This window comes from Microvirga makkahensis, assembly GCF_009830105.1.
Taxonomy (GTDB): domain Bacteria; phylum Pseudomonadota; class Alphaproteobacteria; order Rhizobiales; family Beijerinckiaceae; genus Microvirga; species Microvirga makkahensis.
The window spans coordinates 1-57,671 of sequence record NZ_WURB01000018.1; the positions used below are offsets into that span (position 1 = coordinate 1).

Annotated in this window: 44 protein-coding genes and 6 pseudogenes (1 of these 50 running past the window's edge); 27 read left to right on the top strand and 23 right to left on the bottom strand. The window is 59.3% G+C overall.

Annotated elements, in window-relative coordinates; genetic code table 11:
* Positions 1-516: 516 nt before the first annotated feature.
* From GR328_RS19225 to GR328_RS19235, 3 genes are read right to left on the bottom strand one after another with little or no spacing between them, the layout of a single operon-like run.
* Positions 517-669, bottom strand: coding sequence for an ABC transporter substrate binding protein (locus tag GR328_RS19225; RefSeq protein ID WP_160886666.1), 153 nt, complete (start codon positions 667-669; stop codon positions 517-519).
* Entirely contained in the window at positions 654-998 is a 345-nt protein-coding gene (locus GR328_RS19230; RefSeq protein ID WP_160886668.1) for a type 1 periplasmic-binding domain-containing protein, read from the bottom strand. Before GR328_RS19230 ends, GR328_RS19225 begins: the two co-directional genes overlap by 16 nt.
* Before the next feature lie 23 nt (positions 999-1,021).
* Positions 1,022-1,498, bottom strand: coding sequence for an ABC transporter substrate binding protein (locus GR328_RS19235; protein WP_205790142.1), 477 nt, complete (start codon positions 1,496-1,498; stop codon positions 1,022-1,024).
* A gap of 257 nt (positions 1,499-1,755) precedes the next feature.
* Here GR328_RS19235 and GR328_RS19240 point away from each other — a divergent pair, with 257 nt between their 5' ends.
* The 3 genes and pseudogenes from GR328_RS19240 (at position 1,756) to GR328_RS19250 (ending at position 5,130) form a co-directional block, all read left to right on the top strand.
* Positions 1,756-2,529, top strand: coding sequence for an ABC transporter substrate-binding protein (locus GR328_RS19240; protein ID WP_160886672.1), 774 nt, complete (start codon positions 1,756-1,758; stop codon positions 2,527-2,529).
* Positions 2,510-2,739, top strand: a pseudogene (locus GR328_RS19245) (transposase); the annotation flags it as partial. The gene GR328_RS19240 and the pseudogene GR328_RS19245, both read left to right, overlap by 20 nt.
* A gap of 753 nt (positions 2,740-3,492) precedes the next feature.
* Entirely contained in the window at positions 3,493-5,130 is a 1,638-nt protein-coding gene (locus GR328_RS19250) for a M10 family metallopeptidase C-terminal domain-containing protein (protein WP_160886676.1), read from the top strand.
* A 22-nt stretch (positions 5,131-5,152) separates the two neighbouring features.
* On the opposite strand, the pseudogene GR328_RS19255 reads toward GR328_RS19250, so the two are convergent.
* Positions 5,153-5,789, bottom strand: a pseudogene (locus tag GR328_RS19255) (transposase).
* A gap of 498 nt (positions 5,790-6,287) precedes the next feature.
* Here GR328_RS19255 and GR328_RS19260 point away from each other — a divergent pair.
* The 3 genes from GR328_RS19260 to GR328_RS19270 all read left to right on the top strand — a co-directional run bounded on the left by GR328_RS19260 (position 6,288) and on the right by GR328_RS19270 (position 10,075).
* Positions 6,288-7,580 carry a polysaccharide biosynthesis/export family protein gene (locus GR328_RS19260; protein ID WP_160886678.1) on the top strand — a complete coding sequence of 431 codons (1,293 nt, stop codon included), beginning with the start codon at positions 6,288-6,290 and terminating at the stop codon, positions 7,578-7,580.
* Between the two features lie 148 nt (positions 7,581-7,728).
* Positions 7,729-8,619 (top strand): ParB N-terminal domain-containing protein, encoded by an 891-nt coding sequence (locus GR328_RS19265; protein WP_160886680.1) that lies wholly within the window; start codon positions 7,729-7,731, stop codon positions 8,617-8,619.
* Between the two features lie 85 nt (positions 8,620-8,704).
* Positions 8,705-10,075 (top strand): O-antigen ligase family protein, encoded by a 1,371-nt coding sequence (locus tag GR328_RS19270; RefSeq protein ID WP_160886682.1) that lies wholly within the window; start codon positions 8,705-8,707, stop codon positions 10,073-10,075.
* Between the two features lie 3 nt (positions 10,076-10,078).
* Here the strand turns inward: GR328_RS19270 and GR328_RS19275 are convergent, their stop codons facing one another.
* Positions 10,079-11,203 carry a glycosyltransferase gene (locus GR328_RS19275; protein WP_160886684.1) on the bottom strand — a complete coding sequence of 375 codons (1,125 nt, stop codon included), beginning with the start codon at positions 11,201-11,203 and terminating at the stop codon, positions 10,079-10,081.
* Positions 11,204-11,394: 191 nt separating this feature from the next.
* Complete coding sequence (locus GR328_RS19280) at positions 11,395-13,680, bottom strand: Wzz/FepE/Etk N-terminal domain-containing protein (protein WP_160886686.1); 2,286 nt, start codon at positions 13,678-13,680, stop codon at positions 11,395-11,397.
* A 1,119-nt stretch (positions 13,681-14,799) separates the two neighbouring features.
* Between GR328_RS19280 and GR328_RS19285 the strand changes: the two genes are divergently transcribed.
* From GR328_RS19285 to GR328_RS19295, 3 genes are all read left to right on the top strand, one after another.
* Positions 14,800-15,453 carry an exopolysaccharide biosynthesis polyprenyl glycosylphosphotransferase gene (locus GR328_RS19285; protein WP_160886688.1) on the top strand — a complete coding sequence of 218 codons (654 nt, stop codon included), beginning with the start codon at positions 14,800-14,802 and terminating at the stop codon, positions 15,451-15,453.
* A 381-nt stretch (positions 15,454-15,834) separates the two neighbouring features.
* Positions 15,835-16,821, top strand: coding sequence for a hypothetical protein (locus GR328_RS19290; RefSeq protein WP_160886690.1), 987 nt, complete (start codon positions 15,835-15,837; stop codon positions 16,819-16,821).
* Between the two features lie 20 nt (positions 16,822-16,841).
* Positions 16,842-17,996: a glycosyltransferase gene (locus GR328_RS19295; protein ID WP_160886692.1), complete on the top strand. Its 1,155-nt coding sequence runs from the start codon at positions 16,842-16,844 to the stop codon at positions 17,994-17,996.
* Here the strand turns inward: GR328_RS19295 and GR328_RS19300 are convergent.
* From GR328_RS19300 to GR328_RS19320, 5 genes are all read right to left on the bottom strand, one after another.
* Positions 17,977-19,116 carry a glycosyltransferase family 4 protein gene (locus GR328_RS19300; protein ID WP_160886694.1) on the bottom strand — a complete coding sequence of 380 codons (1,140 nt, stop codon included), beginning with the start codon at positions 19,114-19,116 and terminating at the stop codon, positions 17,977-17,979. The genes GR328_RS19295 and GR328_RS19300 overlap by 20 nt on opposite strands.
* A 102-nt stretch (positions 19,117-19,218) precedes the next feature.
* Positions 19,219-19,986 (bottom strand): hypothetical protein, encoded by a 768-nt coding sequence (locus tag GR328_RS19305; RefSeq protein WP_205790143.1) that lies wholly within the window; start codon positions 19,984-19,986, stop codon positions 19,219-19,221.
* Positions 19,987-20,381: 395 nt separating this feature from the next.
* The gene (locus GR328_RS19310) at positions 20,382-21,500 is read right to left on the bottom strand and encodes an acyl-CoA dehydrogenase family protein (protein ID WP_246215983.1); all 1,119 of its coding nucleotides are present in this window, start codon (positions 21,498-21,500) and stop codon (positions 20,382-20,384) included.
* Between the two features lie 30 nt (positions 21,501-21,530).
* Complete coding sequence (locus GR328_RS19315) at positions 21,531-23,081, bottom strand: amino acid adenylation domain-containing protein (protein ID WP_160886700.1); 1,551 nt, start codon at positions 23,079-23,081, stop codon at positions 21,531-21,533.
* Positions 23,082-23,150: 69 nt separating this feature from the next.
* Positions 23,151-23,417: an acyl carrier protein gene (locus GR328_RS19320; RefSeq protein WP_205790144.1), complete on the bottom strand. Its 267-nt coding sequence runs from the start codon at positions 23,415-23,417 to the stop codon at positions 23,151-23,153.
* Positions 23,418-23,766: 349 nt separating this feature from the next.
* Between GR328_RS19320 and GR328_RS19325 the strand changes: the two genes are divergently transcribed.
* Together GR328_RS19325 and GR328_RS19330 are read left to right on the top strand one after the other, a co-directional pair.
* Complete coding sequence (locus GR328_RS19325) at positions 23,767-26,418, top strand: SGNH/GDSL hydrolase family protein (protein ID WP_160886702.1); 2,652 nt, start codon at positions 23,767-23,769, stop codon at positions 26,416-26,418.
* Positions 26,419-27,375, top strand: a complete 957-nt coding sequence (locus GR328_RS19330) for a glycosyltransferase family 2 protein (RefSeq protein ID WP_205790145.1) — start codon at positions 26,419-26,421, stop codon at positions 27,373-27,375.
* 2 nt (positions 27,376-27,377) lie between these two features.
* Here the strand turns inward: GR328_RS19330 and GR328_RS19335 are convergent.
* Positions 27,378-28,104 (bottom strand): annotated as a pseudogene (locus GR328_RS19335) (IS5 family transposase).
* 893 nt (positions 28,105-28,997) lie between these two features.
* Positions 28,998-29,660: a class I SAM-dependent methyltransferase gene (locus GR328_RS19340; RefSeq protein WP_160886706.1), complete on the bottom strand. Its 663-nt coding sequence runs from the start codon at positions 29,658-29,660 to the stop codon at positions 28,998-29,000.
* A gap of 428 nt (positions 29,661-30,088) precedes the next feature.
* Here GR328_RS19340 and GR328_RS19345 point away from each other — a divergent pair, with 428 nt between their 5' ends.
* Positions 30,089-31,267, top strand: a complete 1,179-nt coding sequence (locus GR328_RS19345) for a glycosyltransferase (protein WP_160886708.1) — start codon at positions 30,089-30,091, stop codon at positions 31,265-31,267.
* 194 nt (positions 31,268-31,461) lie between these two features.
* On the top strand, positions 31,462-32,898 hold the full coding sequence (locus GR328_RS19350; RefSeq protein ID WP_281352014.1) for a lipopolysaccharide biosynthesis protein: 1,437 nt from the start codon (positions 31,462-31,464) through the stop codon (positions 32,896-32,898).
* Positions 32,899-33,472: 574 nt separating this feature from the next.
* Here the strand turns inward: GR328_RS19350 and GR328_RS19355 are convergent.
* The 5 genes and pseudogenes from GR328_RS19355 to GR328_RS19375 all read right to left on the bottom strand — a co-directional run bounded on the left by GR328_RS19355 (position 33,473) and on the right by GR328_RS19375 (position 38,770).
* Positions 33,473-34,408: pseudogene (locus tag GR328_RS19355) on the bottom strand (2-hydroxyacid dehydrogenase).
* Positions 34,405-34,758 (bottom strand): cupin domain-containing protein, encoded by a 354-nt coding sequence (locus GR328_RS19360; RefSeq protein ID WP_160886712.1) that lies wholly within the window; start codon positions 34,756-34,758, stop codon positions 34,405-34,407. Before GR328_RS19360 ends, GR328_RS19355 begins: the two are co-directional and overlap by 4 nt.
* 468 nt (positions 34,759-35,226) lie before the next feature.
* Complete coding sequence (locus GR328_RS19365; RefSeq protein ID WP_160886714.1) at positions 35,227-36,123, bottom strand: ABC transporter permease; 897 nt, start codon at positions 36,121-36,123, stop codon at positions 35,227-35,229.
* Entirely contained in the window at positions 36,120-37,076 is a 957-nt protein-coding gene (locus tag GR328_RS19370; protein WP_160886716.1) for an ABC transporter permease subunit, read from the bottom strand. Before GR328_RS19370 ends, GR328_RS19365 begins: the two co-directional genes overlap by 4 nt.
* 32 nt (positions 37,077-37,108) lie before the next feature.
* Positions 37,109-38,770: a peptide ABC transporter substrate-binding protein gene (locus GR328_RS19375; protein WP_246215978.1), complete on the bottom strand. Its 1,662-nt coding sequence runs from the start codon at positions 38,768-38,770 to the stop codon at positions 37,109-37,111.
* Positions 38,771-39,111: 341 nt separating this feature from the next.
* Between GR328_RS19375 and GR328_RS19380 the strand changes: the two genes are divergently transcribed.
* The 4 genes from GR328_RS19380 to GR328_RS19395 all read left to right on the top strand — a co-directional run bounded on the left by GR328_RS19380 (position 39,112) and on the right by GR328_RS19395 (position 43,667).
* Positions 39,112-39,825 carry a cupin domain-containing protein gene (locus GR328_RS19380; RefSeq protein ID WP_160886720.1) on the top strand — a complete coding sequence of 238 codons (714 nt, stop codon included), beginning with the start codon at positions 39,112-39,114 and terminating at the stop codon, positions 39,823-39,825.
* Positions 39,826-39,925: 100 nt separating this feature from the next.
* Positions 39,926-40,270, top strand: coding sequence for a RidA family protein (locus tag GR328_RS19385; RefSeq protein WP_160886722.1), 345 nt, complete (start codon positions 39,926-39,928; stop codon positions 40,268-40,270).
* Between the two features lie 85 nt (positions 40,271-40,355).
* Positions 40,356-41,792: an NAD(P)/FAD-dependent oxidoreductase gene (locus GR328_RS19390; RefSeq protein WP_160886724.1), complete on the top strand. Its 1,437-nt coding sequence runs from the start codon at positions 40,356-40,358 to the stop codon at positions 41,790-41,792.
* A 48-nt stretch (positions 41,793-41,840) separates the two neighbouring features.
* Entirely contained in the window at positions 41,841-43,667 is a 1,827-nt protein-coding gene (locus GR328_RS19395) for an ABC transporter ATP-binding protein (protein ID WP_160886726.1), read from the top strand.
* A 275-nt stretch (positions 43,668-43,942) separates the two neighbouring features.
* Here GR328_RS19395 and GR328_RS26705 read toward each other — a convergent pair.
* Positions 43,943-44,475 (bottom strand): annotated as a pseudogene (locus tag GR328_RS26705) (IS6 family transposase); the annotation flags it as partial.
* A 19-nt stretch (positions 44,476-44,494) separates the two neighbouring features.
* Here GR328_RS26705 and GR328_RS28615 point away from each other — a divergent pair.
* The gene (locus GR328_RS28615; protein ID WP_160886730.1) at positions 44,495-44,686 is read left to right on the top strand and encodes a hypothetical protein; all 192 of its coding nucleotides are present in this window, start codon (positions 44,495-44,497) and stop codon (positions 44,684-44,686) included.
* Positions 44,687-44,968: 282 nt separating this feature from the next.
* Here the strand turns inward: GR328_RS28615 and GR328_RS19410 are convergent, their stop codons facing one another.
* Positions 44,969-45,271 (bottom strand): DUF6894 family protein, encoded by a 303-nt coding sequence (locus GR328_RS19410; protein ID WP_160886732.1) that lies wholly within the window; start codon positions 45,269-45,271, stop codon positions 44,969-44,971.
* Positions 45,272-45,520: 249 nt separating this feature from the next.
* Here GR328_RS19410 and GR328_RS19415 point away from each other — a divergent pair, with 249 nt between their 5' ends.
* Positions 45,521-47,197: a methyl-accepting chemotaxis protein gene (locus GR328_RS19415; protein WP_160886734.1), complete on the top strand. Its 1,677-nt coding sequence runs from the start codon at positions 45,521-45,523 to the stop codon at positions 47,195-47,197.
* Between the two features lie 112 nt (positions 47,198-47,309).
* On the opposite strand, the gene GR328_RS27560 is transcribed toward GR328_RS19415, so the two are convergent.
* Entirely contained in the window at positions 47,310-47,996 is a 687-nt protein-coding gene (locus GR328_RS27560; protein WP_246215988.1) for a hypothetical protein, read from the bottom strand.
* 327 nt (positions 47,997-48,323) lie between these two features.
* Between GR328_RS27560 and GR328_RS19420 the strand changes: the two genes are divergently transcribed.
* From GR328_RS19420 to GR328_RS19445, 7 genes and pseudogenes are all read left to right on the top strand, one after another.
* Positions 48,324-49,943, top strand: a complete 1,620-nt coding sequence (locus tag GR328_RS19420; RefSeq protein ID WP_246215985.1) for a putative bifunctional diguanylate cyclase/phosphodiesterase — start codon at positions 48,324-48,326, stop codon at positions 49,941-49,943.
* A 303-nt stretch (positions 49,944-50,246) separates the two neighbouring features.
* Positions 50,247-50,494, top strand: a pseudogene (locus GR328_RS27565) (serine hydrolase); the annotation flags it as partial.
* Between the two features lie 19 nt (positions 50,495-50,513).
* Positions 50,514-51,209, top strand: a complete 696-nt coding sequence (locus GR328_RS19425; RefSeq protein ID WP_160886736.1) for a helix-turn-helix transcriptional regulator — start codon at positions 50,514-50,516, stop codon at positions 51,207-51,209.
* A gap of 74 nt (positions 51,210-51,283) precedes the next feature.
* Complete coding sequence (locus GR328_RS19430; RefSeq protein WP_160886738.1) at positions 51,284-51,895, top strand: glutathione S-transferase family protein; 612 nt, start codon at positions 51,284-51,286, stop codon at positions 51,893-51,895.
* A 59-nt stretch (positions 51,896-51,954) separates the two neighbouring features.
* Positions 51,955-52,134, top strand: a complete 180-nt coding sequence (locus tag GR328_RS19435; protein ID WP_160886740.1) for an SDR family NAD(P)-dependent oxidoreductase — start codon at positions 51,955-51,957, stop codon at positions 52,132-52,134.
* Positions 52,135-52,219: 85 nt separating this feature from the next.
* Positions 52,220-52,552: a GNAT family N-acetyltransferase gene (locus GR328_RS19440; RefSeq protein WP_205790146.1), complete on the top strand. Its 333-nt coding sequence runs from the start codon at positions 52,220-52,222 to the stop codon at positions 52,550-52,552.
* A gap of 299 nt (positions 52,553-52,851) precedes the next feature.
* The gene (locus GR328_RS19445; protein ID WP_160886742.1) at positions 52,852-53,178 is read left to right on the top strand and encodes a P-loop nucleotide/nucleoside kinase family protein; all 327 of its coding nucleotides are present in this window, start codon (positions 52,852-52,854) and stop codon (positions 53,176-53,178) included.
* A 528-nt stretch (positions 53,179-53,706) separates the two neighbouring features.
* Here the strand turns inward: GR328_RS19445 and cml are convergent.
* A complete protein-coding gene (cml, locus tag GR328_RS19450; protein ID WP_160886744.1) occupies positions 53,707-54,906 on the bottom strand; it encodes a CmlA/FloR family chloramphenicol efflux MFS transporter in 1,200 nt (399 codons plus the stop codon).
* 338 nt (positions 54,907-55,244) lie between these two features.
* Positions 55,245-55,694, bottom strand: a complete 450-nt coding sequence (locus tag GR328_RS19455) for a transposase (protein WP_246215980.1) — start codon at positions 55,692-55,694, stop codon at positions 55,245-55,247.
* Between the two features lie 448 nt (positions 55,695-56,142).
* On the opposite strand from GR328_RS19455, the gene GR328_RS19460 reads away from it, so the two are divergent.
* Positions 56,143-57,671, top strand: partial view of a bifunctional diguanylate cyclase/phosphodiesterase gene (locus tag GR328_RS19460; RefSeq protein ID WP_160886746.1) — the 5' portion only. Its footprint extends 1,336 nt past the window's final position; only the first 1,529 of its 2,865 coding nucleotides appear in the window; the start codon lies at positions 56,143-56,145; the stop codon falls past the right edge of the window.

Below are 57,671 nucleotides of genomic sequence, written 5' to 3' on the forward strand. Positions count from 1 at the left end.
ACGCGGCGGTATCCGTATCGTGGACCAAGCGGGCCTCGAAGGGGTGGCCTGCGAGTGCTACCGGAAGATCCGTCAGAGCTATGCCAAGGTGCTGCCCGTCACATCCGCCTGATCGGACTGGAGCGAAAGGCTGCAAAGGCAGACGTGCTGGGCTATCAGGGCTCGCACGGCTCCCCAGAACCATGCTCTGGCCCCGGTGCATGGCCCAGTTCAGCAGCAGCCGCTCGTGATCGGCCCCATGCGGCGGACGAAGGAGGCGCTCGAGAATGTGGGCCGGAACGTACGCGTTCGTCCGTCTGGCGAACGCCTGCTCAAGCCTCTCGGTCAAGGTCATCGCCGCAACACCGACGGCTCCGGCCACAAGGCCGCGGGTTGGATGGCCGTTCCCGTTGCGCCGAGATTCAGGGCGACTCGGTTTTGCTTTGTGACATGGCGGCCAGCAGCTTGCATATTATCCTATACCGTCCGATGGGCGGAGCGGCAGATCCTCTCGGCGACCAACCTTACAATGAGAACTCATTCGATCACGTCGTCCGCAAGCGCGAGCAACATCGGCGGAACCGTCAGGCCCAATGTTCCCGCCACCTTGAGGTTGATGAAGAGCTCCAGTTTCGCGGGCTGCTCAACCGGCAAGTCACCCGGCTTGGCGCCTCTCAGGATCTTGTCCACGAAAGCAGGCGCGCGGCGGCACATGCAACCTGATCGGGGCCATAGGACATCAACGCGCCCCCATCGAACGTCTCCCTTGACCACACCGCCAGCGGCAGGCGGCGGGCAAGGGCCAGCTTCCCGACAAGGAACCGATGCTGGTAGACCAAACCGTCCCCATTGATCGTCACCGCCTGCATGCCAGCCTCAGCCATGGCCTCGAAGGCGCGCTCCAGTTCATCGGGCGAGCGTGCTTCGAACGTGACGCTCTCAAGACCCAGTTCAATTGCCGCGGCGTCAGGGACCCGTCTGTACAAGGGCGCCGGTTGCGAAGTGGGATTGACGAGCAAAGCAATCCGGGACAGGTCCTCTCTCATGGACTTGAGGTTTGCAGGCGCTTGGAGTCGATATCGGCCCCGAAGGTGGACAGCCCCGTCATGTTCCTCCCCGGTCGCGCGAGGCTGTCGGCGAAACCACTGCCCACGGGATCGGGAACGCCCATGAAGACAACAGGGATCGTGCTGGTCGCGTTCTTGGCATAAGGTGCCGTCTGCGGGCCCACTATCACCAGCACGTCAACCTCGAGCCCAATCAGCTCGGCTGTCGGGCTCCGGAAGCGCTCAGGCGCTTCGCCGGCGAACCGATGCTCGAGGGCTATGTTGTGTCTGTCCACATAGCCGAGGTCCCGGAAGCCCTCGACAAGAGCCGTGTAGTACACTCCCTGCGCCTCGGCACTGGCGGCGTGCCAGAGAACACCGACGCGAGGAATCCTGCCAGACTGCCCGCGAGCGACGCCTGGCTGAGCGAGTGTTGCCGCGCAGATCAGCGAAAGAAACTCTCGCCGCCTCATTGGACCACCTCGCCAGATACTCATGGGAGTCTGCATGCACGTAAGGCGGCATGATGTTACCCCTGCGGCGAACCCGGCGCCAGTCACTCCGATCCGCCTCGAACATACGTCAGCGGGTGTATTCTTCGAAACTCCAACTCGGCTCTGCTAAGGTCCGCCTACCCATCAATGCACTCAAGGCGTCAATGAGGATCTGTCTGGCGAACGCCGAGTAGAGTAGGCTTGCTCCTTCAAATGCGAAAAGAGGAGACTTCCCGATGGGCCGCTCTCCATGCTTCGCTGCGCTTGCCTTGGTCCCGCTCGCCTCGGGTGTGGCAGCCCAGACGCCCGCCGAAACGGTCCATCTTGGGATGCTGTATCCCGTCCGGTGTGCCGGTTCCGGCCACACCGCCTTCGAGGACGAACTGCGCAAACTCGGCTGGATCGAGGGCCACAATCTCACCATCGAGCGGCGGGCCTTGGAGGGCCCCTATGAGCGCGCGTCTGAGCTGGCTGCCGAAATCGTTCGGTCACGATCCGACCTTATCGTCGGCCCGAGCGCACCAATAGCCCGAGCCCTCAAGGGCGCCACATCGGAGATCCCTATTGCGTTCTCCTTCGTGGCCAATCCCTTCCAAATTGGTCTGGTGCAAAGTCTGGCCCACCCAGAGCACAATGTCACCGGGGTGGCCCCGATCACACCCGGCGCATTCTTAGCCAGGCGGTTCGAGATCTTGCGGGAGCTTCTGCCCCAAGCCCAAAGGGCGGCGGTGCTGGTGAACCCTGCGAACGACGACCATCGCCTTGCCCTGGCACGCGAAGTATCCATGGTCATCCAACCGGGGCTGCGAGTTGATGTGATTGAGATACGCGCCCCCGGGGACATTCCTGAAGCCATCGAGAAAGCCAAGATGCTTCATGCGGAGGGGGTGTTGGTTCTGGGCGATGCGATCCTTGGTCCTGCCCCCACAAACTGGTCCATCGGAAGGTCAACTTTTCCGGGCATTCTGATCCCTGAGAAGGGTCGGCGCCATGAAGAAGACGCGCTATAGGGAAGAGCAGATCGCCTTTGCGCTGCGCCAAGCCGAAAGCGGCACGCCGGTGGCCGAGGTGATCCGCCGGACGGGCATCACCGAGCCCACCTTCTACCGCTGGAAAAGCAGTTCGCCGACATGGGCGTGACCGAGATCCGCCAGCTCAAGAAGCTCGTGGCGGATCCAGCCCTGGACAAGACGATGCTGCAGGACGTGCTCAGAAGAAAGAGGTGAAGCCCCTGGTTTTCGCCGCTCCCCAGGAGCGGATCAAAGACCGCAGGGGAGAATGCAATGAGACCGGGCCACTTACGGCGCTCGGCGGCTTGGCACCGAACACCTTCGCTCAACAAACTCACGACGCCCGGAACGTTGCGTAGCCCGTGGATGGCACATCGGGCAGGACCAATACTGGTCAACTGCTCGCCAAGGAAAGCGCAGTGTACCTCGGATCTGGCCCCCTTCATCCAGAAACCGCTGATCGCCAGGTCGCGACCACACGTCAGCGCGAGCCGCACGGCCTCGCCCTGAAGTTCGTGAGGCGTGTACGGGACGTGGAGATCCTCCTGCGTCATTCTTTCCATTATTCGAAGCAATCCAACCAGCGGACGCACGGAAGGATCACCAAGCGATCAAAATAACGGCCTTTGAACACCTTGCGCCCTCGGAGCTGGCCGGAGGCGCAAGCGTAATCGAGTTGCCAAACGGTTCGCAGCAGATCCATTCTCTCGCCCTCCATTCGGCCTGAAAGCCACACATCAGGATGGTCGCTTCTCAGGAGGGCAGGCCAAAGCAACTTGACATCAGCAGTCGTGTGATTCATCTCGCTCGTTGCTAGAACATCGTAAGCAGAGGCCGAACATATTCCGCATCGGCATCTGCGTTCTGCGCAATTTCATGACGATCATGCGGCTCTTCTATTGAGACCGCACGGGTTTTGCGATTGAGGCCGCTCCTTCCAGGGCCGCACAGAAAGGTTTTGCTTTGACGACATTGTATATTTCTCCAACTGGATCCGGCACGAAAGATGGATCCAATTGGGCCAATTCAGGCCCGATTTCCAGCCTTTCGAGCTTCATCGCCAAGGCCGGCCCGAATGGTGAGGTTCTTCTACGCGCCGATCAGGGTGCCTATCAGGTGACCGGTCAGACAACGATCAGGACTGGCGGCGAAGCAGGAGCGCCCGTCACCATCCGTGGGGTGGACGCGACCGGCAAGCCTATGAATGCGCAGTTCGTCGGTACGCGGGCGACCGACTGGACAACGGGCAAACCGGAAGGGACAGAAGTCTTCCGTCTCTTGGCCGGCGCCGACCACCTCAAGTTCCAGAATATGGCGTTCAAGAACATCGGCAATGGCGCCTTCCGGATTGGCGCCGACATCAAGGATCTCACTCTTGAGCACATGCAGGCGGACAATGTGAGGCGCTTCCTTGAGGATACGATCTCGAGCGGCTATGCGAGCGCCAGTGTCGATGGGCTCACAGTGAGAGCGGTGAGCATCAACAAGTTCTCGCAGAACGCAATCAAGCTCAGGTACGATAGCCGCAACATTCTCATTGAGGATGTCACGGGTCGCGGTGACGCGAACACACCAGAGAAGTATGTGCAAGGTATCGCGCTTGATGACACGGCGCACAATGTCGTCTTCAGAAACGTCGTGATGCAAGGCAGCAACGCACGTGGATCGAGTACCGAGTACTGGAATGGCGACGGCTTCACGACAGAGTCCGGAAACTACAATATTCGGTTCGAAAACACGGTAGCATCCGGCAGCACGGATGCCGGCTATGATCTCAAATCCAGTGATACGGTTCTTATCAACACAATTGCGGAAGGCAACAACCGCAATTACCGTTTCTGGAGCACGTCGATCACGATGGAAGACGGACAGAGCCGAGATCCTCACCACTTCGGTGGCAGTGCCTCGACTGATCATGTCTGGCTGGCCGCCAGCGCCCATGCGAAAATCAACGGCGGCTCAATTCTGGACCAGAATGCCAGCATAACCGTGTTCAATCTATGGAAGACCGGCGCGCTCCTAGAGGTCAACGGCACAAAGATTAGCACAAGCGGAAGGCTATCCGGATTAGGATCCGGCTCCCAGGTTCTCCTGACTACGGCCACCGCACCTGAGGAAGCTCCCTCCCCGCAGACGATCATGGGCACGGCGGGACATGACGAACTGAACGGCACCGCGGGCGGCGACTTGATCAGTGGCTTGGCGGGCAACGATACGCTGTCCGGCGGGGCAGGAAGCGACAGGCTGACTGGCGGCACCGGTCGGGACATCCTCTCTGGCGGAAGTGGACAGGACATATTCTGCTTCAATGCCACGCGTGAGTCGGGATCTTCTAAAACGGTCGACACGATCAAGGATTTCGTACTTGGGGAGGACAAGATCGACTATTCGGTGATCGACGCGGATGTGAAGAGCGTGGGCAATCAGTCCTTCGCGTTCATCGGCAGCGCTAAGTTCAGCAAGACCGCCGGTGAGTTGCGCGCTTTCAGCGTCAACGGCGTCACGGAAATCCACGGCGACGTGGATGGAGACGGCCATGTCGATATCTGCGTCAAGCTGAGCGGCACCTTCCAGCTGAGCACTCAGGACTTCATCCTCTAGACTGTGTGGACACGTATCTGATCTATAAGATACTTTCAGTGATCGTGACGACGGCGAGGCAGTTTCTCGCCGTTTTCTCATAGCGCATTGAGACCTGTCTGGGCTCAGAGAAGCAGCATTCAGCCAGGTGCCTCTACCTCTGGGCATAGAAGTGGTGATCGAGCGGGACTTTTGCGGGCTCTGGAGGGGCTGCTGGGACTGACAACCTTGGCGCCTTTTCTGGCGATCGCCGCGCGCAGACGATCGCTGTCTTAGGCTGCCACGGGAGCGCCCCAGGGCGTGACCTTCAGCCCTCTTTCTTGCGTCCGCAGCGTGTTGGTGGGCGCGCATGATGATGGGATCGACGATCGGATGCCAGCAGTCGGGATCATCCGACATGGCTGCGAAGATGCTCTACCTCACCCTTCTTGCTCCAGCGGCTGAAGCGGCGGAGCACGCTCCTCCACTCCCCGGAGATCTCGGGCAGGTCGCGCTAGGACAAGCTGGTATGCACAATCTCCGCAGCACCGCCTCCACGAACATGCAGTTATCGCAGCTCGACGAACCGCGTGTGCGCTCATCGCCAATGAAGTAGGGCGACTCCGCCTCCATTGTTCGTCGCTCAGGATCAGACGGTCCAGAGCACCCGGGACCGCCTCCTGGAAGCAGCCTTGAATCATGATCCGCCCATCAAGTATGTCCGAAGAGCCCGCACGATCTAGCGCATTGTGCGGCCCTTCGGTTGCGCGCCGAACGTTGCGCTGGTCTGCTCGGTAATACCGAGGTAATACCTTTGAAGTATCCGTTCTTTTGCCGAGCCTACCGTCAAATCATTCCGTTGACTTTCGCTAGCATCTGCCAAGCTTTCCTGTATTTGATCATCAGTCGCCCCAAGGTGTTATCCAGGTATTGACAATCAATGCAGTAGGGTGTCATCTCTTCGAGAGAAGCTCGGCCCGAATTTGCCTTTGACTGGATTGTTTATCTGTAAATCAGTACCTTGTTTCAGGACAGGCCGAACTTTATTGACTCGCAACTAGGTCTGGATGACCAAAACGTTCCTAGTCTCGGCGCAGCCCGCAAATGGCATGTACCCATAGCCCAGCGTAGCGTGAATCATATCGGGAAGCGGCAGGATGGAGATGCCCTCTCGTTTTTGATTGAGCAAAGGCGAAATTATGCGCTCCAAATTCTCGACATTTTGCGGCTTGGTCTGCGCGATTGGGATGCTCGTCCTCCCGATCCGCGCGACGGCCGACGATTATCGTCTCGGACCGCAAGACAAATTACGCATCAAAGTTGTTGAGTGGCGGACTGACAAGGCCGAATATTTCGATTGGGCGGTCTTCGCCAACGAGTATTCTGTCAGCGCCTCAGGAACCGTCTCCCTGCCGCTCATCGGAAGCCTGCCTGCGGCCGGAAGGACAACGGAAGAGTTCGCGACGTCCATTGCCGAGACATTGCAGCAGCGAGCCGGGCTTTCACGCCGGCCGGAAGCTACCATCGAGATCGTCCAGTATAGGCCGATCTATGTAGTTGGAGCCGTACAGAACTCGGGCGAGTATCCGTATCGGCCCGGGTTGACTGTCCTGCAGGCAATCGGCTTGGCGGGAGGCGTTCTCCAACAGGTGGGGATGGAGGCCGGCCGCATGGAGAAAGACAGAATTACGGCGCAGGGAGTTCACGAAAGTGCACGCCTTGAGGCCCGTCGATTGCTGGTCCGCCGTGCGCGGCTCGCCGCCGAGCTCGACGGGACCATGCAGATCGCGACACCCGAGGAACTGCGCAACGATGCCGAAGTCGCGCGCCTGATCGCCGATGAAACGGCTGTTATGAATGCCCGCAGTGAAGCGTTGAAGTCACAGCTCCTAGCCTATTCTGAAATCAGAAGCCTGTTCTCTAGGGAAGTCGAGGCGCTTGAGCAAAAGATCGAGGTCCAGAACAGGCAAATTACCATGGCCCGTCGAGAGCAGCAGACTGTCAGCGCCTTGGTGGCTAAAGGCTTGGCGGTCAGTTCCCGTGAATTCGGCCTCGAACGCACGTTAGCGGATCTTGAGAGCAAGCTGCTCGACTACACGACCGCCGTCCTCCGCGCACGACAGGAGATCAGCAAGGCGGAACGCGCCGCAGCCGACTTGAAGGCCGAGCGGAAGGCCCAAATCGTCGCTGACAAGCAGGATACCGAAGCGCAGATCGATCAATCTAAGGCACGTCTCGCGACTTCCCTGAGTCTCATCAATGAGGCGACGGTCACCATGTCACAGTTCCTCTTCGACAAGACGGCTGCCAGGCCGACGACGGTGTTCTCTATCATCCGCCGGGTTGGCGGCAGTACCGTCAAGTCCGTCGCCGACGAATCCGCAACGATCGAGCCCGGGGATGTCGTGCAGGTCGATCAGGCCGTCGGAGAGCCCGCTTCATCCGGGCAGTCCAGCATAAGCGCTGCCAGCAAGGACTCCGTCACACGATAACGACCACCGCTCAGCAGAGAAGCAACTCATCGGAGAAATCCCAATGAACAGTCCTGTGAGGTAACGTAGGTCGCACAGCGGGAAGGTTCGTAGGAAGGGTTCGAAGGAGAACAATTACGCCTACGCAGACATTTAGAGGAACAGCGGCATGAGACAGATCTCAACGGAAGGGCTCGAAAAGCCGGCCAATGTCAATGCCGGTGCAGTCCCAATGTTGCAGTGGCTGCGCATTGAGGACCTGCTGGTTGATCCAGCGTATCAAAGACCAATTGTCGGTCAGGGTCGACGCAATGTCATGCGAATTGCGAAAGCCTTCTCCTGGTCCTGCTTCTCCCCTGTTGTGGTCTCGCCCGTCGAAGGGGGAAAGTTCGTCATCATCGATGGGCAACATCGGACCACAGCCGCTGCGCTCATCGGATTCGACAGCGTTCCCTGCCAGGTGGTCATTGCGTCGCGCGAGCAGCAAGCGGCTGCCTTCAAGGCCATCAACGGAATTACCGTGCCGATCTCACCGATGGCCTTGCATGCCGCCGCCGTTGTGGCACGCGAGCCTTGGGCAATCGACACCGCCGATATTTGCCTCAGAGCCGAGGTCGAGCTCCTTCGGTATCCACTTCCTGTCGAGCGTCAACGCGCCGGGCAGACTATGGCCGTTGGCGCGATCACGCAATGTCTGAAGCGCTTCGGTCCGGACACGTTGATTACGGCTCTTCAATGCGTCACCCAGACGGTGAACAACATACCCGGGGCCCTCACATCCCGCATGATCCGCGCGCTGTGCGAAGTTCTCCACAGCAATCCTTATTGGAGAGAAAGCGGGCTTGCCCTGTTGGAGGCCTTCGACACGATCGAGCTTGCTGCGATCCAAACGAGAGCGGCAATGTATGCCGGAACGATGCGTATCAGCCAAGTCGATAGCATCAGGGACCAAATACGCGCGGAACTCAACCGATTGCTCCCAACGCCGGAGGTTGAAATCTCTATGCATTCTCCGCCCGGGAGCACCCGACAGATGAGCGCGCTGTCCGAAAGACACTGAAGGCGGGGCTCGCCCGCGGGCCTGATGCTCGAGATCTTCCACCAGGGGAATTACCTGATGGGTAGCTTGCCGGAGGCCGATGAGAATGGAACCAAGTGTCCCGACATTCTCTCCCTACATTGTCGGAGGCATCTACTTGGCTCTGCTTCCGCTGATCTTTGTCGCTCTGTTCCGTTACAAGGATGCCTCGACGCGCTTTCTAATTTTCGCGCTATGGCTTAGATACCTCCTGTCCGCGTTCCATCCGTTCACATACCCACCTGTAGCCGGTGGATTGTCGCTCAATGCGATAGCTTCGATCGCACTCACGGCTATCGGCTTCCTGGTGATCGAGCGACGCCTGCTGCTGTTGAAAGCCTTCGGAGGTGTCTATCTGGTGATCGTCGCCACGATGGTCAGCGCGAGCATCAACGATCCCGCCAGCGCCGTCGGCAGCCTGACAAAGTGGGGATACTTCCTTGTCCTAACGGCGGCCGCTTTCGAGGCCCTCGGCCGTCACGGCTCCAGCGCTGTGTTTGGCACCCTTATCGTGGCCTTCCTGCCTCCTCTTGCCCTCCAGGTCCTATCTGTAGCCATGGGTTTGGGGAAGTTCAGCATATCGGATAGCTCCATATGCTATATCGGCGGCTACAACCACGAGGCGGCGTTCTCGATCATCATGCTGACCTTTCTCTATTGCTCTTTCTTCCTCGAATCCGACCGGCCGTTTCTCACTGCGATTTGCGTCCCCATTGCCCTTATGGCGCTTCTTCTGGCCAATTACCGAACCTCTCTCCTTGCCGCAATTCCGATTACCGTTGCGGCTCCGCTCATTGGCGCAGTTCGGCGCGTTTCCCCGACGGACCGCCCGTTCGTACTCATCGTGTTCGCTCTTGCCGGAACTATGCTCTTCTATGCCGCGGCCATTGTCCTGCAAGAGCGCTTCGACGATCTGTTCCTTACTCTGGCCAACCTCTCCGACTTAGTGAAGCCGCCAGAATACTATACCACGTCAGACGAAGAACTGCTGTCGGCCCGTGCTGTGATCTGGAGCCGGTATGTCACCTCCTATCTTGACGGATCGATCCTCAATCTTGCCTTCGGCTTTGGCCCCGATTCCTGGGAAGGTGTCTTCACACGATACGCTCATAACACGTTCATATCATCCCTGTATGAGAGCGGCTCCGTCGGCCTTGTCAGCATGATCGTCCTGTTCGTGTCGAACATCAGATTTGCACTCAGAAGCGTGTCACAACATCGTCTTCTCGTTGTCAGCGCACATGCGGGATTTCTCATTCTCAACCTAGCAACGATGCCGCTCTGGCTGATCGAAGGGAATATCTTGCTCGCACTCACGCTGGCTTATACGTTGCACGTTCAGGCGCCCCGGCGCCTCCGAGTCTCGCGCATGCCTCGGGCTACGGCCATTCCCGTGCTGGATAGGGCGCGATTGGAGCATCGGGTCCGGCAAAGATAACTCTCAGATCCTTGCCTTTTGGCGATCTTTCAGCATCTCACGCGATAATGGCTGGAGGCGGTCGTAGATTTTCATGATCTGGCGCGCATGCGTGCTTGCCGAGACATCCTTGGCGACCCGACGGCGCTCATTGCTTCCAAGCGCCACGCTTTTGGGCGCGAGCAAGATGTCGAACGCGACTCGAGCAAATTCGTCCGCATTGGCGGTCACGGGAACCAGGCGACCTCCCCGCCAAGTGTCCCATATTTCCCGGTAACCAGAGTCGTCGGTAGCAACATATGGCGTTCCGACAATGGCAGCCTCCACGAGTGTGCGACCGAAGGGCTCCCGGACGGATGTGGCAACGAGGAGGTCGAGAGCGGCGATGTTCCGTTCTCCCGGCAGATGGAAGCCCGCGAATGTCACCCGCTCGTCGATGCCAAGGCCTTGCGCCATTCGGACAAGGTCTTGTTCGGTCCAGTCGCCATCGCGCCCAAAGAGCACGAAGTGGCAGTCGGGCCGGATCTGCAGCAATCTCGAGCAGGTCTGTAGGAACAGGTCCGGGCGCTTCCAAAGCCAGAAGTTGCCCACGAAGCCGACGAGGGGACGATCCGTTGGACAGCCTTGCTCAACGGCGAAGCGGCGCGCAGCTTCCCGCTGCGCGCTCTTGAGGTCGATTTGTACGGGGTTGAGAATGAGCGTGCTTTTTTCTGGCCGGACGAATGAGACATTCTCCCGGCACGACTCAGAGATGCAGACGACTTCATGGGCGAGGCCGACAAGAATGCGCTTCGGAAGGGTCATTCGATTGAGCGAGCGATGGTGATACACGACAGGTTTCCCCGCGAGATGCGCGATCGGCCCCCAGGACTGCATCGTCCGCAGGTCATTGAAATGAACCACGCTGTCCATCGGAAATGCTCTTGCAACTTGCAGGCGGGCGAATAACCGAGAGGCGTCGTACATCAGATGATGACGGGGTGTCGGCGCTTCGCCCGTCGGGATAACGCAAAGCCCGCTTTCGACGGCATGTCGGGCGATCATGGTTTCAGAAGAACAGAGAATGCAGCATTGAACGCCGTGCTCTTCCTGCAGTGCTCGCGCAAGGGTAAAGGCGGAAACATGGCTGCCCCCGATGTCGCCACCCACGAACGGGAATACAACTGCCCGCACGCCTCCTTGCCTTGGACCGGTCGTTGACGTAAGCATGGGTTATCCTTGCCAGGCTCCCGTTGTGCACAGGACAAACTAGAGGCGCGAGGCATCATGATTGCGATCTTCATGCGTGCGCTTCGCGCATCATCCTGATCGTTTCACTCCGATAAGGTTCTGGCACCAGCTTAACTGCTTTCCTGATATTGCCGGATTTTTCCCATATCTACGCCGTTCAGGATTGCGCCAGCGCACTGGAATCTTACACCTTCGTCGACTCCCAGAACCTCGCGTATGAACTCCTTCGAGGTCTCCCCCCATTTCACGACGAGAAGCACGCAATCGACCTTTCCTGCGAGAATCCTTGCCTCGCTCGCAACACTCAGAGGCGGTAGGTCGACGACGATGTACTTAAAATGAGCTGCCGCCTCCCGGAGGACTTGGTCGAGTTGATCGCCAGCAAGAAGGTGGCTCGGATGTGTCAAGTCCGGACGTTTCAATATGGGAAGCACCGCGACTCCATGGACAGGCCCGCAGCGCAAGGCATCGTTCCAGGAACATGCGCCAGCGAGTACGTCGAGAAGACCAAATTTTGCATCAGGAGCCAAAATCGTGCTGAGACAAGGATTCCTGGCATCGCCATCAATCAGCAAAGTCGGCCCTTCTCCCCGCCCGAGAAGCGTCGCGAGATTGGCTGCAATCAGCGATCTACCCTCTTGCGGAGCGACAGACAGGACCCCGATGACCCTCGATCTCTCCGGACCGCTCCCCGCAACCGAGAGCAAGGCCGATCTAAGGGTCTCGGCAAACCTCGACTCCGGGAAGAGGTCAACGAATCTGGCAAGGGCAAATGACACTTCACTCGAAGCTTCGGAGAAACTGCGAGTTGGAAAGCCGGAACTGTGCCGTCTCTCGAAATGAGGGATAGAAATGACCGGCAGCAATCCTAGACACCGTAACCCCAATGCCTCTCTGATGTCCTTGCCAGTTCGGATTGACCCGTCGCGATACTCGCGCATGGCACCCCACGCGCCCCCGAGGAGCGCTCCCACGAGTGCCGAAAGAACTATGCTGACGAGGGGCTTAGGCTGACTAGGCTGCAGCGGCGGAGCGGCCGGGGTCACAACTCGCGCGTCGCTCAAGGGGAACGATTGTTGCTGGACCGTTTGCTGGTAGCGCTGAGAGAAAGTGTCATATAGGCCTTTATAAGTATCGGCGGATCGCTCAAGCTCGCGCAGCTGAACAAGTTTGGCATTTGCATCGGCGGCGACGGAAATGAGGTTGCTTACGTTGCGATCGAGTTCCTCCAGCCGGGCCTTTGCAACCTCGAACTCGCTCTCGTAGCTCTGCGCGACAGAGCTCAGTTTGGTGAGGATCTGGTGCTGGATATCCGCCTTCTCAGATCGATATTGAATCGCCCGTTCATGATCCGAACCAAAGCGAGCACTGATCTCCGCCTCGCGTCTCCCGACCTCAATATAGCGCGATTGCAGATCGTTAATGATATCGTCCTTAAGTCCCTCGCCTACCAATGCCTCGATCTGGTTCGTTCTCAAGACATAGCGAATTCTGTCCAACTGGGCGCCCGTGCGTGCAACCTCCCCACGGACGACAGCGAGTTGGGCATTGAGTTCGGAAAGTTGCAGGTCCGTAACGAGCTGCCCCCCGATGGCAATCAGATTGTTTTTGGCGCGGAACTGCTGAACGGCGAGATCTGAATCGACTGCCTGCTTCCGTAGCTCTTCGATACGCGCGAGAAGCCAGGCGTTAGCGCGCCGCGTAGAGTCATATCTCCCCTCGAGCTGATCGTCGAGATACGCCTCGACATAGGCGTTGACGATGCGAGCTGATTGGTCCGCATTCGCCCCAGTGTAACTGATCGAGATGAGGTAAGTCTTGCCGACCCGCGTGATTGTCGTCCGGCGCAAGAGGCGGTAGGCGGCAGCCCACTGTGCGGCTTCACGTGCCCGCACTTCATGGGAGTTAGGCGCGGGCCTATCCTGAATCAGGCTAACGACAGAGCGAACGGCCCGGCCGACCGATCGAGTTACCCAAGTAAGAATCCAGCCGTCGCTGGTCAGAAACACCGGATCGTTGGTGAGATCCAGAGCGTTGACCACCGCGAGCGCAATCTTCTCGGATTTCAGGACCTCGACTTGGCTATCGACGACAGTTGAAGGATCCACGGAACCGATTTCCGTTACTGCCGAGACGTCCTGAACAGCACGAACCTGCCGGCGATCGATCATGATGCTGGTGGTGGCCGTGAATTGGGGCACAGACGTGGCCACGAATGATATCCCCCCGGTTGCGCCGAGGAATGCGACAAGAAGGATTATTTTCAACTGGCGTCTGAAAGCTGCAATGATGACCTTCACGTCGAAGTAATCGCCCTGATCTCGCCAGCGAGAAGGTGCGAAGTTCAGTTCTTCGTGCGGCTCGTTGATCGTCTTCTGCGCGAATAGCTGCAGCATGAGGTTCCTCGCAACTCGCTCCAGCGATGATTCATTACAGCTCCTGTTGTGCCCGCTCAAGGCGCCATACAGGATGGTCTTAGCTCGAAGCCACTGTACAGGACCGTTCTGCTCGTTGAAGTCCTGTATGCTCTGCAATGTCACTGCCGATAGGCTTTTCATGTGCCCTCATGCCAATCTATAGCGGCGACCGCGCATAGCCAATCGTTCTGAGCGTCGGCCGCCTTTGTCATCAGAGCATCGGATGTGAACCGTGCGGCACTCTATTCACCCGCTGCTCCAGCTTAGCGAGGACAGGTTTAATTTAGCGGACGTTGCGGCTTGCGCTATGATCCTTGCCGCAATTGGCACAGGGCATCCCGATCCTGGTGGGGCTAACGTACCTGGCTAGGTGCCAGTATCCTGCACGGAAAATTATTTGCACGTTCATATGCCGCGTCGGGTGTACCTCAGGACCTTCTGGATATGTGGGAGAAGCTTCCCCGAGCCAACGGGCGTTCGCCGTGGGTTAGATGCCCACGCACGGCCGGTGCATGGCTCGGCTCAAGGCTTCGGTGCAGCACAGTGGCCTGGGGCAGGCCCGGTGACGCCAACCCTTCTCGCAATCAAACCGTGACATGGCGTAGCACAAAGCATGCTCGCAAGAAATCGAAGGACTAGAGCGCATCGCGTGAATTCTGGGGTTCGCCGCCGAGGTCTCTTGCTTTGCGAAGAGCAATGCGCCGCTTAAGCGATCGAGTATCAAATCGCTCCGAAAGCAAGGCCTATCTCCGGTCTGCCACCCGGAAATGCCCTTTAGCTCTTCCGATTGGGATCGGATGTAGTGGGGGCGCTTCATCGCACGGACCTAGGCCCGAGACCGCTAGTTTAGCGCGTGATGTGTGCTGCCGTTGGCAGACACCGCACCGTTGCTCTCGGCAAGGGATGCATTATAAAAACCGCCGGCACATTTGGCTTTACCAAGTGACGTACATAGTAGTGCTCAGGTAGGCCGAACAAGATCTTGCAACAGCGCGTTGGTATGACACGCTGCGTGCAGCGTTAGTGATGATTGTGTTGCGCGTTGGTCCGCTACTTCTCCACACTAGGAATTCGCACATCCGTGCCAGGAGGACCACCATGGCCATGCTTACGTCGAAGCTGACGGCTCCATACGAGTTCGAACGGCCGCTGCACTCGCGTCGGGAAGAACTGTACAGGCGCGCGTTCGATCTCGTCATTGCGACAGTGGCACTTATCCTCGTCCTACCTGCACTTATCGCTATTGCGGTCGCGATACGCGTCGATTCGCCTGGTCCGATCCTATTCAGGCAGACTCGAGGAGGGATCAATGGCCGTCCGTTTCGGATGTACAAATTCCGCACGATGACAGTTACCGAGGAGAACGGAGAGATCACTCAAGCCATACGTGGCGACCCGCGCGTCACACGCGTTGGGCGCCACCTTCGGCAAACGAGCCTTGATGAACTTCCACAACTAATCAATGTCATCCGGGGCGAGATGTCACTCGTCGGACCCCGTCCCCATGCTCTTCAACACGACATCGAGTTCAGCAAGCTCGTTGACGGATACGCGCTGAGAAGCCGCGTAAAGCCAGGCATCACGGGATGGGCGCAGATCCATGGCCTTCGTGGCGGGGTATCGACAATCGAAGCCATCCAACGACGCGTCGACCTCGACAACGAGTACGTCGCGCACCGCAATCTGCGTCTCGATATCCTGATCCTCATTCGGACGGGGCGTGAGGTGTTCCGCCAGACAAATGCGTATTAGGCCGGATCCACTTGCATTGGTTCCGATGTCGGAACGAATATATAGGAGAACTTCATGCCCATCTTGTCGCTCAGGTCAGCGGTAACGTATGGCACGAAGCCACTTTCCAGACTCCACGCCTGCATGCATCTCAGAGGAACGGATCTCGGCGCTGTACTGATGCGATCTCTTGCCGCTTTGGCGCTTGTCGCAGCCTGCGGCACTCAGTGCCTAGCGTTCGGCGAGGAGGTGCGAACCCTGCATATTGCACCGATACCGTCAGGATCGGGGAACGGCTCCGACTGGTCGAATGCCGGGGCGCTCAACCGGCTTCCCGAGTTCATCGCCAAACTTGCGCCCGGAGGCTCGGTTCTTCTGAAGGCGGATGATGGCCCCTATCGGGTGGATCGGCAGATCTCCATCCGGAACGGCGGTAGCGCGGGAGGGCGGATCACGATCCGTGGCGTGGATGCAAGCGGACGTATCGCGGATGCCGAAATTCTCGGGTCGCGCGCCGCCCCCTGGGAGCCGAATGCGCATCCAGGCTCGGAGGTCTTTCGCCTCCGAACGGGGGCCGACTACCTCGTCTTCAGGAATATCTCCTTTCGCAACACAGGTGATGGCAGCTTCCGGGTGGCGGGCCGCATCCGCGGTCTTCACATCGAAGACGTATCCGCGCAGAATGTCCGGCGCTTCTTTGAAGTCAATCCGGGCGGCGCGGAACAAAGCGCGAGTGTAGACGATCTGACCATCAGGCGGGTGTCGGTTCGGGGCTATTCCAAGGGAGCATTTCGCATCCGCGGCGATTCAAGTAATATCGTAATAGAGGACGTTCTTGGCGATAGCGAACGTCAGGATGGCGACAATTTCGCAATCGGTGTCGCCCTGGAGGGTACGGCCCACAACATCGTTCTTCGGCGCGTGACGATGATGAACAGTCACGACAGCAGGAACGAGTACTGGAACGGTGACGGATTCACTACCGAGCGCGGAGTCCGCAACGTCAGGTTTGAAGAAACGATAGCGTCTGGTTCTACCGATGGCGGCTATGATCTCAAGTCGTCCGCGACGGTGTTGCAACGTCCTGTTGCCTACGACAACAAGCGCAACTACCGCATCTGGGGCGATGCCATGATCGTCGATTGCGTCAGCCACGATCCGCACAAGCGCGGTGGGAGCGGTCTGCAGGACCACTTTTGGATTGCAAAAGGTGCGCGTGCAGAAGTTTCAGGATGCGAGATCGAGGATTTCGATGAACAGACCACGGTCTTTGAGGTTGAATCCGGAGGGTCCCTCATCGTCCAGAACTCATCGATCAAGACGAATCCAAGTGGGAGATTGTCATTGGTCCGTGAGGGCGGTCATCTCCAAATCACGTCCGGTCAGTAGCTGTCAGATCGAGGTCCGCCGTGAAGATCTGTGTTCTTGGCCTCAGAGGCATACCTCGTGTCAGCGGGGGCATCGAGATGCACTGCGAGCAGCTCATCCCACGACTGAAGAAGCGGCGGCCGGAAGATCAGTTCATTGTCATCGGTCGCAGGTCCTACTGCCCTAAGGGCGTCTCGGAATTCGATGGTGTACGGATTGTGGCGCTGGCTCACGCGAGAGGAAAATACCTCGAAGCGATATCGAATGCCCTGGTTGGTCTCCTGTATGCCAGGTTCCGGTTTCATGCTGAACTCCTCCACATCCACGCGATCGGTCCGGCCTTGGTCGCTCCGCTGGCAAAGATGATGGGCATGAAGGTGCTTGTGACCCACCACGGCGCCGATTATAATCGGGCGCGTTGGAACGTGTGCGCCAAGGCGGTCCTGCGCGTCGGCGAGTTCTGCGCCGTCTATTTCGCGGATCATATCATTGCCGTGTCCCCGTCCGCCGCGGATCACTTGAGACGCCAATACCGGTTGCCTTCGTCGCACATCTCGTTCATACCCAACGGCTCAAATCACATGGCGGGGGCCGAAGCGGCTGAGGACGTGAGCGGAGCGATACTGTCACGGTACAGGCTCAAGCGCTATGACTATGTCATAACCGTCGGGCGTCTTGTGCCGGAGAAGGGGATCGAGACACTCATTCACGCATATCGAAGCATCCCTCGTCCATCGAACCTCGTCATCGTTGGGGGATCCTCGTCCGAAGATCGATATGCCGAATACCTCCACCGCGAGTCTGATGAGCGGGTTATCTTCACTGGTGCCCTCTGTCCCGCCGATATTCGCGTCCTTCTGGCGAATGCCGCGTTGTTCGTCCTTGCCTCCCGGCATGAGGGCCTAGCCATCGCCGCATTGGAAGCCACAGCGTCGGGGTGCCCGACTCTCCTAAGCGACATTCCAGCCAACCTCGATCTCGGCCTGCCAATGATAAATTACTTCAAGGCCGGCGACGAGGAGGACCTTCGAAGAAGGCTGTCCGCACCGCATCAGTCGTATTCCGTCCCGTCGAAGAGTTTCCTCCGCAACTACGATTGGGACAAGATCAGCGATGAGACAAGCGCTTTGTACGAGGCATTGGGTCGGAGGCCAGCGGAGAGCGTACTGAGCGCGCTCATGCCTTGGCTCCGCTGATACTGCGATACACATTCATGATTCTGGCGGCATGCGATCGTGGCGAGAGTTCCTCGGCTACCTTCCGGCGGGCCTCAAGAGACAGGATAAAGTCTTCGGGAGCAGCGAGGACGCGCATGGCCTCCTCTGCGAACTTGTCGGCCGTGGCCTGAGACCCAACCAGGAGCCCACCCGACCAGCGGGCCACAATTTCGGAGTGCCCGGCATCGTCTGTTGCAACGAAGGGAACGCCGAGAAGCAGAGCCTCCACGAGTGTTCGGCCAAAGGGCTCCCCGAGGGCCGGAGCAAGCAAGATGTCAAGGGTCGCGATGTTCATCTCGGGTGGCGACCGGAAGCCCGCCAGAACTAGCCTGTCTGCGATCCCAAGGTCTGCAGCGCGTTTCTCCAGATCGCGGCCTTGGAAATCGCGCTCGCGGCCAAAGATGACGAATCGAGCACGGGATTCCCGTGCTGCGATGACCGCACAAACGTCAAGGAAGTAGTCGGGCCGCTTCCGAAACTGGAAGTTGCCGATGAACCCGATGAGAATCGGCTCCGCATCGCCTGACGTGTGAGGGTGGAATTCCATCCGCCGTCCTTCGGGGGGCTTGAGCATGGGATCCGGAAAGGGATTGAGAATGCACGTGACGCGTTCCTCCGGAAGAAATCGAAGATTGCGCCGGCAGGGGTCCGATATGGTGATGATGCCGTGCGATTGCCGCACAAGCACCCGATCAAGCCAGCGCATCCGCAGGAGCGCTCGATGGTGATAGACGAGCGGCAACCCAAGCATCCGCCCCACGATGCCCCATGATTGAAGGCTCCAGATGTCGTTGCAATGAACGATGGCGTCTGGCCCATAAGACTTCAGCGTCCGCAGGCGACGGGACACCTTCGCGATGTCGGCGGCAAAATCGCGGGCCTTCGCCGGGGCGTCTCCGGTAGAGTGCACCTCAAGGTCCATCTCGGCGGCTTGTCGCGCGACATTCGAGGCTAGCGGTGCGAGAACGACACACTTAACGCCATGGTGTGCTTCTAAGGATCGAGCAAGGTGGAAGGTCGATATATGACTTCCTCCCACGGTCGAGCCTGTGAATGGAAACAGGATCGGTCCGAAATTTGCATTTGTCTCGGATGTCATTGGCGCTCACGGAGTCGGCCCCTTGATCATGATCCAAGTCGACATATGCTCCGGGGCTCGGTTCGGGCACTCCCGGTCAGATAGTTCGCACATAGTAATACTCTAAAACTGCGGATATCCATATCTTTGCGCGATCGCGTCGACTTGCCGGTCGTTCATGTTTCCCAGGAGGTTACTGCGGAAAAGCGCGGTCCTCTGTGACCCAGGCCAGTCCCACAGACCTTCGGACTGCTGAATTTTTCTGTAGGTGCTGCCAGCGCGTCTCCCCATCCAGTACAGCCAAATGTCGTCGGCTTGCGGGCAGAGTTCAAGAAACGCTACTTCATTGGTGACTTCAGGGGACAACGCTCCAGGCGGGTAGAGAATGCCTCCGCGCCCTATCGGAAACGTCGTCGTCGCGTCTCTCGGCTCAACGAGATAGGGCCATCGTTCATAAGGCTGCAATCTTCCCTGATCATCGAGCCGGATCTCACGTGCCTGGCAGCAGACGATCAGGCCCGTTTGTCCTGAGGAAGCCAGTGCCAAGTCTTCCAGCCAGTGTGGCCCGTAATAGACGTCGTCGTCAGCCGTCACAATGAAGGCATCGGGAAACATCCTGACAGCCGGAATGATTTTCTTGAACGATTTGATGTCGTCGGTGGGGCGGATCTCCAAGCCGTATGAAGTGAGCCGGCGCACGGCCTCTGGAATTTCGGGTTCGTCATTATGCGACACCCAAAGAATGATACGGTCTGGTTTGACGGTCTGGCATAGCAAAGATCTCAGCGTTAGAGGAAGAATAGCGTAGCGGGGAGGATATGAGGTCAGGGATACGACAAGCTCTCCTGGAAGGGGATGCTGTCGGCCACTGATCGTGATCCGCCATGCCATCGCGCTCCGCGTCGCGGCAGACCGGATAGTCAATGCCAATCGGTTCAGGCGCCATTGCACTCTCTTGAGATGACGCGAGACTAGCGCATCAGGCGGAAACGCAGGTCCGCGCCAGCGATGAGCGAATCCGGCTTTCATCTCTGAACTATCCTCCAGGCTTCGGGCGCGATCCGACGCCGTTTCCACTGAGGGCTCCTCCCATGTCACATCCGCCGGAAAGCAGTTGACTACCGAAGGCGGGCAGAGACGCCGGTGAGACGTTCATCCGCCTGATCTCGCTTATGCTCATCTGGGCACGCGGGCCTGGGAATCATCTGGAGAACAAAGTCCACCCATCCTGCACAAATCGATGCTCTTCAATCCACCTATCGCGTGCCACTTTGTGAATGACGGCTCTATAGGCCAAGCATAGACGCCACGAGCACCCGTTGAATCTCAGAAGTTCCCGAGTACAGCCGGCTGCCCAGCGCATCGCGCAACTCACGTTCAACCTCCGATTCCACCATGTAGCCGTAGCCGCCGTGTATCTGGATGGCGTCCTCCGCACACCGTATCCAGTTCTCGCTGATCGTGAGCTTCGCCAAAGCCGCTTCGAGATAGACGTTTCGCCCCTTAGCACTAAGCCATGCCGTCCGATAAAGCGCGGCTTGGGCTTGATCGACGCGCATCTTCATATCTACGATCTTGCTTCCCACCAACTGGAACTTGCCAATGGATTGGCCGAATTGCTTCCGGTCTCTCGCATAGCGGATCGATATGTCGAGCAGACGCTGCATCGCTCCGACGGCATTGGAAAGGATGCAGGCGCGTTCCCAGTTCATGGAATGCATAAAAAGGCTCTGGCCGGCACCCTCCCGCCCAAGGCGGTTCTCGGCCGGAACCTCGCAATCGTCGAAGAACAGTTCAGCCATCGGGGACGTGCGAAGACCCATTTTCTCGAGAGGACGCCCAACTCGAAAGCCTGGGTAGTTTTTCTCGACAAGAAAGCCGCAGATCCCATTCGACCCGGCCGATCGATCGAGGGTGGCATATACTACGATGAGGTCCGCAACATTGCCGTTGGAAACAAAGGTTTTGCTGCCATTCAGCACATAACGGCTGCCGCGCCGTTCCGCCGTCGTCCGGAGGCTGTATGCGTCTGATCCCGAGCCGGGCTCCGTCATTGCGTTTCCACCGATCAGAGTACCGTTGCAGAGGTCAGGCAGGTATTTGCGCTTCTGCGGCTCCGATCCGAAATCGAGCAGTGGGACCTCGACCGTCCACATGTGGGCATTGATCGAGAACACCAAGCCATTGTCCCTGCATCCATAGCCAAGGTTCTCGAGCACTCCCACCGTCGTGAGTGGATCGGCCCCCATCCCACCGTAATCCGCTGGGACGGGTAGGCCGTGAATCCCAAACTTGGCACATTTGAGCCAGCCGTCACGGCTGAACTCGCCCCGTTTGTCCCGCTCCTTCAGGCCGACGTTCAACTCGTCACGGGCAAAGCTCTTGACAGCCTCCCGCAATTGCATCTGCTCATCTGACCAGGCAAAATCCACGGATCAGCTCCTGCTCCAACTTTTAAGGGTCTGGTAGTCAATCTTATCGGTTGAGGTCTTGGGAAGCGAGGAATGGAAACTGAATCGGTCTGGAATCATGTAGATCGGAATGTGCTCGGAACAGAACGTCTTCATGTCTATCAACGACAAGGGCTTTCCCTGCTTTGACACAATATGCGCATGGACCCTCATTCCGACGCTGTCGTCCGCCAATGCGACAACGGCAGCTTCCCGAATGTCTGGATGGCGATAGAGGCACACCTCGATTTCGCCCAGTTCGACACGGAAGCCCCGCTTCTTGATCATTCTGTCCTTCCGACCGAGGTAAACGAGATTGCCATCCCCCTCCTCGCGAACGATGTCTCCGGTCCGGTAATATCTCCTACCGTTCACCTCGACGAAACACCGCTGTGATTGCTCCGGCAGGTTCCAGTAACCTCTCGTTACCGCTGGCCCATGGATGCACAGCTCGCCCTCCGTTGCCTCGCTCATCTCGGTTCCATCCGCCTGAACGAGGATACCCTCAAGATGCGAGCAGACCCTACCAATCGGTACGGGCTCCATTTGATCGGCCGGAATGGGCGTTGGCACTTGGTAGTATGTGCAGACATTCGTTTCGGTCGGGCCGTACAAGTTGAAGTATTGCGGGTGCGGCCAGTATGTTGTCAGCAGCTTCAGGTGATTGATAGGGAATACTTCGCCAGCGAACAGAACCAGCCTCAGCGCCGAGTAGTCGCGGGTGTCAAGGTATCCAAACTGGGCCATAAGGCTCAGGATCGACGGAGCTGAGTACCAGACCGTGATCCGATGATCTGCTATCAGCTGAGCGAGTTCATAAGGCTGTTTCCCAACCTCTTCACTGATGATGAGCAAGGTTCCGCCATGCTTCACGGAACCGAAGATGTCGAAGACCGATAAGTCGAAATGGAACGGAGCGTGGGACGAAAACCTATCCGATGACGTGAGAGAAAAGGTTCTCGCACACCACTCGATGAAACTCGACGCATTCTCATGCGTGAGCTGGACGCCCTTTGGCTTTCCGGTGGACCCGGAAGTATAAAGGATGAAAGCCAGATCGTGCGCCCCGACTGGAGATACGGTGAGTGACGTCCCTGCCCCGACGTTATGGGTGAGCGCGTCTCCCACCCATTTTCTGCCTCCCGCCTCATCGATATCCAGAATGGCAGGATGCCAACCTTCGTCGCCGTGTACTTCAAGCATCGGCTTGAAGCGCTCCTCAATCACGATGGCCGCTACCCGGCAATCGGCGAGGATGTAGTTGTTGCGCGCGGCTGGTCCGGTCGGATCGATTGGAACATACGCAGCCCCAGCCTTCAGGATTGCAAACAGTGTCACGACAGCGTCGGCAGACTTATGAAGCCAGAATCCGACACGATCGCCGGGCTGAACGCCGATGCTGGCCAATCGATCTCGCAGCCGACTAGATTGGGCATCGAGATCCTCATAGGTTATGGAACTGCCGTCGAGCTCCTGGATTGCGACCTTACTAGGCCAGCGCTGTGCGGCATCGAGAAGATATTGATGAAGTTTCATCTGACAGATCCTCCGGTGCACGACTTCACGCCTTGTGCGGAACAGTGGGCCACTTCCAAGCCCGATGCCCTAGCGCACGAGCGAACGCTTTGAGGCGACGAGCGCACAAATCGACTGCAGCGTATTCAGGTGCTCCTCGTCGACCTCATGGGCATTGACCGGGATGTCGAACTCACGCTCGATGAATGCAACCAGTTTTAGCATCGCCAAGGAGTCAAGGATGCCCGTGGATACCAGCGGCGTGCTCGGCGTAAGGTGCCCTGGATCCTCCCCTGGAAGGAACTCGACAAGGATGTAGTCCTTAAGGATGGACATCGTGGCGCTCTGATCTGTCATGAAGGCTGCTCCATTTGGCTCGCAGCGACAAATGATCTGCACTGTTCCTAATTCTAGCGAGATCTCCTTCAAAGACTAGTGCATCGTTTCCAAAAGCGGACTTAGCGTGGGGTTGTCGCTCTGAGAGGCGCGCAAGTTGCCAGGATGGCGCCGCCTGAACCGCCCGATAGCTAGTTTAGCATTCATCCCCAACTGGACCTTTCACGGTGGCGAGGTCAAAGATCGTCAGGACTACAAAATTAGATCGTCGTGTCGCCCCCCAACCGGGCTCCACTTCTGATATCGATGCTCTAACTGGCATTCACGGGAACCGGACGACCGGGGACGACGTATAATGGAGGCCACAACGGTGGAGACTCCTTTCACATCAGTGCGCTCGGCGCAGTCACCCGAAGTTGATAATGTCCTTGCCGGGAGTTCGCCTTCCAAGGAGGCCAGCGCCTTCGAGGCTTACTGGGAGCAGGTACGCCAGGATCTGACATTCCGGCGTCTTCTGAGGCTCGGAGTCATCGTCGTAGAACTCGCCCTCGTCGCGGTCGCGGTCCGGCTTCTCAATGTCGAGAGCCCCGCCTTCGAGGCCGTACTCACGCTGGCGCTCGGCGGCTTTCTCATCCATCACTTTCTACCCGCATCGTACCGGATTTTCTTCTTCGCAGCTCTATCAGTAGCCACCGTACCGCTTGTCTTTGGGTGGCAGGCTGGCACATGGCTGCTCGCATTCGGAGGCATGCTGATCGCGCTGTGCCACGTACCCGTCGCGTTTCACGTGCGGATTGTGCTGATCGCCGCCCTCGCGCTTGCGCTGGCTCTCGCGCGCAAGCAGGTATTTCCAGTATTCGATGAAATTCCACCCACGATCTGGCCGATCTTGGGATCGATGTTCATGTTTCGGTTGATCGTCTACCTTTATGACCTCAAGCACGAGGCCGCACCTTTCAGCGCGAGTCGCGCCGTGGCTTACTTCTTCATGCTGCCGAGCGTGTGCATGCCGCTCTTTCCGGTCGTCGACTACAAGACCTTCCAGCGCAGTTTCTACAATACAGATCCCTTGCGTCTGTACCAGACGGGCGTGAAGTGGATCCTTCGAGGATTGATCCACCTGACTCTTTACAAAGCAGTGTACTTCCTAGCTGTGGTTGAACCAGGATCCGTCGTCAACGGAGCTGGTGCGGCGAGGTATATGGCCTCGACGTTCCTGCTGTATCTGAAGATTTCCGGCCTGTTCCACATCGTCGTCGGGCTACTTCATCTGTACGGGTTCGGCCTTGCAGAAACTCATCATTTTTACTTGTTTTCATCGAGCTTCACCGACTTCTGGCGCCGCATCAATATCTACTGGAAAGAATTCATCCAGAAAATCGTCTTCAATCCTGCATATTTCCGCCTACGCAAAAGAGGCGAGACGTTCGCCGTCGCGACCGCGACCCTGATTGCCTTCGGAGCGACCTGGCTTCTCCACTCCTACCAGTGGTTCTGGATCAGGGGCGATTTCCCAATCGTGTGGGCCGACATCGTGTTCTGGTTCGGATTGGGGCTGGTTGTCCTGGCCAATGTTCTGCTGGAATCCCGAAAGGGGCGCCAGAGGACCCTGGCCAAGCCTGTACGAACATTTCGGGACGATGCGGTGCTTGCCGCGAAGACGGCGGGCACGTTCGCGGCGATCTGCGTGCTCTGGACCATTTGGAGCACGCCCAATGTGGCGGAACTCACAGCCCTTTGGCGAGGCGTTCTCAATTCCGGCCCATTCGATGTCCTGATTCTCCTCGGCATCCCGGCAGCCATCGGCGTCCTAGGTGCCGTTTTTCGGAACAGGAAACGCGAGACGGCCGGATCGGACGCCAGTGACGACGACAGGAGATTCATGGTTCAGGCCGGGGCCGTGACGCTCACAGCCGGCCTCCTCATCGTCATCGCCCTCCATCCGTCTCTGCTCCAGCCGGCATCGCCGACCCTCGCGAAACTGATCACCGATCTCCGTGACCGCAACCAACTGAATGCGTCCGACGAAATGAAAATGGTGCGGGGATATTATGAGGATCTTGGCGATGCTGGTCGGTTCAACCATGAACTGGGCATGATGTTCGGAGTGGCACCTGCGGACTGGAAGGGATCAGTACCGGTCTTGGAGACCCATGATGCCATCGAGGCGCAGTTCGTTCCCTCGACGGCAACAGTCGCGACCGGAACGATTCGTACGATCAACAGCATTGGGCTGCGCGATCGTGAGTACCCACGCAATCATGATTCCGGAACCTTCCGGATCGGTCTCGTCGGCTCGTCCCATGACATGGGTTGGGGCGTGAGAGATGATGAGACATATGAGAACGTTGTCGAGGATCGACTGAACCGAGAGTTGGGCCCTGTAACCGGAAAGAAGTTCGAAATCATGAACTTCTCGTTCAGAGGGTATGGCCCGACCCAGAAGCTCGCTGTGATCGAGCAACGTATGTTCCCGTATCGCCCAGACCTCGTCTTGTACGTTGCGAATACGACCGAGTTTCTCTGGATGTTCAAGTCAGCATCGAAGCTCGCTCAATATGCTCTTCTCGATCAATTTCCCTATGTGGAGGAGGCGATCATACGGGCAGGCCTCAATCCCGCGATGCTTCCCACGAATGATATTCTCACGCACAAACTGGCGCCCTTTGCAGAAGATGCCCTCTTGGCGTTGCTACGCAGGTTCGGTGAGGGAACGCTCGCGCGCGGCGCCCAGCCAGCGCTTGTTCTGCTTGAAATCCCTAAGGACGGCAGGACCCGCAAACCGGAGTTCGACCGCTTGGTGAGCATCGGACGGGCGGCAGGACTTCCCATTCTTGATCTTCAGGGATCCTTTGCGAAGGTCCGCGACCGCCAATCACTCTGGGTCGCGCCGTGGGACAATCATAGCAATGCGGATGGGCACCGCCTGCTCGCAGATCGTCTCTACGCCCTTCTGATTCAACAGCAGCTGGTTCCCACGAAACCTTCGGGCAATCGCCCTCGCATCCAAAGCGCGAGATAGATGACCGCGACAGGCGAATCGATGACCCTAGACTGCAGGCGCGGCCACGCGAGCCCAGCGGATGGCGGGCGCCCGGCACGCGTCTCATTGATCATCCCGGTTTACCGGATGGAGGAGGAACTGCGTCATTGTCTGGAATGCCTTGCCAAGCAAACCTATGGCGATTTCGAAGTCGTGGTTGTCGACAACGAACCTTCGGCGGACGGCGGCGTCAGCTCGGGAGTCAGGGCGATCATCTCCGAATTTGCGGACGCGGGCCTGCGGGTGCACGGCATTGAATGTTGCCAACCCGGTTCCTATCATGCGCGCAATGCCGGCGTCTTGAACTCGCACAGTGAACTGATCGCGTTCACGGACGCCGATTGCCAACCGTTGCCGGAATGGCTCGAGGCAGCGGTGGAAGCCTGGGACACAAACGCTCATCCAGGTGTGGTATCGGGTCCGGTGGCGCTCTATCCGGCAGACGGGGGCCCAATCTCTCTTTACGAGATGCGGTTCAGCTATCTCGGGTTTGTCAGCGACAGGAGTGACTCATTCGTGACCGCCAATTGGCTCATCTCCCGAGAGATCTTTGTCGCGGTGGGTGCCTTTGACGCTTCGCTGCGATCTGGTGCTGACGCGGATCTTTCAAGACGTATCAACGCTGCTGGCCATCGCCGGATCTATGCTCCAAATGCCATCGTGCGGCATCCTACGCGGGCTACCCTTGAAGAGCTTCTGAGGAAGCACCGTCGCACAATCGGTGGAGCCTGGAACCGCACTCCGAGGCACCTGAGGACCCTGCGCGTACTGAGGCATGTCCTCAAACGCGGGTGGTCGCGCTACCGCGATCTGCGACAGTCGCGATCTGGCGAGACGGAACCTGTGGCAGGACTGGTCAGGGTGCAGCGTGCTATAACGGCAGCCGAGATTCGAGAGACTATCCGCCTCGCTTGTGGGGGCGAGCCTGAGCGCTAGGATCAGGACACATAGCCGGAAAGCGATGATTGCGGCAATGTGGATGGCGCGAGGTAGTTTTCAGCCGGCTTGTCGTACCGGATAGCAATCCGGCAGTCCTTAGGCAGCAGATCGTGCGCTCGATGCGGACACGGCCGTGATAGAGTTCGCTGTCGAAAGGATGGTGGCACTTCCGGGTCGGATTGTTCGGGATAATCGGAAGAGTGATGCGCTCCGGCAGGAATTGGCGCAAGCCATCGTTGTCCTAAGCCGCATACGCGATGCACAGGCGGGGCGCCAGCCGGCTGCCGATGAGGGAGAGCGCCACGCGCGCATCGCCGCGCTGGCCGGAACCAGTTCGACGGCGACCCGTCGGCCTTGGGCGTCGCGGCCATATGGATCAAGGTTGTGCGTCCGCCGCGCAAGCGCCCGATGGCCTGCTCCTCTGCCCCCCTTTACCGCCGCCGGCACAGCGATGCGCCTTAGCGTGCGCGGAATCGAGCAGCGGAACAGCCGCTGGGCCGCCGGCACGGGCGAGCCCTCGAACACCGTGCGCCAGACGCCCCGCGCGGCCGAGCGCAAGAGGGTCTTGCGCGGGCCGAAGACCGGCGGGGCATCCACCCAGCGCGCTCCTGAGCGCAGCACCTGCACGATACCGGAGCTCACCCGCGGCACACCGTGCGTGTCTGTGGACAGAAGCGGCGCAAGGAGGGCAAACTGCTCGTCCCTCAACCAGAACAGATCGGTCATGGCCCGGCTCCTCACATCAGGAGCCACAAGACCTATCAGCCAGTGAAGGGCTCTTTTCGGGACCGGACCCTAGAGCATTCTTCGGCGAAGTTGATCCGGCTCACCGGCAGAGAATGGTGCGACCTAAAGAACAAAGATTCCCCGCAAGTGGAAACAGCTAGTGGTGAGAAAGGTGCTCCGGGGCGGGGTTACCGCTCCAACGGGCCACGGAAAGCGGCGGCAGATCACGACAAAGCAAGGTGTCCGACTCTTCGACGTCTTCGCGAGGATCGGGCCTTAATCCATTTTACCGTCTAGACTGGATTCGTCCCTTGAACCGCCTCCTGCCGCTTCGATCTCGTACTGGCGCACGATTCGCTCATCTCCATCGGGGATGCGCCTAATGTGGTAGAGCGGAACGCCGTCTGCGGTAGGCGAAAGCAGGCTGACGATGATGAAGGTTCCGCGTGGCATGTTGCACAGAGGCGACTCCTTTGCCTGGACCTGTTGGCCAATCGTGAACGCATGTGTCGGCATAGGATCGCCCTCCAAAAGAGAATTGCACGCACTAGCGCTGCCACGATGCTGGTGAAAGCGGCAAATGTCGGCAAACCAGCTCTGACCGAGCCTTCCCAGTAAAGATCTTAAACGGCTGGTCTCATTGCGATGATCGCAAGGAGCCGAATAGTCAAGCCTACCGGCCGTTGATCCGATATACAGCAATACACTGCTCATGCGGATGGTTCGGCATTCAGGCAAGCCTTGTCTCTTCTAGTTTAGCGTCCTGGGTTGCTTGCCCGCCAACGATAGGGAATTCGAGGGTCATTGGTCTTCACGGACTGCCAGCGACCGAACCAGATCTGTCGCCCAGACATGGAAGCAGTGATCACGATCGGGTCTTTCCGCATGATGCGCTAGCCACGACGTAGGCTGAAACTTAGGTGGCCATCCGGCGCAAGAGACAGGGCGTCGAAAATCCAGCACCGTGCAAGACAGAATTCGTGGACGGCACGGATGACGCCATAAGGATTCCCTGTCACGGCGTTACCCTCACAGTAATCGTGACCGGCAATTCTACCATGAGGCTTGACGAGCGGCTCGCATTGAGCAAGCTCCTCCGCAGTCAGCGCATAAGCATGAGTTGTATCGATGTAGGCCAAGTCCAGGGATTCAGGCTCAAACATCTTTAAAACGTCTGTCGAGTAACCCCTTCGTATCTTGACCCGCCCTGACTTTATGTCCTCGGCGAACCTTGAGGATACGCGCTCAAGCCCCGAGGCGAACCGTGACGTATGCCAGGCGTCCACCAAGTAGAGACAGCCGGGTTTGCACACCCGCAGGAAAGCCTCCGAGAAATCGCCATTGGCGACTCCGATCTCGGCGATGATGCTGCCTTTCGGGATTGTCGTCAGCCAGACTTCACGGCTCGGGAACACTCGGCACCCGGAAACGTGCTTGGCCAGAAGTTCCGGTGCTCGTGTAGAAAGCACCGCTGCTCCTGCTGGCGGTTTCGACCTGACAATGTCGAACCCGAGACGGCGAAGCGGTATGCGAAGAGTGTTACTGAGCACCCTCATGGCGCCCTCCATCGACGTCAGCTGATTCAACGAGGTTGCACCTAGCGCGTCGCGCGGAAAAGTGGACTCAGCTACCCCCACCAAACGATGCGCAAGTTAAGCGCTTGAGCATCCGACCCAAAAATTGAGGGTCACTTCACATCCGATGCTCCAGTCTGGGAAAGACACTTCACCACGTCTATGGAACAGACCTGAAGCCTTCGGAGGGTGTCGCACTCGCCTATGGAACGTCGCCGAAGCTGTGCTGGAGAACCGATTATCATAGATGCTTCGGCAAAGAACCTGTCCGTCAGAGATCAAGCAGGCCACTAATTTAGCGCCAGTCTCTCCGACACCCTCCGCCCGATCAACCAGCCGATTCCACAAGTCTGTGCTATCATCTTCTGATTCAAGGTTAGCCTACCCGCCAATACGGAGATGCCGCCGACATGGCCGACGATGCACGAGCCTTCAGGATTCTCTTCGTCATCAACTCCCTTGAAGGTGGTGGAGCTGAGCGGGTGATGTGTATGGTGGCAGCCGCGGTAGCGGGCGCCGACAAGCACTGGAAGGTTACCCTCGCGACTCTCGATCAGGCACGTGACAGCTATGCGCTTTCCGAAAGCGTGACCCGCATCCGACTGAATGCAGGAGGAAGCCTGTTATGGGGCATGATCGCCCTTCGCGGTCTGGTTCGTCGGGAACGTCCAGATGTCATCGTTAGCTTTCTGACGCGGTCGAACTGTGCCGCGATTGCCTGTTCACAGCTGGCGGGCATTCCATGCGTCATCAGCGAACGCGTCCACACCACAAGTCACCTTTCGTCCGGCCGGGGCCGTCGTTTGAAGAAAGCTCTGATCAGGTGCCTTTACCCCTATGCGGATCGGATCGTCACCGTCTCCCAAGGCATCAGGGACGATCTCGTCGAACATTACGGCGTGGCTGCCACACAGGTAGTGACGATCCACAATCCCGTCGATGCCGAGCTGATTAGACGCGCGGCTCAGGCCCCTCCTTCGATCGATCTTCCTCATGACTTCATCGTGGCGATCGGGCGCCTCGTTGCGAACAAGAATTTTTCGATGCTTCTACGCTCGTATGCGGCTGCGAATATCGGTAGCTCGCTCGTAATCCTCGGAGAGGGAGCCGAGCGTTCCAGGCTTGAGACCCTCGCGTCTGAGCTGGGAGTGTCCGATAAGGTCCACTTACCAGGTTTCGTGGCAAATCCCCACGCAGTCCTCGAGCGCGCCCAGTTCTATGTGTCACCGTCTAACGCGGAAGGCTTTCCGAATGCTATGATCGAGGCGATGTGCATCGGACTGCCTGTCGTGTCGACCGATTGCGATTCCGGTCCATCCGAGATCCTTCGTGGAGAGGCTGGAGCGCCGAAGGTCGCTGAGATGACGAAGGCCAAGTTCGGCATACTGGTTCCGCCTGACGACGAGCACGCCATGAGCGCCGCGCTTCAGGCTATGAGCGAGGCCCACAATCACAGGTACTTCGCTGCCGCGGCCCGGAGGCGCGCGCACGACTTCTCCCTTGACAACAGTCTAACGGAGTATCGATCCGTGATTAGTTCAAGCCTTTCAGCTCCTACGCCCAGCAGGCAGCCGGTGGGGGCATTTTGACGCTCCTACAGGTGCCGGAACAAACTTCGGATGCGTCGCAGCTTGTGAACCGGGCCGCATCAGGATCTGGCCGATTGCCTAGCAGGAGCGCCTGAAGTCATCGCGCCGTCGTCGCATGCGCTTCTCAGGAAGCGCATTTCGTCTCAGGTAGTTGGATGAGCAAAAGAGTTTCAGCCGCAAGAGCCGTAGTCTTCATGGGGGCAGCTCAGGCTTGCAGATTGATCATTACTTTCATCACTGCCCCGATCCTCGGCAGGTTGCTACATCCGTCCGACTTCGGCCTAATCGCGACCTCGGCGCCGATCATCGGGTTTGTAACTATGATACAGAATCTGGGTCTGACCCAGGCGATCATTCAACGCCGGACAATCACGAAAGGGCAAACCAACACGCTGTTCTGGCTTTCCCTGCTTCTCAGTCTCACGTTCGCCACAGGTCTATTTGTTCTAGCTCCCTCGCTGGCGCGCTATTTTCAGGAACCGCGTTTGATTGCCGTTATCTGGGTCGGGGCAGCGCTCACCGTTGTTTCCGTCATTGGCGAGCAGCCTATGGCGCTCCTGACCCGCAACCTTCGTTTCAGGCTTCTGGCCGTCATTGACATTATCGGCATCATCGTTGGCGCCGCCCTTGGGGTGGCGATCGCCTGGTACACACGCAGCTACTGGGCTTTGCTGGTGCCGCTGGCGTGTACCCGGTTCCTGAATTTGATTGTTGCGGCCTTTGCGGCCCGGTGGTTCCCGGGGAGACCAGTTTGGGACGAAGCCGCGCGGCAGATGATCGGCTTCGGCGCTGGCTTGTCAATGTTCAATATCTTGAACTTCCTCGCGCGCAGCGCAGACAATCTGATGATTGCCAAAGCCCATGGCTCTGTTGCACTCGGATTCTATGATCGGGCCTATAGGCTTATGTTGCTGCCGCTCACGCAAGCGACTTGGCCATTGAGTCGGATCATGACACCAATTCTTTCGAGGCTGCAGGGCGACCCGGAGGAGTATCGCATCACCTATATCAGTAGCGTGAGCCTCCTGATGCTTGCAGTGCAACCAGGTCTATTGTGTGCAGTGATATACTCCGATGCAACTGTCGCTCTGCTCCTCGGAAGCAAATGGGCAGAGGCGGCGCCTATGTTCGCCTGCCTGGGTTTCGCTGGTCTCCACCAGACATTCACGTCGACGACCGGCTGGTTGTTCATAAGCCAAGGAAGGATGCGGGACCTCAGTATCGTCGGCCTTGTGAGTTCGACATCGACGATCGCTTCGTTTGCCGTCGGTCTGCCCTGGGGACCTCTTGGCGTCGCCGTCTCCTATGTCATCAGCGATTATGCGCTACGACTTCCCTTTATCTGGTACATGACGGGACGGGCGGGCTACGTCGGGGTCGGCGATATATACAGAACGGTAGGTCCCCATGCCTGCGGACTCCTGATGAGCGCATCTGCGTTGGTTCTGATCAAGGCCTCCCTACATGCCCCGTCGCTCATCGAGCTGGGAGGAATTCTCGCGGTCACTTACGCGATCAACTCCGCCATCCTGATCATGTTCAGGTCCAAGCGGCGCCTAATTCTTCAAGTGCTGAAGGTGGCATGCCGAAGTGTGATGCTGCACCGGACATCCAGAAAGGGACGATTTTAGTGCAGGAAGGCTTTGTCGCACGGATCGGATTATGGCCAGAGAATCCGACGATTGAGGAAGATTAGACGGTGCGGCTGCTCGCGCATGCGAGCCTAACGCTGAGCGCCAGACGTGGCGCTCATCTCGAACGTCGGCGCGCGGCATTCCGCGAAGCTTGAACCCTTTATAGGTGAATCCGCGCCGGCACAGAGACCGCGAGAGGATGGCGGAGGCGGCGATGGTTCCATACTCGCCCGTCAGCCGAGCTGCGAGTTCGGGCATGGTAATGCCTGGATTGATTTCGACGGTTCGAATGAGAAACACGTAAGGCGAAAGGCGTCTGCGTCTAGGCGGCGGCTCTGGCGGGCCGGTGTGGGCGTGCCGGGCTGCCGCTGGCGCTGCAGCAGCGTGAAGGGGAAACCTCGCTCGCCCCGAAGTGGCTGGCCGCAGCCCAGCAGGAGTAGCCGGCCTCCACAGATACCGCCACACGTAGCCGCAGATCGAAAGCGTATCTCTGGGTTGTGATACACCTCTGGCCCAAAAGAGAATCACCCCTGCGCCCGGGAGGAAAGCCCTTCCGTTTCCATCCGATACCTTAGTAGCCCCGCGTGCGGTCGACGAAGCCAATGAGAGCCTCGCCAGCATCATGTCGACGAATGTTCTCCAAAACGAGTTCAACCGCCGCTTCAGGCCTCGTCATGCTGGCGACATGGGGCGTCAGTAGGATCTGTGGGTGTTCCCAGAAAGGATGATCCACCGGCAGGGGCTCTGCCTCGCAGACGTCGAGCACGGCGGCCGAGAGTTGTCCTCCCTCCAAGGCCTGCAGAAGATCCTGCTCAACCAAATGGGCGCCCCGGCCGACATTGACGAGTGCGGCGCCACGAGGGAGCTGTGCGAACAGATCGTGCGCGAGAATGCCCCATGTCGCGTCTTTCAAGGGCAGCAGGCACACCAGAATGTCAGTTCGAGCGAGAAACGCCGACAACGTTCCGGGTCCGGCGAATGTATCAACGCCGTCGACCTGCCCCCCGGATCGGTTCCAGGCCGCCAGTGGAAAACCGAAGGGACGGAGCTGCGGCAGGACTGCCTAGCCGAGCATTCCGAGGCCCATGACCCCGACCCTGCGCCGCGAGGCTGGCGTCAACCGTATCTCTCGCCAGATCTTCTGGCGCTGGTGGTTGATGTAGGCAGGCAGATCCCGATGCAACGAGAGCACCGCCAGGGTCACATACTCCGCCATGCTCCCGGCAATGCCAGGCTCCGTCATCCGGACGACTGGCAGCTGCTCCGGCAGCGCGGACAGGTCAAACTGATCGATGCCGGCCCCAACGGAAATCAGGATCTCCAGGTTGGGAAAGGTCTTCGGAATGCCACTTGGCGGCATCCACGCCGCTAGATAACGGACCTCCTCCCGCGGCCCGGTTTCCGGCCAAATATGAAACGGGATGTCCGGTGCGTGACGTGCGAACAGGCTTGCCCACTCCCTCCCACGCGCCGGATCGGCTTTATAGACGAAACTCGTGGCACTCAGTCTCGCGTAACCCAGAGCTTGCGGGTGGTTTCGATCACGCGCCACGTGCCCTCGAAGCCCGGCTTCATCACGAATGTATCACCTGCTTGGACACGCACGGCCGGCTTGCCATCTTCAATCAACTCGGAAACGCCGGACAGGATCGAGCAGAACTCCCAGGTGTCCCCTTTGATCGATCGGTAGGCGCCGGGCGTAGCCTCCCACACCCCTGCACTGACGCGGCCGTCCGCAGTCGTCTCGATGTCCCAAGTCTTGAACCGGGGATCGCCCTCCACCAGCCGCCCGGGAAGAGGTTTTCCGTCACGGGCTTCGCCAAGATTCTCCAGATTGAAAAATGTGAGATTCGTCATGCTTTATCCTTTGTGTTGATAAGGAAGTGAATACAGCTGAGCTGATGTCTTGTCCGCTCTGCCAGACGATCCTGCAGGTTCAGTCATGCTAAGACGGCAGGCATGAACCACGCCTCGTCGTTGCGCAACGGAACGGCAGCAGGCGGACTTCTTTCCGGCCCATCGCGCTCACCCGACGCTCGAGCCGCGCGCGATAGTCGGCTGCATGCCGGATGCCATTCCACGAAGAACTCCGGGCCACCGTGTCGCGGCTAGTGGCGACATGGCCATACCAGCTTTGCGTGATCTCGACCGCTGAGAATTCAGGGAACAAGACAACGATCGTGCCTGAGGAGCTTCGGTCAACCATTCCGAGTCTCTGGCAATGATGCCGTTCGATCCGCCGAACGGGATCCGCCTGCCATGCCAAGACGGGCGATGGAGTTGGCAAGGTTGACTCGCTTATCCTCAACCCCATCCTATCTGCAATCACCGCGCGTCTAACCGCGGATCCAGCGCATCGCGCAAGCCATCGCCAACAAAGTTAAAGCTCGTCACCGCAAGCGTAATGGCTGCCCCAGGCAGAATGGCCAACCAGGGAGCGCTGGTGAGATAACTTTGCGCATTCTCAAGCATGTTGCCCCAGCTCGGCGTCGGTGGCTGAATGCCGTATCCAAGGAAGCTGATGTAGCTTTCAGCCAGAATGGCATGGGCTACATTGAGCGTCGCGGCGACCACGATTGGGGCAATCGCATTCGGTAGCAGCTCCCGGAACATGATACGCGTGTTGCTCGCGCCCATCGACATCGCGGCAACAGCGAAATCACGCGTGCGGAGCGATCGGATCTGACCTTCGACGACGCGCGCCACCTCCATCCATGACGTCATGGCGATCAGGAGAATGATCGAGGGCACGGACGGTTCGATCAAAGCGGAGACTGCAAGCAGCAGGAAGATCGATGGAAAGCAGAGCATAGCATCGACGAAGCGCATTAGCGCCGTGCCAATCGCTCGCTGGTAGAATCCCGCGATAAGACCAACGCAGATGCCGATCGCCATGCTGACGGCCATGGCCGAGAACCCGACCGAAAGCGAGATGCGGCCCGCCATCAGAAGGCGGGCGAGAATGTCGCGCCCGAGTGGATCTGTACCGAGGATGTGAGAGCCAGAGAAAGGCGGCGCGAAGCGCTGGCGGATGTCGATGTGCGTATCGTTGTACGGCAGCAGCATCGGCCCGAGAACGCAGGCGATCACCATGACAATGATCGTCGCCGCGCCGAATACCGCGAGCTTGTGACGCCAGAAGCGGCGCATGGCGGGGCTGCTCCAGCGCGATCGCGGCGCGGAGGCAAGCGTCTGTGCCGGAGACGGGTTGGCAGCGTTCATTGCCCATACCTTTCGATACGCGGATCGGCGATGCCGTAGAGGACGTCGGCGATCAGACTCCCGAGGAGGACCAGGATCGCTGTGAGCATGAGGATTCCCATGACTGTCGGATAGTCCCGGTAATTGATGGAATCGAGGAACAGCCTTCCCATTCCCGGCCATGTGAAGACGGTTTCGGTAACAAGGGCTCCGCTCAACAGCGTCGGCACGTGGAGTCCTGTGATCGTGATCATCGGCAACAGGGCGTTGCGCAGGGCATGTCTGACGAGGATGTAGCGCTCGGGCAAGCCCTTGGCTCTCGCCGTGCGGATATAGTCCTGGTTGATCACTTCCAGCATGGACGAGCGCATGTACCGGCTCCAAACAGCCGTGCTGACAAGGGCGAGCACAATGCAGGGGCCGATCAGGTGATGCAGCCGGTTCAGGAAGGAGCCGTCGCCGACCGTAAAACGGTTGCCGGCGGGCAGCCAACCGAGCCCCACGGAAAAGACATAGATGATCACGAGTCCGAACCAGAAGGTCGGAATGGACAGGGCGATCATCGCGCCAATCGTCGCAAGACTGTCGAACAGCGAATAACGCCTGACAGCTCCGAGAATGCCGATCCAGGCCCCCAGCAGCATCGCGAGCAGGGTGGAGCTGAGCATCAGCTCCAGGGTGGGGCCGATATGCGCTGCGATAATCGTTAGGACGGGTTGCTGGTCGCGATAGGAGACGCCCCAATCGCCGCCGAGGAGTCGTCGGAGCCACTCGACATACTGCACCGGCAGGGGTCGATCAAGCCCGAGTTGGGCCGACAATCGGTCGAGATCGGCTTGGGTCATGTCGCCGCTTGCCGCAAACTGCGAAAGCGGACCACCGGGTGCCAGATGCAGAATCGCAAATCCGATCATCGACACGATGAAAAGCAGCACGACGGCCTGCAGCAGGCGACGAATGAGAAAGCCACTCACGCGATGACGCTCCTAACGCGACCAGACGGGGATCAGCGGGCCCAGTACCAGGTGCCCATGTTCCAGGCATTCTGGCGCTGGTTGATGTTGGGGCGATAACCGATCAGGCCCTCTTTGATCCCTTCGAGAGGCGCATACTGGAACAGCGGCAGGATCGGCAGCTCTTCGCGGACGATTTCCTGGACCTTGAAATAGATCTCCTTCCGCTTCTCCTGATTGAAGGTGATTTGCCCTTCCTTCATCAGTTTGTCCGCTTCGGCGTTGACCCACTGCATGTAGTTCCCGCCGCTCCCGCCCTTAACGGGAATCGCATCGCTTGCGAAACGTGGTGCGGGATCCGGATCGACGCCGGTTCGGAAGGCCGTTCCGACCAGCAGAGCCTGGAACTGCGACCGAACATAAAAGTCGCCCCAGATGACGGCGCCAGGCATGTTGTTGATTTTAATGGCGACGCCGATCTGCTGCCAATCCTGCATCATCAACTGCTGGCACTGCTCGCGCAGCGCGTTGCCGGTTGTCGTGGACAGGTCGAACTCGAGGCGGTTTCCGTTCTTCTCACGGATACCGCGCCCGCCACGCTTCCATCCTGCCTCGTCCAGAAGCTGGTTGGCCTTTGCGAGATCGTATTCGTGCTTCGGCAGGTCGGGATTGTACGCCCACGATTCGCGAGGCGAGTAGGATTCCGTGGGCTTTGGCACACCGTAATAAAGAGCGTCAACGATCGCCTCCTTGTTGATGGAGGCGTACAGAGCCTGCCGCACCGCCTTTTCAGCGAAGGCGGGGTGTTCGAGGTTGGGCATGATGACCTCGATATTTCCGCTCGGAGCCACCGCAACCTTCCGGCCGGGGAGCTTCGTGGCCTCGTCGTAGTAGTTCGCGGGAATTCCGGAAATGGGGACGAAATCGACCTGCCCGGTCCTGAACTGCGCATAGAGCGCTGTCATGTCAGGAATGTATTTGAGGACAACCCCTTCAAGATAAGGCCCGTCGCCATGATACCGCTCATTGGCGACGAGCGTGATGCTGTCTCCGGGGCGGCGCTCGCTCCAGCGGAACGGGCCGGTTCCGATGGGGCTGCCATTGAAGGCTGCCGTGTTCGGATCATCCGCCTTGGAGAGAATATGCTTGGGCACGATTTGGGTGTTGGCGAGCTGGGCGAGGTAGGGCGCGAATGCCCGCTCCATTCGCCAGGAGATCTCGTGCGGTCCCTTGACGACGATATCGCGAACAAGATCATGCCCGACGCGCGTGCGGCTTTTGAAGCCTGGCGCCATGATCAGCTCGAGAGAATACTTGACGTCTTCCGCCGTGAAGGGCGTGCCGTCGTGCCAGACCACGCCTTCCCGAAGCTTCACCGTCCATACGAGGCCTCCCTCGGCAATTCCGCCATTCTCCTCGCTCGGCAGGGCAACGGCGAGATCCGGCACGAACGTGCCATCAGGGTGGGCCATCCAGAGGCAAGAGAACACGCTGGTCCAGACAACCTCGTCGACCTCGACGCCCGGCATCAGGGGATTGAACGACTTCGGCTCCTGAGACAGGCCGACGACCACCTGACCCCGACGCTCCTTGGGCGGCGGCGGAACAGCGGCGCCCGACTGGGCTCTAGCCCCAAACCCGATCGACGCGGCAATTCCAGCAGCGCTCAGGCTCAGAAAATCTCGCCGGCGCATGGCCGGAAGAGCCGATCCCATCCCATTCCTCCACTTCGATCGATCTGACATGCTGTTTCTCCATTCCCTTGTTGTTGGTTCTGTTGCGAGCCAGTGCTTCAGCAGATCCCCTGAAGCAGATTGCGAGGCAGGACGCGGCGACCATGACCGCGCCGGAAGGATATTCGCGCTTGGGCATGAGCACCTGGCCTCCACGCGCTTCTGTTTCGCCTGGAGATGAGGCGCGCCCGCACCGACGCGATGAACAATCAATTCATTATAATACACGTCACGTCAAGATCGTGATGAGGATAGACTGACACGACAACCGCTCCCCGCCCCTGCCAATCCGCGCCGCGGCGGGCAATCTCTGCTGATAGTAAGTGAAAATTATCAAAAATCCGGCCACAGGCGATTGCGCGGCGCCACGGTTGGAAGTATGGCTCATGTTCAATATATTGGATTTGCGAACCATGCCATTGACCGCTAAGCCCAGACCCGGTTCGGACTTTGAAGCCGAACTTCCCGACGACCAATCGCAGGGGATCGGACGAAGGTTGCGCAGGCTGCGCACTGAAAGAAAGCTCACGATCGCCGAACTCGCCGCCAAGGCCGGAGTCTCTTCAGGCATCATCAGTCAAATCGAACGCGGCGCGTCGAGCCCTTCGATCAGCACCCTGGTGAAGATAAACTCGGCTCTCGGCGTCAATCTCTGGCAATTCTTTGAGGATGCGCCGAGCCCCTCGTCCGATAAGCTGCATTTCGTGCGCCGCAAGGATAATCGCCCCCGCATCGTGGCCGGAAAGATGCACCTGACCAAGGAGCTCCTCTCCCCCAGCAGCAGCGAAAATCTTCGCTTCATGATTCTGACGCTGCCCCCGGGAGCGGAAAGCGAAGAGATGCTGAGCGGGCCAGGCGACAAGGGCGGCTATGTCATGTCGGGGCGGGTCGAACTGACTGTTGGAAACGAAGTCGCCGAGCTTTTCGAAGGCGACAGCTTCCAATTCAAGAGCACGCTCCCGCACAAGCTGGAGAACCGCCACGACGCCGAAGCAAAGCTGATCTGGATCATCAACATCCAGGATAAGCACCTTTAAGGCAACCGCTCACGACGTGCCGAAGCCCGGCAGGTTTCCATAGGAATGTCGCCGCAGGTTCGCGGTTGCATAAGCCGATTTCAACTGGAGTAATCACCGAATGATCGAGCGTCACGAAAACACCGGCCGCCTCAGCAAGGCCCTGGTCGCAAATGGTTTCGTATTTCTATCTGGACTCACCGCGAAAGACCGCAGCGGCGGCGTCCGCGAACAGACGGCCGATATTCTTGCGCAGATCGACCATTACCTTGCGCTCGCGGGAACCGATAAGACCCGATTGGTCACCGGCAATGTCTGGCTGAAGGATATCACCACGTTCAACGAAATGAATGAGGCCTGGGAAGCTTGGGTCGACCCGAAATGCCCGCCCGCTCGCGCCACCGTCGAGGCCCGGCTCGCGCACGATGCCATTCTCGTCGAGATTCAGGTTCAAGGCCTTGTCTGATCCATGAGAGCGCCCGCAGCGTCGGCTGCGGGGGCTCTCATCCCTGCGAAACGACTTTTCCAACTTCAGTCCAGCTAGGTGTTGCATGCTCACTGATCACCGCGTTCCGAGCGTCAAGCCGTGCGATCCCTCCTGGTGGTTCGCGGATGCGATGCAAGCGGAGAAAGGCACTCCGCCGTCACCCTCCCTTTCCGGCGAGACGGCTGCGGATGTCGCGATCGTCGGCGGCGGGTTCACCGGATTGTGGACGGCGCTCGCGCTCAAGGAGCGCGCGCCGGACCTCTCGGTGGCTCTGATCGAAGCCTCCCTATGCGGATCGGGCGCGAGCGGCAAGAACGGCGGCAAAGTCCATGGTTATTGGTCGGCGCTCGCGGGCATGGAAGCCAATATCGGAGCCGATGGCGCTCTGGCCGTTGCACGCGCCGGAACACGGGCGCAGGACGCCATCCGTCGCTTCGCAACAGCTCCGGGCCGTGACGTGTGGTGGCGGGAGGCAGGCAATGTGCGCGTGTCGGCTTCAGCCGGGCAGGATGCAAAGATTTCGAACTATATCACGACCGCGAAACGGCTTGGGGTTCCGGATACGGTTTACGCACTCTCGCCGGCGGAAGTCGCCCAGCGCTGCAAGTCGCCGGCCTTCCGCGGCGGCATTTTCCTTCCGGAGGGTGCGAATGTCCACCCTGCCCGGCTAGCGCGCGCTCTGCGCAAAGCGGTGATCGATGCTGGGGTCGCCGTCTACGAAAATACACCCATGACGGGCCTTGATGTTGGCACGCCGAATCGCGTGCGGACGCCGAACGGCCAGATCATTGCCCGCGAGGTCGTGCTGGCGACAAATATCGAGCTTGCGCGCCGCTCCGACGTGAAGCCTCATGTCACCGTGTTCTCGAGCTTCGCCTTGATGACGGAGCCTGCACCGCATGCCCTCGACGAAGCCGGATGGCACGGTGACGAAGGGCTCGCCGACTTGAGGATGTTCGTCCACTATTTCCGCAAGACGCGCGACGGGCGGATTCTCATGGGCTCGGGCTCCGGCCCGATCAGTTACAACGGCAGCACTTCCGATCCCGGTCTGACCCAGGACACTGCCTCGGCCGCCCGCGCCGAGAGGGCGCTTCGCCGATTGCTGCCGACCTTCGCCAATGTTCCCGTGGCGAAGAGCTGGGGTGGTGGCATCGACATCTCTGCCGACCGCTTGCCGTTCTTCCGGACGGTACCTGGAACGCGCGTCCATTACGGCTGCGGCTATTCCGGCCACGGCGTGAATCCGACCTATATGGGTGGTCAGTGTCTGGCGTCGCTCGTCCTTGGGGTCAAGGACGAATGGTCAACGCTCCCCCTGTGCACGCGCGATGTTCCCTCCCTGCCGCCGGAGCCGTTCCGGACCATCGGTGGACGCTTCGTCCGCTGGGGGATCATCGGTTCCGAGGAGGCCGACGAGCAGGGAACCAAGGCCGGCCTGCTGATGCAGGCCGCAGCCGCCATCCCGCGGGTATTTGGACTGCGTATCGGCACGCGCTAGCGCATCGTTCGGCCCTGCCGGGCTGATGAAGCAGACCGAGAGGACACCATGAGCCAGCCGATCCTTTCTGTGAGCAACCTGACCACGGCGTTCCGTGTCGACGGCGTTTGGAAGCCGGTCGTCCGCAACGTCTCGTTCGACGTTGCTGAGAGGGAAACTCTCGCGGTGGTCGGCGAATCGGGTTCAGGCAAGAGCGTAACCGCGCTCTCGATCATGCAGTTGACCCCGCCGAACAACAGCAGGATCGACGGCAGCATCAAACTGGTTGATCGGGAGCTCCTGACGTTGTCGAACGCAGACATGCGCGAGATCAGAGGCAACGAGATCGCCATGATCTTCCAGGAGCCGATGACCTCGCTCAACCCAGTGCTGACCGTCGGCTTCCAAATTGCCGAGGCGCTCATCCTGCACCGCGGCCTCTCAAGGTCACAGGCCGAGGCCGAGACTGTCAGGCTGCTTGAGAAAGTTCGCATTCCCGCAGCGAAGTCCCGTTTTCATGACTATCCGCATCGCTTCTCCGGCGGCATGCGGCAGCGCGTGATGATCGCGCTTGCGCTGGCCTGCAAGCCGAAGCTTCTGATAGCGGACGAGCCGACGACCGCGCTCGACGTGACCATTCAGGCGCAGATTCTCCAGCTGATCAAAGATCTGCAGAAGGAAGAGGGCATGGCTGTCCTCTTCATCACTCACGACATGGGCGTTGTGGCAGAGATCGCGGATCGCACCGTCGTGATGTATAATGGGGAATCCGTCGAGAGCGGAAGCACCGCTGATATCTTCACACGGGCGAAGCACCCCTATACACGCTCGCTCCTCTCGGCCGTGCCGAAGCTTGGCTCCATGGAGGGTCGCGGACGGCCCATGCGCTTTCCGGTTGTCGACAAACTCACAGGCTTGTCGGATGTTCCGGAAGAAACACCGGATACGGTCGCGGCCACCGAGCAGCCCGTGCTGGAAGTATCCAACCTGACCACCCGTTTCGAGATTCGGTCCGGCCTGTTCGGCAAAGTCAAGGGCAGGGTCCATGCGGTCGAGAACGTCTCGTTCAGCCTGAGGCGTGGCGAGACGCTGGCACTCGTCGGCGAATCCGGCTGCGGCAAGTCGACGACAGGCCGCTCGATCATGCGATTGCAGCGTCCCATGAGCGGTTCGGTGCTGCTTGAGGGTGAGGATCTGCTCCAATTGGATTCGCGATCCCTGCGTGAACGCCGAAAGCGCATTCAGATGATCTTCCAGGATCCGTTCGCAAGCCTCAATCCGCGGATCAACGTCGGTGATGCGATCGCCGCGCCGCTTCTCATCAATGGGCTCGCCAGCCGCTCCCAGGCTGGTGAGAAGGTCGCCGAGCTCCTGCATCATGTTGGCTTGTCGGCAGACATGGCCTACCGTTTCCCACACGAGTTCTCCGGCGGCCAGCGGCAACGCGTCTGCATCGCACGTGCTCTCGCCTTGGAACCCAGCATCATCGTCGCCGACGAGTCGGTATCGGCTCTCGACGTCTCGGTAAAGGCGCAGGTCGTCAATCTTATGCTGGACCTGCAGGCGCGGATGAAGCTCGCCTACCTCTTCATTTCGCATGACATGGCGGTGGTCGAACGGGTCAGTCACCGCGTGGCGGTGATGTATCTCGGTGAGATCGTCGAAATCGGCCCCCGTGAGGCGATTTTCGGCAATCCACAGCATCCTTATACCAAGCGGCTGCTCGAAGCCGTGCCGATCGCCGATCCAACGCGGCGGCACATGAAAGGCGCCATCTCGAATTCCGAGATCCGCAGCCCTGTACGGCCGCCGGATTTCGTGCCTCCGACCCGGCAGTTCCGGGAAGTTTCACCGGGACATTCGGTCATGGTGTGGGGTCAGGAGTGGGCGTTCTAGCGGGGTCGCCTTCTGTGGGACCTGGCACAGAGCCAGATCATGATGGGGTGAACGCCTAGCGCATGGATGGTCTATGCGAGCATGTCGTATGGTCCCATGAGGTCGGCTAGAGCCAGTGGGGGCTCTCGTGCCTGCTCAACCGGCTCAACGGGCCACGACAGAAGGCCCGGTCCTCGCACCCGAAGTGCAATCCGGCCGCGCAGGCGGCGTTGGAAAGGTTCTGTCGCAAATCCAAACCTGAGACGACGAGCTACGGGCATCCCCTTCAACATTCGTGCGGCGAGTAGATCGAACTGCTTCGCGAGTGATGGCTGCAGACCGCAGGCATGCTTCGCCCGTCCTTTGCGCATCATGTGAACCATCTCGGTCCCACGAGCGCGTGCCATCGACTTAAACCCGAGCATAGTTCGATCTTGCCGTCGGTCTGTCGTATCGCACGATTGGATCGCTTCCGGGTTCGTTTGACTGCCGTCGATGACGATCCGCTCGGACCGGCGATGCGGCTTGAGGGCTTGGCTCAGGAACCGTTAGGCCGCAGCCGGATTTCGGTGCTCGCTGAATCAGAACTCGACGGTGTCGCCATTGCTGTCGAAGGCCCGGAGCGGTACATCCACCACCCGCGGACTCTGACATGGGTTTCATCCACATGCCACCGGCTGGCAGCGGATCCCTTCCGGCGATTGAGCCGCTCCAGCAGCAGCGGCTCATACTGGACAGTTCGGCGATCGGTTGTCGCATGATCAATCGGGATGCCGCGCTCCGCCATCATCTGCTCCAAATTCCGGACGCTGAGATTGTAAACCAGGTATCACCGGGCGCGGAGCAGGATGACTGATTATCAAAATATCTTCCTTGATCACGGCAATGCACTGTTCCCGGCACATTTAGTCCGATCCATCTCGGCGGAGATGGTTCTGAACGAACTGGGTCGCGGGCGCTTTCGCAGCTTCAGCGCAGGAAGTCAGCCGGACGAGAACATCAATCCCCATTCGCTCAATGTCCAGCCCCCCGGGTCATGACACGCGGTCGTTAAAACCTAAGAGTTGGGACGTTTTCATTCGGCCGGATGCTCCCCGGATGTCCTTCGTCATATCGGTCTGCGGTGACGCGGCCGACGAGCCCTGCCCGATCATCCGATCACCGCGCACCGGAGTATTCCAGATCCCAAAGCAACAAATGGCTCGCGAATGCAAATCACGCCCGCCTTCGACAATATCTACCGGATGTTCGGGCAACGCATTGGTCTTCTCTTGGCATTGCCATCGGAGGCGCTCGACAAGCCAGGTCTGCCCAGCATGAGTTCAAGCAATGCACGTTTCCACGTTGCCCTCGAACCAGACAGCCTGATCGACCTCATCATGAAATAGAGGTCGCGCTTCCGACACAGCCGCCTCCGCCAGGGAGACGCTGCACACGAGCGTGCCGCTGCTATCATGGACTTCAAGCCGCCAGGGAAGCGTGCTGCGCGCCATCCAGCTTTCCAGCAGGCATCGCGCATCCTCAATGGCGTGCCGCCGGGCTGCAGCAGGGCAGCTCAACGTAAATCCTGTAGGATCGAGATACAAACGACGTCCGTCAGTGATATGGAAGTAGTAGCGCTGCATGCCGACTGTCTAGAAGGATTATTTGACGCCCTGATGACAAGAGAAACATCATAAGGAGCCTGCAGAGTTTTGCGCCGTCACAGCGCAGTGAAACGGCAAGAGCAGCCGGGCGCCGCCGCTGCAACAGTCCGGTATTATGGGGCATCAGGCCACTCATTGTTGGAAATAAATTGCTAGACGGCTAGGTTTAACTTCCAGGTAGGATGTTTTACGGCACAAGCCCGGCGAACACCTATTGGAGCATGAATCATGCTATTCAGCTTGCGTCACAAGTTGGCTGCCGTTGTTGGCTTGGTCGGGCTTACGGCCTTTGGTCTTGCCGGGTTTACCTGGGCGCAGATGGATCGTGAGCACGAGCGGACCATGGCCATCGAGGCTGCCTGGAATGGGGCATTGCAGGCCCAGACTCTCGCCCGCGCCATCGAGCATGCTGTCGTGGCGTCTCACGCGGTCTACACGGCCGAGGACAAAGAGGACGCAAAGCTGAAGTTTCAGTCCCTCGCTGCGGCGCTGGAGGAGATCGAGCGGATCAGGGAACCATTCATGTCGTGGCTGGCCGCAAGCGCTCCTGAAAAGAAGCAGCTTCTCTCAGGCCGCCTGCAGGAGTTCCTGGCCTATCAGCGGGATACCGCCGAACTTGGCATGAATGTTTCCCCCAAAGCTGCGCTGATTCAAGCCACGGATGAGGCGACGATCAAAAGCCGCGAGATGATGGTCAAGGCGATCATGCAACTCGGCGACGAGACCAAGCGCTCGCTCGAGAGCTTTCGGGCGTCGGCCGATGAGGCGCGCCGGCAGGCGAAGCTCGTTTTGATCAGCCTGTCTTTCGGCAGTATCGTTCTGGCCCTGATCGCCGCCCACCTGATTGCCACGGTCCAGATCCAGCGCCCTCTCCAAAGCCTGCAGCGCGTCATGGCTGCGCTGGCAGATCACGACCTTGATGTCACGGTCCCGTTCCTGACGCGCCGGGACGAGATCGGCTCGATGGCCTCATCCATTGCGACTTTCAAGCAAGCCCTGCGCGACAAGCACGCCAGCGATCAGAAGGCTGCCATCAGTATGGCCGAAAGCGTCGAGCGCGGAGCCCGCCTCGAGCGCAATGCTGCCGCGTTCGAGCACCGCGTGCGCCAGGTGACCGAGGATCTCGCCCGATCTGCTGGGCAGATGGGTCAGGTTGCCCGCTCCATGAGAGACATTGCGCAGACCACAACGGATCAGGTCATGAGTGTTGGCGCTGGAGCGGAGCATGCTTCCGCCGAGGTCAAGTCAACGGAGCATGCGACCAAAGCCCTGTCCGATTCCGCCCGCAGCATCGACGAGCAGGTCAAAGGCGCTGTCACCATTGCGGCATGCGCTCTCTCCGAACTCTCCAGCACTGACATGACGGCTCGCTCTCTGACCGATGCGACAAACGAAATCGGCTCCGTCGTCGAACTCATCGCCAAGATCGCCGCTCAGACCAATCTCCTGGCTCTCAATGCCACCATTGAAGCCGCCAGGGCTGGTGCCTCGGGCCGAGGCTTTGCCGTTGTTGCTCATGAGGTGAAAGCGCTAGCAAGCCAGACCAGCAGGGCGACGGACCAGATCTCGGACCAGATCCGCGCCATCAAGAGCGCAGCCGACGCGACCGTGGAGGCAATTGCCAGAATTGGGCAGACGATCCGGGACATCAGCTCCATTGCGAACGTTATCGCGGCCGCAGCGGACGAACAACAGGAAGCCACACGGCAGATCGCCGAGAGCATTATAGGCACCGTCTCCGCTACTCAGGACATGGCAAGGGGGATTGCGTCGGTGCAAGCGGCCGCGACATCGAGTGGAGCCACGGCAGAGCAAGTTCTGGAGGTTTCCAACCACCTTGCTGGCATCTCCCGCGAGCTCGACAGCGAGATCAATGAGTTCCTGTCCCGCGTGCGAGCTGCATGATCGCTTCCCGGAACTCCTGTCGCTTGAGCAAGCGCCCGCGCGACGGGATTAACTATCTGAAATTATGGCCCAACCATTGTCATGGAACTGACACACAACGGGCTTACCCGACTCAGCGAAAGCTGAATAGTGCCCTGCGCCCTTCCGGGTCGGGCGGGCCATTCGAAGGGCAGAAATCTTGCTTGGGTTGAGTAGAGGCACAGGTCCGCTCGGATTGCCAAGTGACCTTCGGGACACCGTCTCCCAAACCAGAAGTGGATCGGGGCGACCTTCCCAGCACGCGATCTCTGTGGAGACCGACGGGGCCGACGGTGTAACCGCCCTCCAGCAGCGCTGGTACGCCCTGCAGACGGGACATGGAAGCCTGCCCTCCTACGAGGACATGGTCCTTGGCGGGCTCGGCCGCCACGCCGACAACACCGCCCTCGTGGCGACAAGCGGCCATGAGCCCTTGGCCATCCTCTGGGGCGGCACTCGCTTCGAGCGTTGGCTCGGCCAAGAGATTCAGAGCCTTGAGGTTGAGAGGCTGTCGGCCGACATCGCGCATGGGATTCGCGAGATCACTCAAAACGCTCTTCAATCCCGGACCCCGGCGGCAACCCACTGTATTCGCGCCCGCCAGGGCACTATCGAGAGCACGGGCCTTCTTGCACTTCCCCTCGCAAACCGGCAGGGCGTTCCGTTCGTCCTGCTCTGCATCGATGGAGTGACCTCGCGCCTGGACCTTGTCGACGCCATCTTCCGCGCCACCAATCAGGGTATGCTGGCCCTCAGTGCCGTTCGCGATGATGAGGGACATGTATCCGATTTCACGATATTGGCGCTGAACGAGGGAGCCGCACGCCTACTTCAGAGACCTGCGTCCGATCTGTGCCTGCAGCGTCTGTCGAGCGTCGTCCCTAACCTGCCCGCAACAAACATCCTGCAGCGCCTCGCTCAAATTCTTGACGACGGCGGGAGAGACTCGTTTGAGTTCACCTACCCGACCACCAGCGGCAGGCAAATCGACTTCAAGGTCGAGATTGGATGCATCGGCGATCTGCTCGCCATGACCCTCGCCGACATCAGCGATGTCAAGGCGCGCGAGGCGTCTTCCCGGCTTCTGTTCGAGAGCAATCCCGTTCCGATGTGGCTGTTCGATCCGGAAAGCCTGCGCATTCTTCGTGTCAACGATGCGGCCGTTGCTCATTATGGCTATACGCGCCAGCATTTCGAAAGAATGACGCTGCTCGATATCCGGCCCCGAGAGGAATGGGACGACATTCGGCGAGTGGTTGATCGATTGACGAATGTTGATGGGCTGAGCAGCTTTTGGCGTCATCTGAGGTCTGACGGCAGCATCATCGAGGTGAACACCTTCGCTCGCACAATCACCTTCGAGGGGCGTTCCGCCGTGCTTACGGCGGCGATCGATGTGACCGAGCGTCGCCAAGCCGAGGCCCGCGTGGCCTACATGGCTCACCATGATGCCCTCACGGAGCTTCCCAATCGCATTCTGTTTCGCGAACGTCTCGAAGCGGCGCTTGCTGATCTCCCTCGACATGGAGGCGAACTGGGGCTGTTGTGCCTCGACCTCGACAATCTCAAACTGGTCAACGACACTCTGGGGCACCCCGCGGGCGACGAGTTCCTGCGCGAAGCGGCAAGCCGCCTGCGACATTGTCTGCCGGCTGGCGATCTCGTTGCACGCTTAGGGGGCGATGAGTTCGCCATTCTTCATTTCAACATGGAGGGTATTCAGGATACCCTTGCCCTCGCCGCCCGTGTTGTTGAGGCCTTCAATAGGCCGTTCGCAATTCAACGGCAGCAGATCGTAAGTGGGGCGAGCGTGGGTATCGCAACCGCGCCGGCAAATGGCACGACGACAGACGTTCTGTTACGAAACGCTGACATGGCGCTTTACTGCGCCAAAGCCGGAGGGGGGCGGACCTATCGCCTGTTCGATGTTGAGATGGACAACCGCCTGCAGGCGAAGCAGGTTATGGAGCAGGACCTTCGCCAAGCCTTCGTTGAAGGGCAGCTTGACCTTCATTATCAACCGATCATAAGCCTGCTCGAAGGTAGGATCACTGGATGTGAAGCCCTGTTGCGTTGGCGCCATCCCGTCCACGGTCATATTCCGCCTGCGGAATTCGTCCCACTGGCGGAAGATATCGGCCTGATCGAGCCCATTGGCGAATGGGTTCTCCATCGAGCCTGCCGAGAGGCCGCCACTTGGCCCGAAGGCATCAGAGTCGCAATCAACCTCTCTCCTGCACAATTCAACAGCGGGAAGCTCGTGGATTGTGTCAGCTCGGCCCTCTCGTGTTCCGCACTCGATCCCGGCCGGCTTGAGCTGGAGATCACGGAATCGGTTCTTCTTCTCAAGAACGAAGCGACCATGACCGCCCTCCACCGGTTGCGGGACCTTGGTGTGCAGATCGCCATGGATGATTTCGGCACCGGCTACTCGTCGCTGAGCTATCTGCGCTCGTTCCCGTTCGACAAGATCAAGATAGATCGCTCTTTCGTGCATGAGCTTGGCGAGAACAAGCAATCCACCGCCATCATTCGCGCCATCACTGGGCTCGGCAAGAGCCTCGAAAGCACAACGGTTGCAGAAGGGATCGAAACAATCGAGCAACTCGAACATCTCAGAGCCGATGGCTGCGACGAGGTCCAAGGATTTCTCTTGAGCAGGCCCGTTCCCGCCGCTGAATTGAAGCAACTCCTCGCCACATGGCATCCGGATCGGCTCGCGCTTTAGGGGCCGCTTGGTTCCTTCGAGGTCGGCTGGCCGGACTGGTGCCGGAAATTCCCCAAGAGGATTGGTAAAGGATCAGATTGGTCCTCGGACGTGGTACGACTCAATGTGGAAAGGGCGGACACCGTCGGACTCCTTCCCCACGATCTACGTAAATTCTTCTCAGATTTTGCCTAGGCGAGGAAGTCCTTCTCCCGCGAGGAGCCGTCGACGCCGACATTGTGCGCGGCGATATAGAGTTCCTAACGAAACCGGCGTGAGTGCGTTGGTCTGGCATGGCCCAACCTCTTGTTTCCTATGTCCGCTCTGATAGACAGCATCTTCGGCCGGATCGGTCTTCTTGATCTCGGCACTTCTGCAGCGGGCGGTCTGCCCTTGCGGTTTCCCGACCATGTCACCGATGATGACAAGATGATCGCCTGTCAAAGGTGTTGGCGCCCATCCTATCCGACCAGCACGCATCGGCTCTACTCGATCCCGAGCATCGGCTTGTTCGGCCATCTTGCACCAACAGCGTGGACAAACCCTTTGACGACCTGATGGAGCAAACGCTCTTTGTACGGAGCCGAAGGTATGAGTCGAACCAATCGCCTCTTCGAATTGATTGAGCTCCTGCGCCAGCACCGTCGTCCGGTCACGGCCGCCGCCTTGGCGCAGGAGCTTTCCGTCTCCATGCGCACCGTCTACCGCGACGTGCAGACCCTTATCGGACTGGGCGCGCCGATCGACGGCGAGGCTGGCCTGGGCTACGTGCTGCGGCCCGGGTTCTTCGTTCCGCCTCTCATGTTCGACCAGGACGAACTGGACGCACTTGTGCTCGGTGCCCGCTGGGTCCGGCGCCAGGGCGATCCCGTGCTCGCCCGCGCTGCCGCCAACGCCCTGGCGAAGATCGCCGCCGCCTCCCCGAAGGACCTGCGCGACCACATGGCCGAAACCGGCTTGTGGGCAGCGTCCCGGCCGGACGAATCGCAGTCCGCATCGTCGTTGCACACGGTCCGGCACGCCATCCGGCGGGGAGAGAAGCTCCGGATCACCTATCGCGACCAGTCCGCGGCGGAGACGCAGCGCGTGATCTGGCCGATCGGGCTTGCGTTCTTCGAGCGTGCCCGGGTCGTTGCCGCCTGGTGCGAGCTGCGCGGCGCCTTCCGGCATTTCCGGGCCGACCGGATCCGATCGATCACTCCATTGGGCGAGCACTACCCGACGCGGCGCGCGGCCCTTGTGCGGGCCTGGCAGGCGGAGATCGGACTGCCAGAGCTCGACTCCTGACAGAACCTGTCAGCAGGGCTGCGTATGGTCTGCCCGTTAGGCCTCACGCGGAGGCGCCTGTCCCGGAGATGATCATGCTCACCTTCTACCACGCTCCCCGGTCCCGCTCATCGGGCATTCACTGGCTCCTGGAGGAGCTTGGTGCTCCCTACAGGATTGAGATCGTCGACATCCGGGCCGAGGGAGGTGCACCGGAGAGCTACCGGGCCATTCATCCCCACAAAAAGGTGCCTGCAATCGACCACGACGATATGGTCATCACCGAGCGGGCCGCCATCACGACCTACCTGGCCGATGCCTTTCCCGGGAAGGGCCTCGCGCCGGCCATCGGCGACAGGCTTCGCGGTCCGTACCTGACCTGGCTGGTCTATGCCGATGCCGTGATGGATCCGGTGCTCGCGGCCAAGGTAGAGGGCTGGACCTATGCTCCCAGTGACTTCTCGTTCGGCTCGTTTGAGGACATGCTCGCCCACGTGGAGCGGATGCTGTCCAAGAATCCCTACGTTCTCGGCAACCGGTTCACGGCGGCCGACATCCCGGTGGCGGGCACCCTATTCTGGGGCCTGAACGTCTTCGGTCTCGTGCCGAGCCGGCCGGTCTTTCTGGACTATCTGGCACGCATCGAGGAGCGGCCTGCCTTCCTGCGCACGATCGTGCAGCCTCCTCTGGAGGAATTGATCGCCTGAGACCGGATGGCGCGCCATCGCCGTTGATTCACGACAGCAGGTTCAAGGAAAGGAGCATCATGACAGGGTTCCAAGAAAAGGTTACCCTTGTCACGGGCGCCGGCTCCGGCTTCGGGAAGACGATTGCCGACAAACTTCACGAGGCCGGTGCAACTGTCGTGGCAACAAACCGGACCATTGAGAACGTACAATGGAAATCCTGCCGCCATCATCCGCATAAGACCCGGAACCTCCCATGATGAAGCCGAACTTCCTAGAATTGAGCGCAACTCTGGTTCGATCTTTCGAACGGTTTCCGGCCTGGAGTGGATTGCAGAGGATGATGTGCTGTCAGAAGATCGGCATCTGGCGCTGATTTCGCAGGGTTTCGCCCTTGTCGTGGAGACGCCCGGGCGCGGAATCATAGCCTTCTTGAATGGAGAGCAGACCACAGATTGCCTCCATCGTTGGCAGATCGCTGTTCATCGAGACTTTCAGAGGCACGGCATTGGGTGTCGTCTTGTTGAGGAGGCGCTGCGGATTGCTGCACACCATGGGATAAGCAATCTGACCCTGACGACCCTTCGGGACGTCCCGTGGAATGAGCCTTACTATCAACGTTTGAGATTCAAAACGCTGCAGGAAACGTCGCTCACTCCGCAAGGTTCTGGCGGATGAGGCGCAAGCTGGCCTACCCATGGAGCAGCGTTGCGCCATGATGATGAAGATCTAGCGGGTCATTGACGTTCGGGAGAACTCCGGCCGCTGAAATGCCGTCTCACCAAGGCAGCTGCCTTTCGCCGCGGACGAGGTGACGCCGCCGCAAAGATTGGTCCAGAACGCTCCGCAGCCTGCTCTTCTGTGATCATTCTTCTCCCATGTGCCGGCACAATCACGGATGTTCAGGAGGAAACGCTGAAGCCGTTCGAGAGCTCTTCGTTTATCTTATCGATTCGGTTGCTGCCGTGGATGGTGTGATGGCCGCCGGCAAACCCACTGTTGCGGAGAACCTGGCGCGCCGGTTGGACAAATCCGTTCATCTGCGAGGCGACATCTTCCGGAAGATGACCGTGAATGGTGCAGTCAGCATGGGGCCGGACCTAACGCCGGAGGCACCCCGGCAGCTTGCCCTGCGCCATCGGCTTGCCTGCGAAGTCGCTGAGACATACCTGGAGGCAGGGTTCTCCGTCGTTTACCTGGATATTCTGGTGGGCCGAGTCCATGAGAAGGTAGCCGAACACCTGTGTCATCGTTCGCCCCATGCGGGCAAGTATCACCAGAGCGTTTCGCTCGTCGCCGGCTAGATTCCTGAGCGATGTAGGAAACGCGTCGCGTATGGCACGGCGGACACGGTCATCACGAAATCCGGAGCTACAGCTCTGCCGCAGCAGATCCCAAAAGGCCTTGGCATCTCGCCGACCACGAAGGCCTCCGGGAGGGCGACCGGAAATCCGTACCGGGGAGGTCAGAGGGTCTTCCCGCATCGCATTCCTTATCGGTCGGTGACGACTAACAGATCCACATCGTTCTGTAGCCGCAGACCACCTGATGAAGCCGACCAGTGGACATAAACCGACCAGGAGTGAAGCTTCGAACAGGTCCGTCACGGTCTTCAACGCAGTCAGCGCATTGGTCAGGATTCTAGGCGTTTGGTCTCGCATGCCACCATCGTCACCGCTAACTGGAAATCCATGGCAGGCTCAGGGCATCTTTCGGAGCCGCATGCGCCAGCCTGCATACGAGGCCATCTGAGGAGTCGACGCGCCCCGACCGAGTCTCTGCATTTCTGGGAAATTCTGAAAGGTCGGGCGAGACGCCCGACCTCCGTTCGATCATGTCTGCGAGGGGCTCCGATAACGCAACCATCCCAGTGCGGTCAGGACGACGATGGCCATGATCGCGGAGAAGGTTGCAAGTGGCCATGCGGTGTCGCCTTGCAGCCGGATCACGGCCGTCGTTCCACCAATGCTCACGATGAGGCTTTGCACACAAAAATGCAGCGCCACAGCTGATCCGGCGATGTCTCCGAACTTCTCCAGCGCACCGTTCGCCGTCACCGACACGGTAAAGACGATGCCGATGGCCATGACCCACACGGGAGCGAGGAACGTCCAAAAGGATGGGGGCCCGAAAACCTGCCCGATGCTCAGGAGCCCGGCGCCCACAAGTAGCATCACCATGCCTCTCAGGAGAGTGCCGGCGTTTCCCCAACGGGCAACGAACCGCTTGGCGAAGCGTGTCGTGATGATCATCACGACCGCTGCCGTCGCGAAGGCGAAGCTGAACTCCAGTTCGCTGAACCCGGCCCTGTCGATGAGGACGCGGGGGGCGGTCGAGAAGAACACGAAGAACGTCCCCATGGCGGCACTGAACCCGAGCGTGTAGGTCCAGAACGCGAGGCTGCGGAGAACCGGCAGGAACGAGTAGTGTGACATCGCGGCTCCCTTCGGTCGGGTTTCATGCCAGCGGAGCACAGCATGCAGGACCGCGAGTACGGCAAGAGCACCCAACGTGGCGAAGATCGAGCGCCACCCGTACCTGTCCGCGAGGAGTGCTCCCGCAATCGGCCCCAAGGCAGGGACGAAGGCCAGCATGGAACTGAACAGACTATAGATAATCACGCTCTCTGGGCGGTCGGCGTACACATCGCGAACCGTTGCGAAGGTGGCCACTAGGGCAGCCGACGCCCCCACCGCCTGCAAGAAGCGAAGGGTGACAAACGGAGCGGCGGACGATGATGCAGCCAGACAGAACGATGCCGCCGCAAATAGGATCGCACCGCTGATGAGGACTGGCCGCCGCCCGATACGATCGGAGATCGGTCCGAAGATGATCTGGCCAAGGCCGAGCATCACCACGTAGAGGCTCAACGTGAGTTGAACGATGGCGGAGCTGGTGCCGAGAATGCCCGGCATGGCCGGAACGATGGGAAGGTAAATATCCATCGCCATCGAGGCGAGAATATCGAAGGGGGCCATCAACAGGAGCGCTGTCGGCAAGGAGTAGGCCCACACGGGAGGCTTGGGAGACATGATGAGGCATCCGCTCAAATGAGGAACATTTGGCGGCGATCTGCCTGTCAGCATGGGCTGGGATCGGTTCGACAGACGCCGCAACAACAATGAATGCGTTGTTGCGGCTTACTTGTCCGACGAGGGCTCGGCTCCCATGCCACGGCTCCAGATTCACACGAGATTGGAAGAGGGTCTATTGATTATCATGTCGGTCTGGAGCCGACAATCCTTTCGGGATCTCTGGACGAGGTGCTCCAGGACGATAAGTCACTGAACGAAGAGATAACGCCTGTCCTACACGATGGGAAGGATAGCTGACTTCCTAGCATGAGCCTTGGCAGTTTAACGAAGGGCGGTTAGTCGAGGCGCTGTCCTATGGTACGATCGACTCGGCAGTGGAGAGGCAAAGCTGCCGTGGGCACACCCGTATGGGCCAGTTCATACCAGCCCAGGAGCGCATTTCCTGGCGCAGGGCGATGGCGGCGAAGGTGGAAGTGGTTGTGGATCGGCGTGTGGGTGGCGAGAAATTGCCGGGCGTGGCGGGCTGACTTGAACCGCCTCCTGTGGCGTTCCCGCCATCTGGCTGGTTCGTGCGAGACCTCAAGGCGATGGTTCAAATACCGGCTCTGACGATGTTCAACATACGGCGGGATCTCGCTTTTGGCAGTGCCATAGGATCCGGGCTTATCGGTCACGATCACCCTGGACACGTAGCACAGACCCTTCAGCAGCTTGCGAAAGACACGCTTGGCCGCCTTCCTGTTGCGACGGTTCTGCACCAGCACATCGAGGATCGCGGGAGACATCGCTGCCCCACAATTCCTGATGCTCTCCTGCTCGGCCCGGCGCCAGCACACGGCGTCACCTGATCGGCCCCCGTTACCCAGAATCCGCCATAACGCCAGGCTCCGGATGCGAGAGTATAGCCGCCGTTAGACAAACGACCAGCACGAGCCATCCGCGGACCTTCGCAAGTTGAGGGCGGTGACTGTTGAGCTCCATCCGGCATTGTTTCAGGTTGGCGGATCCCCAACCCAGAGAGCCAGGATCCCAGCGAACCCGATCGTTGCGTCATAACATTTCGCAACATATCGACTTTCCTTGCCTTGGGCCCTAGCAAGTTGTCTGTTGACCATTAACCTGTTCCGCAACCCTCCAGATGTATTCTCTACAGCAATGGGTAAAATGACGAATAAGGGCCCTAACCAATGCGGCTGAGAAGAGATGTCCCGCGGCGGATCTAGGTTTTACGATATGCAGTTGAAGAACAGCCTCGCCTCTGTCCAATTCAGTAGCGTGGCCGAGGCTTTGGAAGTAATTCTGAACGGCATTGCGCAACCGGTTATCGTCAAAGACCGCGCTCATCGCTTCGTGTATCTGAATGACGCCGCGTGTCTTCTGATCGGACACTCCTGCCAGGAACTGATCGGCCGCGTGGATCACGACTTCCTGCCGAAGGACCAAGCCGACAGCTTCTGGGCAGTAGATGACGAGGTCCTCTCAACCGGTCACGATCGCGAGGTCGAGGAAGTCATCACAGCGGGCGATGGCACTGTTCGCACCCTGATCACCCACAAGCGTCTTGTTTCACTTCCAGGGGCGACGGGAGAGGAGTCCTTCATCGTCGCGGTCATCTCCGACATCACGGAACTCCGGCGGGCCGAAGCGGTGTTGCGCGAGAGCGAAGAGAACTATCGCTATTCCGTCGAGCTGAATCCGCAGATCCCCTGGACGGCCGATCCGCACGGGAAAATCATCAGTGCCTCTTCGCGCTGGCATGAGCTCACGGGGATGCCCGTTGAGGAGGGGCTCGGCCGTGGGTGGACGGCCGCTCTGCACCCGGACGATCTGCCGCCGACACAGCAGAACTGGCGGCACTCGGTCACGAACGGCGATCCGTTCGATGCAGAATACCGGCTGCGTCTAACCGATGGTAGCTTTCGATGGTTCCGGGCTCGCGCCACAGCACGGCGCGGCGAAGATGGCACTATCGTTCGGTGGTACGGCACGCTCGAGGACATCCACGAGAGCAAGCTGGCTACCCAAGCGCTCCGCGAGCGGGAACGTCAACTTGCGACCGTGTTCGGCCAGACCATGGTCGGCATCCTGCATCGTGGCTTGAACAACGAGGTGCTGATGGTCAATCAGCGCTTCTGCGACCTTGTCGGACGATCCCGGGAAGAGCTCGACGGTCTCCCGATGAAGGACTTTACCCATCGGGAGGACTTCCCGCGGAACTTGGCCGTGTGGGAGGAAAACGGGGAGCGCGGCACGCCGTTTCAGATCGAGAAACGATACGTCCGGCCGGATGGTACAGCGACCTGGTGTGCGGTCAATGTTTCGTTCGTTCAAGATGAACACGGCCGGGTGATCTCAACCATCGCGGTGGCGCAGGATATCGACGAACGCAAACGAGCGGAGGAACAGTCTCGCGCGAGCCAGGAGAACTTCCGCTATCTGGTGGAGCTGAACCCACAGATCCCCTGGATTGCAGACCCGGATGGGCGAACCATAGAGATCAGCTCCCGTTGGTTGGACCTGACAGGTCTGTCCCGCGAGGAGGTGCTTGCCGAGGATGGCTGGGCCAAAGCCGTGCATCCCGACGATCTGGAATCGGCAACGCGGAAGTGGGCCCATTCCGTTGCCACGGGCGAGCCGCTTGATGATGAGTTCCGCCTGCGCGCGGCCGACGGGAGCTATCGCTGGTTTCGCGCACGGGCGACAGCTCGACGTGACGAAACCGGTGTGATCGTTCGATGGTACGGGGCGGAGGAGGACATCCA

Coding starts and splice junctions, on each gene's coding strand:
- GR328_RS19420 (WP_246215985.1), top strand. CDS start 48,324: ATGTGGCTGTTCGATCCGGAAAGCCTGCGCATTCTTCGTGTCAACGAT.
- GR328_RS28615 (WP_160886730.1), top strand. CDS start 44,495: ATGACTGATTATCAAAATATCTTCCTTGATCACGGCAATGCACTGTTC.
- GR328_RS19430 (WP_160886738.1), top strand. CDS start 51,284: ATGCTCACCTTCTACCACGCTCCCCGGTCCCGCTCATCGGGCATTCAC.
- GR328_RS19455 (WP_246215980.1), bottom strand. CDS start 55,694: ATGTCTCCCGCGATCCTCGATGTGCTGGTGCAGAACCGTCGCAACAGG.
- GR328_RS19435 (WP_160886740.1), top strand. CDS start 51,955: ATGACAGGGTTCCAAGAAAAGGTTACCCTTGTCACGGGCGCCGGCTCC.
- GR328_RS19240 (WP_160886672.1), top strand. CDS start 1,756: ATGGGCCGCTCTCCATGCTTCGCTGCGCTTGCCTTGGTCCCGCTCGCC.
- GR328_RS19340 (WP_160886706.1), bottom strand. CDS start 29,660: ATGAGGGTGCTCAGTAACACTCTTCGCATACCGCTTCGCCGTCTCGGG.
- GR328_RS19330 (WP_205790145.1), top strand. CDS start 26,419: ATGACCGCGACAGGCGAATCGATGACCCTAGACTGCAGGCGCGGCCAC.
- GR328_RS19310 (WP_246215983.1), bottom strand. CDS start 21,500: ATGCAATTGCGGGAGGCTGTCAAGAGCTTTGCCCGTGACGAGTTGAAC.
- GR328_RS19360 (WP_160886712.1), bottom strand. CDS start 34,758: ATGACGAATCTCACATTTTTCAATCTGGAGAATCTTGGCGAAGCCCGT.
- GR328_RS19235 (WP_205790142.1), bottom strand. CDS start 1,498: ATGAGGCGGCGAGAGTTTCTTTCGCTGATCTGCGCGGCAACACTCGCT.
- GR328_RS19265 (WP_160886680.1), top strand. CDS start 7,729: ATGAGACAGATCTCAACGGAAGGGCTCGAAAAGCCGGCCAATGTCAAT.
- GR328_RS19300 (WP_160886694.1), bottom strand. CDS start 19,116: ATGACATCCGAGACAAATGCAAATTTCGGACCGATCCTGTTTCCATTC.
- GR328_RS19375 (WP_246215978.1), bottom strand. CDS start 38,770: ATGGGATCGGCTCTTCCGGCCATGCGCCGGCGAGATTTTCTGAGCCTG.
- GR328_RS19320 (WP_205790144.1), bottom strand. CDS start 23,417: ATGACAGATCAGAGCGCCACGATGTCCATCCTTAAGGACTACATCCTT.
- GR328_RS19445 (WP_160886742.1), top strand. CDS start 52,852: ATGGCCGCCGGCAAACCCACTGTTGCGGAGAACCTGGCGCGCCGGTTG.
- GR328_RS19285 (WP_160886688.1), top strand. CDS start 14,800: ATGGCCATGCTTACGTCGAAGCTGACGGCTCCATACGAGTTCGAACGG.
- GR328_RS19280 (WP_160886686.1), bottom strand. CDS start 13,680: ATGCTGCAGCTATTCGCGCAGAAGACGATCAACGAGCCGCACGAAGAA.
- GR328_RS19385 (WP_160886722.1), top strand. CDS start 39,926: ATGATCGAGCGTCACGAAAACACCGGCCGCCTCAGCAAGGCCCTGGTC.
- GR328_RS19410 (WP_160886732.1), bottom strand. CDS start 45,271: ATGCAGCGCTACTACTTCCATATCACTGACGGACGTCGTTTGTATCTC.
- GR328_RS19345 (WP_160886708.1), top strand. CDS start 30,089: ATGGCCGACGATGCACGAGCCTTCAGGATTCTCTTCGTCATCAACTCC.
- GR328_RS27560 (WP_246215988.1), bottom strand. CDS start 47,996: ATGTCCCTCATCATCGCGAACGGCACTGAGGGCCAGCATACCCTGATT.
- GR328_RS19350 (WP_281352014.1), top strand. CDS start 31,462: ATGGGGGCAGCTCAGGCTTGCAGATTGATCATTACTTTCATCACTGCC.
- GR328_RS19305 (WP_205790143.1), bottom strand. CDS start 19,986: ATGGCATGGCGGATCACGATCAGTGGCCGACAGCATCCCCTTCCAGGA.
- GR328_RS19365 (WP_160886714.1), bottom strand. CDS start 36,123: ATGAACGCTGCCAACCCGTCTCCGGCACAGACGCTTGCCTCCGCGCCG.
- GR328_RS19425 (WP_160886736.1), top strand. CDS start 50,514: ATGAGTCGAACCAATCGCCTCTTCGAATTGATTGAGCTCCTGCGCCAG.
- GR328_RS19315 (WP_160886700.1), bottom strand. CDS start 23,081: ATGAAACTTCATCAATATCTTCTCGATGCCGCACAGCGCTGGCCTAGT.
- GR328_RS19390 (WP_160886724.1), top strand. CDS start 40,356: ATGCTCACTGATCACCGCGTTCCGAGCGTCAAGCCGTGCGATCCCTCC.
- GR328_RS19415 (WP_160886734.1), top strand. CDS start 45,521: ATGCTATTCAGCTTGCGTCACAAGTTGGCTGCCGTTGTTGGCTTGGTC.
- GR328_RS19270 (WP_160886682.1), top strand. CDS start 8,705: ATGGAACCAAGTGTCCCGACATTCTCTCCCTACATTGTCGGAGGCATC.
- cml (WP_160886744.1), bottom strand. CDS start 54,906: ATGTCTCCCAAGCCTCCCGTGTGGGCCTACTCCTTGCCGACAGCGCTC.
- GR328_RS19260 (WP_160886678.1), top strand. CDS start 6,288: ATGCGCTCCAAATTCTCGACATTTTGCGGCTTGGTCTGCGCGATTGGG.
- GR328_RS19395 (WP_160886726.1), top strand. CDS start 41,841: ATGAGCCAGCCGATCCTTTCTGTGAGCAACCTGACCACGGCGTTCCGT.